The sequence below is a fragment of the Alteromonas sp. LOR genome (genome assembly GCF_000753865.1).
Classification (GTDB): domain Bacteria; phylum Pseudomonadota; class Gammaproteobacteria; order Enterobacterales; family Alteromonadaceae; genus Alteromonas.
This window is the reverse complement of record NZ_JQFW01000006.1, coordinates 115,344-173,014: the sequence shown is the minus strand read 5'-3', so window position 1 is coordinate 173,014 and position 57,671 is coordinate 115,344. Positions and strand designations below refer to the sequence as shown.

48 protein-coding genes (2 of these 48 cut by a window edge) are annotated in these 57,671 nt (G+C 44.0%); 14 read left to right on the top strand and 34 right to left on the bottom strand.

All coding sequences use genetic code 11. From position 1 onward, the window contains the following. Positions 1-169, top strand: the final stretch of a protein-coding gene (locus JV36_RS0103250) for a CoA transferase subunit B (RefSeq protein ID WP_032094143.1). It extends 488 nt beyond the left edge of the window; 169 of the gene's 657 nt are visible here — the last part of the coding sequence; the start codon falls outside the window, past its left edge; it ends in the stop codon at positions 167-169. Between the two features lie 236 nt (positions 170-405). Then, a complete protein-coding gene (locus JV36_RS0103245) occupies positions 406-1,737 on the top strand; it encodes a DEAD/DEAH box helicase (protein WP_032094144.1) in 1,332 nt (443 codons plus the stop codon). 91 nt (positions 1,738-1,828) lie between these two features. On the opposite strand, the gene JV36_RS0103240 is transcribed toward JV36_RS0103245, so the two are convergent. From JV36_RS0103240 to JV36_RS0103230, 3 genes are all read right to left on the bottom strand, one after another. Then, positions 1,829-2,077, bottom strand: coding sequence for an EF-hand domain-containing protein (locus JV36_RS0103240; protein ID WP_032094145.1), 249 nt, complete (start codon positions 2,075-2,077; stop codon positions 1,829-1,831). 65 nt (positions 2,078-2,142) lie between these two features. Then, positions 2,143-3,153, bottom strand: a complete 1,011-nt coding sequence (gene trhO, locus JV36_RS0103235; RefSeq protein ID WP_032094146.1) for an oxygen-dependent tRNA uridine(34) hydroxylase TrhO — start codon at positions 3,151-3,153, stop codon at positions 2,143-2,145. A gap of 110 nt (positions 3,154-3,263) precedes the next feature. Then, positions 3,264-3,830: a VC2046/SO_2500 family protein gene (locus tag JV36_RS0103230; RefSeq protein WP_052009986.1), complete on the bottom strand. Its 567-nt coding sequence runs from the start codon at positions 3,828-3,830 to the stop codon at positions 3,264-3,266. A gap of 131 nt (positions 3,831-3,961) precedes the next feature. Here JV36_RS0103230 and JV36_RS0103225 point away from each other — a divergent pair, with 131 nt between their 5' ends. After that, positions 3,962-5,602, top strand: a complete 1,641-nt coding sequence (locus JV36_RS0103225) for a response regulator (protein WP_032094147.1) — start codon at positions 3,962-3,964, stop codon at positions 5,600-5,602. Here the strand turns inward: JV36_RS0103225 and JV36_RS0103220 are convergent. After that, positions 5,597-6,136, bottom strand: a complete 540-nt coding sequence (locus JV36_RS0103220) for a DUF4287 domain-containing protein (protein ID WP_032094148.1) — start codon at positions 6,134-6,136, stop codon at positions 5,597-5,599. The two genes, JV36_RS0103225 and JV36_RS0103220, sit on opposite strands and share 6 nt — an antisense overlap. Before the next feature lie 91 nt (positions 6,137-6,227). After that, positions 6,228-7,070, bottom strand: a complete 843-nt coding sequence (locus JV36_RS0103215; protein WP_032094149.1) for a DUF6279 family lipoprotein — start codon at positions 7,068-7,070, stop codon at positions 6,228-6,230. A 152-nt stretch (positions 7,071-7,222) separates the two neighbouring features. On the opposite strand from JV36_RS0103215, the gene JV36_RS0103210 reads away from it, so the two are divergent. Further along, positions 7,223-8,218: an ATP-dependent 6-phosphofructokinase gene (locus JV36_RS0103210; protein WP_032094150.1), complete on the top strand. Its 996-nt coding sequence runs from the start codon at positions 7,223-7,225 to the stop codon at positions 8,216-8,218. A 294-nt stretch (positions 8,219-8,512) separates the two neighbouring features. On the opposite strand, the gene JV36_RS0103205 is transcribed toward JV36_RS0103210, so the two are convergent. From JV36_RS0103205 to JV36_RS0103190, 4 genes are all read right to left on the bottom strand, one after another. Then, positions 8,513-9,340 carry a LytR/AlgR family response regulator transcription factor gene (locus JV36_RS0103205; protein ID WP_032094151.1) on the bottom strand — a complete coding sequence of 276 codons (828 nt, stop codon included), beginning with the start codon at positions 9,338-9,340 and terminating at the stop codon, positions 8,513-8,515. Position 9,341: 1 nt separating this feature from the next. Then, positions 9,342-10,415: a sensor histidine kinase gene (locus JV36_RS0103200; RefSeq protein ID WP_032094152.1), complete on the bottom strand. Its 1,074-nt coding sequence runs from the start codon at positions 10,413-10,415 to the stop codon at positions 9,342-9,344. 214 nt (positions 10,416-10,629) lie between these two features. Then, positions 10,630-11,091: an Mpo1 family 2-hydroxy fatty acid dioxygenase gene (locus JV36_RS0103195; RefSeq protein ID WP_032094153.1), complete on the bottom strand. Its 462-nt coding sequence runs from the start codon at positions 11,089-11,091 to the stop codon at positions 10,630-10,632. 241 nt (positions 11,092-11,332) lie between these two features. Further along, entirely contained in the window at positions 11,333-12,016 is a 684-nt protein-coding gene (locus JV36_RS0103190) for a PilZ domain-containing protein (protein WP_032094154.1), read from the bottom strand. Between the two features lie 185 nt (positions 12,017-12,201). On the opposite strand from JV36_RS0103190, the gene JV36_RS0103185 reads away from it, so the two are divergent. Then, positions 12,202-14,058, top strand: coding sequence for a M61 family metallopeptidase (locus tag JV36_RS0103185; protein WP_032094155.1), 1,857 nt, complete (start codon positions 12,202-12,204; stop codon positions 14,056-14,058). 66 nt (positions 14,059-14,124) lie between these two features. Here JV36_RS0103185 and JV36_RS0103180 read toward each other — a convergent pair whose 3' ends face one another. The 3 genes from JV36_RS0103180 to yejK form a co-directional block, all read right to left on the bottom strand. Next, positions 14,125-14,910 carry a M23 family metallopeptidase gene (locus JV36_RS0103180; protein WP_081926512.1) on the bottom strand — a complete coding sequence of 262 codons (786 nt, stop codon included), beginning with the start codon at positions 14,908-14,910 and terminating at the stop codon, positions 14,125-14,127. Positions 14,911-15,336: 426 nt separating this feature from the next. Further along, a complete protein-coding gene (locus JV36_RS0103175; protein ID WP_032094156.1) occupies positions 15,337-16,212 on the bottom strand; it encodes a 6-carboxytetrahydropterin synthase in 876 nt (291 codons plus the stop codon). Between the two features lie 65 nt (positions 16,213-16,277). Next, the gene (gene yejK / locus JV36_RS0103170) at positions 16,278-17,384 is read right to left on the bottom strand and encodes a nucleoid-associated protein YejK (protein WP_032094157.1); all 1,107 of its coding nucleotides are present in this window, start codon (positions 17,382-17,384) and stop codon (positions 16,278-16,280) included. A gap of 159 nt (positions 17,385-17,543) precedes the next feature. Between yejK and JV36_RS0103165 the strand changes: the two genes are divergently transcribed. Both JV36_RS0103165 and JV36_RS0103160 read left to right on the top strand, forming a co-directional pair. After that, the gene (locus tag JV36_RS0103165) at positions 17,544-17,759 is read left to right on the top strand and encodes a DUF1414 domain-containing protein (protein ID WP_032094158.1); all 216 of its coding nucleotides are present in this window, start codon (positions 17,544-17,546) and stop codon (positions 17,757-17,759) included. 12 nt (positions 17,760-17,771) lie between these two features. Next, positions 17,772-19,292 carry a DUF3413 domain-containing protein gene (locus JV36_RS0103160; protein ID WP_032094159.1) on the top strand — a complete coding sequence of 507 codons (1,521 nt, stop codon included), beginning with the start codon at positions 17,772-17,774 and terminating at the stop codon, positions 19,290-19,292. A 105-nt stretch (positions 19,293-19,397) separates the two neighbouring features. Here JV36_RS0103160 and JV36_RS0103155 read toward each other — a convergent pair whose 3' ends face one another. From JV36_RS0103155 to JV36_RS0103140, 4 genes are all read right to left on the bottom strand, one after another. Then, the gene (locus tag JV36_RS0103155) at positions 19,398-20,009 is read right to left on the bottom strand and encodes a D-glycero-alpha-D-manno-heptose-1,7-bisphosphate 7-phosphatase (RefSeq protein WP_081926509.1); all 612 of its coding nucleotides are present in this window, start codon (positions 20,007-20,009) and stop codon (positions 19,398-19,400) included. Next, the gene (locus JV36_RS0103150) at positions 20,006-20,917 is read right to left on the bottom strand and encodes a putative RNA methyltransferase (protein WP_032094160.1); all 912 of its coding nucleotides are present in this window, start codon (positions 20,915-20,917) and stop codon (positions 20,006-20,008) included. The genes JV36_RS0103155 and JV36_RS0103150 overlap by 4 nt, the downstream gene beginning before the upstream one ends. A gap of 139 nt (positions 20,918-21,056) precedes the next feature. Beyond that, positions 21,057-22,175 carry an enoyl-CoA hydratase/isomerase family protein gene (locus JV36_RS0103145; protein ID WP_032094161.1) on the bottom strand — a complete coding sequence of 373 codons (1,119 nt, stop codon included), beginning with the start codon at positions 22,173-22,175 and terminating at the stop codon, positions 21,057-21,059. Positions 22,176-22,224: 49 nt separating this feature from the next. After that, positions 22,225-23,379: an acyl-CoA dehydrogenase family protein gene (locus JV36_RS0103140; RefSeq protein WP_032094162.1), complete on the bottom strand. Its 1,155-nt coding sequence runs from the start codon at positions 23,377-23,379 to the stop codon at positions 22,225-22,227. A 428-nt stretch (positions 23,380-23,807) separates the two neighbouring features. Between JV36_RS0103140 and JV36_RS0103135 the strand changes: the two genes are divergently transcribed. Beyond that, entirely contained in the window at positions 23,808-25,388 is a 1,581-nt protein-coding gene (locus JV36_RS0103135; protein WP_326938211.1) for a response regulator, read from the top strand. A gap of 28 nt (positions 25,389-25,416) precedes the next feature. On the opposite strand, the gene JV36_RS0103130 is transcribed toward JV36_RS0103135, so the two are convergent. Continuing rightward, on the bottom strand, positions 25,417-26,292 hold the full coding sequence (locus JV36_RS0103130) for an NAD(P)-dependent oxidoreductase (RefSeq protein WP_032094163.1): 876 nt from the start codon (positions 26,290-26,292) through the stop codon (positions 25,417-25,419). Between the two features lie 95 nt (positions 26,293-26,387). On the opposite strand from JV36_RS0103130, the gene JV36_RS0103125 reads away from it, so the two are divergent. Further along, positions 26,388-26,867, top strand: coding sequence for a glutathione peroxidase (locus JV36_RS0103125; RefSeq protein ID WP_032094164.1), 480 nt, complete (start codon positions 26,388-26,390; stop codon positions 26,865-26,867). 120 nt (positions 26,868-26,987) lie between these two features. Next, positions 26,988-28,004: a 2-hydroxyacid dehydrogenase gene (locus JV36_RS0103120; protein WP_032094264.1), complete on the top strand. Its 1,017-nt coding sequence runs from the start codon at positions 26,988-26,990 to the stop codon at positions 28,002-28,004. A 52-nt stretch (positions 28,005-28,056) separates the two neighbouring features. Here the strand turns inward: JV36_RS0103120 and JV36_RS0103115 are convergent, their stop codons facing one another. Together JV36_RS0103115 and JV36_RS0103110 are read right to left on the bottom strand one after the other, a co-directional pair. Continuing rightward, on the bottom strand, positions 28,057-29,313 hold the full coding sequence (locus JV36_RS0103115; protein ID WP_032094165.1) for a Y-family DNA polymerase: 1,257 nt from the start codon (positions 29,311-29,313) through the stop codon (positions 28,057-28,059). Beyond that, entirely contained in the window at positions 29,313-29,720 is a 408-nt protein-coding gene (locus tag JV36_RS0103110) for a S24 family peptidase (RefSeq protein ID WP_032094265.1), read from the bottom strand. The genes JV36_RS0103115 and JV36_RS0103110 overlap by 1 nt, the downstream gene beginning before the upstream one ends. A 330-nt stretch (positions 29,721-30,050) precedes the next feature. On the opposite strand from JV36_RS0103110, the gene JV36_RS0103105 reads away from it, so the two are divergent. Then, entirely contained in the window at positions 30,051-30,926 is an 876-nt protein-coding gene (locus JV36_RS0103105) for a formate/nitrite transporter family protein (protein ID WP_052009987.1), read from the top strand. Positions 30,927-30,997: 71 nt separating this feature from the next. Here JV36_RS0103105 and JV36_RS0103100 read toward each other — a convergent pair whose 3' ends face one another. Then, positions 30,998-31,756 (bottom strand): methyltransferase domain-containing protein, encoded by a 759-nt coding sequence (locus tag JV36_RS0103100; protein WP_032094166.1) that lies wholly within the window; start codon positions 31,754-31,756, stop codon positions 30,998-31,000. 30 nt (positions 31,757-31,786) lie between these two features. After that, positions 31,787-32,548, bottom strand: coding sequence for a Nif3-like dinuclear metal center hexameric protein (locus JV36_RS0103095; protein ID WP_032094167.1), 762 nt, complete (start codon positions 32,546-32,548; stop codon positions 31,787-31,789). Positions 32,549-32,768: 220 nt separating this feature from the next. Here JV36_RS0103095 and JV36_RS0103090 point away from each other — a divergent pair, with 220 nt between their 5' ends. Beyond that, positions 32,769-33,128: a hypothetical protein gene (locus JV36_RS0103090; protein ID WP_032094168.1), complete on the top strand. Its 360-nt coding sequence runs from the start codon at positions 32,769-32,771 to the stop codon at positions 33,126-33,128. 7 nt (positions 33,129-33,135) lie between these two features. Here JV36_RS0103090 and JV36_RS0103085 read toward each other — a convergent pair whose 3' ends face one another. The 4 genes from JV36_RS0103085 to JV36_RS0103070 form a co-directional block, all read right to left on the bottom strand. After that, the gene (locus JV36_RS0103085; RefSeq protein WP_032094267.1) at positions 33,136-33,759 is read right to left on the bottom strand and encodes a TetR/AcrR family transcriptional regulator; all 624 of its coding nucleotides are present in this window, start codon (positions 33,757-33,759) and stop codon (positions 33,136-33,138) included. 60 nt (positions 33,760-33,819) lie between these two features. Beyond that, positions 33,820-34,842, bottom strand: a complete 1,023-nt coding sequence (gene sohB / locus JV36_RS0103080) for a protease SohB (RefSeq protein WP_032094169.1) — start codon at positions 34,840-34,842, stop codon at positions 33,820-33,822. 219 nt (positions 34,843-35,061) lie between these two features. Further along, positions 35,062-37,641 (bottom strand): acylase, encoded by a 2,580-nt coding sequence (locus JV36_RS0103075; RefSeq protein WP_032094170.1) that lies wholly within the window; start codon positions 37,639-37,641, stop codon positions 35,062-35,064. Positions 37,642-37,825: 184 nt separating this feature from the next. Next, the gene (locus JV36_RS0103070; RefSeq protein WP_032094171.1) at positions 37,826-40,423 is read right to left on the bottom strand and encodes a VolA/Pla-1 family phospholipase; all 2,598 of its coding nucleotides are present in this window, start codon (positions 40,421-40,423) and stop codon (positions 37,826-37,828) included. 306 nt (positions 40,424-40,729) lie between these two features. Here JV36_RS0103070 and JV36_RS0103065 point away from each other — a divergent pair, with 306 nt between their 5' ends. Beyond that, the gene (locus JV36_RS0103065) at positions 40,730-41,473 is read left to right on the top strand and encodes a YciK family oxidoreductase (protein WP_032094172.1); all 744 of its coding nucleotides are present in this window, start codon (positions 40,730-40,732) and stop codon (positions 41,471-41,473) included. Between the two features lie 70 nt (positions 41,474-41,543). Here the strand turns inward: JV36_RS0103065 and glnS are convergent, their stop codons facing one another. Beyond that, positions 41,544-43,211: a glutamine--tRNA ligase gene (glnS, locus tag JV36_RS0103060; RefSeq protein WP_032094173.1), complete on the bottom strand. Its 1,668-nt coding sequence runs from the start codon at positions 43,209-43,211 to the stop codon at positions 41,544-41,546. A gap of 314 nt (positions 43,212-43,525) precedes the next feature. On the opposite strand from glnS, the gene JV36_RS0103055 reads away from it, so the two are divergent. After that, complete coding sequence (locus JV36_RS0103055; protein ID WP_032094268.1) at positions 43,526-44,548, top strand: LacI family DNA-binding transcriptional regulator; 1,023 nt, start codon at positions 43,526-43,528, stop codon at positions 44,546-44,548. 78 nt (positions 44,549-44,626) lie between these two features. Here JV36_RS0103055 and JV36_RS0103050 read toward each other — a convergent pair whose 3' ends face one another. From JV36_RS0103050 to JV36_RS0103015, 8 genes are all read right to left on the bottom strand, one after another. Further along, entirely contained in the window at positions 44,627-46,351 is a 1,725-nt protein-coding gene (locus tag JV36_RS0103050; RefSeq protein ID WP_032094174.1) for an alpha-amylase family glycosyl hydrolase, read from the bottom strand. Continuing rightward, positions 46,341-47,849 (bottom strand): MFS transporter, encoded by a 1,509-nt coding sequence (locus JV36_RS0103045; RefSeq protein ID WP_032094175.1) that lies wholly within the window; start codon positions 47,847-47,849, stop codon positions 46,341-46,343. Before JV36_RS0103045 ends, JV36_RS0103050 begins: the two co-directional genes overlap by 11 nt. A gap of 26 nt (positions 47,850-47,875) precedes the next feature. After that, positions 47,876-49,807 carry a glycoside hydrolase family 13 protein gene (locus tag JV36_RS0103040; RefSeq protein WP_032094269.1) on the bottom strand — a complete coding sequence of 644 codons (1,932 nt, stop codon included), beginning with the start codon at positions 49,805-49,807 and terminating at the stop codon, positions 47,876-47,878. 396 nt (positions 49,808-50,203) lie between these two features. Then, complete coding sequence (locus tag JV36_RS0103035; protein ID WP_235207748.1) at positions 50,204-52,252, bottom strand: alpha-amylase family glycosyl hydrolase; 2,049 nt, start codon at positions 52,250-52,252, stop codon at positions 50,204-50,206. 97 nt (positions 52,253-52,349) lie between these two features. Beyond that, the gene (locus JV36_RS0103030; protein WP_032094176.1) at positions 52,350-53,249 is read right to left on the bottom strand and encodes a PEP-CTERM/exosortase system-associated acyltransferase; all 900 of its coding nucleotides are present in this window, start codon (positions 53,247-53,249) and stop codon (positions 52,350-52,352) included. A 90-nt stretch (positions 53,250-53,339) separates the two neighbouring features. Continuing rightward, positions 53,340-53,846 (bottom strand): RNA methyltransferase, encoded by a 507-nt coding sequence (locus tag JV36_RS0103025; RefSeq protein ID WP_032094177.1) that lies wholly within the window; start codon positions 53,844-53,846, stop codon positions 53,340-53,342. A 765-nt stretch (positions 53,847-54,611) separates the two neighbouring features. Beyond that, positions 54,612-55,451, bottom strand: coding sequence for a patatin-like phospholipase family protein (locus JV36_RS0103020; RefSeq protein ID WP_032094178.1), 840 nt, complete (start codon positions 55,449-55,451; stop codon positions 54,612-54,614). A 227-nt stretch (positions 55,452-55,678) separates the two neighbouring features. After that, positions 55,679-57,671 carry the 3' end of an alpha-1,6-glucosidase domain-containing protein gene (locus JV36_RS0103015; protein WP_032094271.1) on the bottom strand. 2,339 nt of this gene lie beyond the right edge of the window, so the window shows 1,993 of its 4,332 coding nt (coding positions 2,340-4,332); the start codon falls outside the window, past its right edge; its stop codon occupies positions 55,679-55,681.

The following is a 57,671-nucleotide window of genomic DNA, read 5'->3' as shown; positions in this document are numbered from 1 at the left end:
AGGCGTAAACTGTATAACACGTATTATCACTGACCTCGCCGTTTTATCCGTAGAGGACGGTGCTTTTGTATTGCAGGAAAAAGCGCCTGGTGTATCTGTAGAAGAGATTAAAGAGAAAACCCTTGGTAAGCTTATTGTGCCAGACGATGTAGCAGAAATGGTGTTCTAACTTTTCCTGCATTTAACAAAGCCAGCAAATACAACGCTTAAAAGAGCAAGAGAATACCGTTCTCTCTTCAAATGAAGTATTTTCTGGCTTTCTTGTTTTTAAATACCATGTTTAAGAGACTATGTTTAACAGAGCATGTTTAATAGAGCATGTTTTCAAAGATTAGAAATCGCCTGCTTTCAAATCGGTGACCTTTGAGGGATAATGCGCGGGAATATTCATATAGAGGCTCTACCTTGCTAGTTACTGACTTACCGGTTCATCATAAAATTATCTCCAAACTTGAAAGTAAGAACATCACCACCCTTACGGAAATTCAGGAGCGGACAATGCTACCCGGTATTCAGGGTAAGGACATTATCGCGTCCTCAAAGACAGGATCAGGTAAGACGTTTGCCTTTTTGGTGCCTGCAATTAATCGACTTATGTCGCAAAAAGCACTTAGTCGACAAGACCCTCGTGCGCTTATACTTGCGCCAACCAGAGAACTGGCAAAGCAAGTTTTTATTGAAGCAAAGTCAATGTGTAGTGGCCTAAGTTTGTCCTGCGAATTGATTGTTGGCGGCGAGAACTTCAACGACCAAGTAAAAGGTTTGCGACGCAATCCACATATTATTGTTGGTACAGCCGGACGTATAGCCGACCACTTGATTGGCAAGAGTATGTATTTAAACGGCTTAGAACTACTCATTTTTGATGAAGCTGACCGTATGCTTGATTTGGGTTTTGCCGCTCAGCTTAAGCTGATTAATACCTACGCCGACCACAGAAAGCGTCAAACCATGTTGTTTTCCGCCACCCTCGATAACATTGAGCTTAAGCACATGACAACGCAGCTCACACATTCAGCGGTAAGAGTGGCTGTGGGTAGCTCTACGGGCGAGCATGGCGATATAGAACAAACCTGTTTTTTTGCCGATAATGTGAGTAACAAAGACGAAATTCTTCGGTTTGAACTCGCTAAACGAGAGTACAACCAAGCGATTGTGTTCACCGCTACCCGCGAAGATACCGATAGGATTGCTGCAATACTCAACGAAGATAACCTTGAGGCTATCGCCTTAAGAGGCGATTTAGCTCAACATCAACGTGCTTCTATCATGAGCAGTTTTTCTAGAGGCCAGCAAAGTGTTCTGGTAACGACGGATTTAGCTTCTCGTGGTCTAGACTTATCAAAAGTAGGTTTAGTAGTTAACTTCGACCTTCCCAAAAATGCCGATGAATATATTCACCGAATTGGACGTACCGGCCGAGCAGGACAGAAAGGCGAAGCTTTCTCTCTTGTTGGTCCAAGAGACTGGAACAGTTTCGAGGCGCTTAAAATTCATCTTCAATACGCCCTTGAGTGTAAACCTCATGATGAATTTAGTGCAAAGTTTGAAGGTTTCACTAAGAAGAAGAGTACGCAGAGTAAAGGAAAACCAACAACAGATAAAAACCGTGATGCTAAGCCTGTTAGAGCAAAGCCTGTAAGACGTGTTGACCCTATGGAAGGTGCGGATATTGGAATGGTTCCTGTGAAGCGCAAGCCCCGTAATACCAGCGCGCCTGATCCTGAGGAAGAATAGTTGATAAACATTAACTAGTACTCATAAAGAAAAAAGCGAGCTTATGCTCGCTTTTTTGTTCGTGTTTGAAATGGTCGTTATTGCAAACGCATTAGTATTCCCACCAACACTCTTGCCACCATTCTAAAAACTCTTCGAAGTCTATATAACCGTCGTCATTGCCGTCGATTAATTTAAAGCCTTCTTCAACGTGACTCGCCTTTGTTTTTGGCGAAATAATGGTTAAAAGCTCAATAAACTCTGTTATATCTATCTGACCATTTCCGTCACGGTCAAAAAAACTGAAGTCTTTTCTTATCTCTTCAATTTTTGCATCTGAAAGTTGAGTGCTCACTCTCATTCCTTAAAACTTTACAACGATGTAGTGAGTGTATCGTCTCTCCTTTCTAGTGTCTATGCCTCTTTTTATTTTGCTTTTTCATTAGCTTTTAAGGCTCGCTCGCGCTGCGCCTGAGCTTTCTCCAAACGCTTCTGTTCCATGGTAAGCCTAGCGTCTGTTCCTACATGCTCTTGCTGTCTCGCTTTAGCTAGCTGCACTTGTTTTTCGCGCTCTCTGAAGCGGGAAATTTGATCTTCAGTATGGGTACCATGGCAATGGGGGCAGCTTACCCCTGGCTCGTATACATCGCTCTTTTTGTCTTCTTCGGTTATTGGCAGCCGACACGCATAGCACTGTTCGTAGTGACTCTTTTCTAAATCGTGGTTTACCGCAACCCGATTATCAAAAACGAAACAGTCACCTTCCCACAGAGACTCCTCTTTGGGCACATCTTCTAAATATTGAAGAATTCCGCCTTCCAAATGATAAACGTCTTCAAAGCCTTGTTCTTTGAGATAGGCAGTAGATTTTTCGCAGCGTATTCCGCCTGTGCAAAACATGGCAACTTTCTTGTTTTTAGCTGGGTCGAGTGACTTAGCGACGTACTCAGGAAACTCCCTGAAGGTGTCGGTTTTTGGGTCTATCGCGTTTTTAAACGTACCAATTTCTATTTCATAGCCATTACGTGTGTCGATAACGGTAACATCTGGGTCGCTTATTAAGTCATTCCATTCACTGGGCTTTACGTAGGTACCTACGGTTTGTCGAGGGTCTATCCCTTCAACACCCATGGTGACAATTTCTTTTTTAAGTTTTACTTTAGTGCGATAGAAAGGCTGCTCATCGTGAAGAGACTCTTTACAGGAAATGGGGTTAATCCGCTTGTCACTGTTTAAGTAACTGATTAACGCATCGATACCATCTCTGGGACCAGAAACGGTTCCGTTTATCCCTTCATGAGCGAGTAGAAGCGTGCCCCTGATGCCATTTTTTTCCATGACGTCAGTAAGTGGTTGGCGCATCGCCTTAAAGTTTTCAAGCGCGACGAACTTGTACATCGCGCATACAATATATTTTGATTCAGATTGTGTAGACATTATTTAAACCTTTGCTGATTGGAGCGTAAGACCAGTGCAAAATGCGGCGAGCAATATACCAAAATGCATCGCAAAAGCCAATCAGCTTAGGGGTAATAGCAAAAACGAGACTAAACGGCCATTCTTACTGAGTCTTCAGAGAATGCGTTCTGTTTATTATTTTGGGGATTGGCGTTAGGGTTGATGCTGCTATATTCACCACTGATAATGTCATACAACATGGTGTTATCTTCTTTAATATCACTTCTGTAGAGATTCGCTAAACGCTTTTGTGTGCCTAAGCTACAGTTATTTTTTACATCATCAGGTATGCGTGAAGCGTCGTCAGATTGGGCAAGCGGTGAAGGGTTCATCGATAAGAATAAGCGAGCAGAGGCTAAATCAGATGACATGAGTGAGGCTAACGTAGCCATATTCGCCCAGTCTTTATCTGCAGCTTGTAATGCGGGCTGCCTGTAGTGACTCAGGTTACTTATTTCGTTTTGATAGGGTGAGTCTTCGCTCTTTGCATGTGGCGTTAAATGTATAGGATGGGCTAACGCATTTTGATGCATGGCTAGATACAGAGCAAACAAGCGACCTTGTGAGGAGGCTTTTGCCAATGTACCGTCAAACTCCCAGCGGTAACTAGGGTCTAATTCAACAGTGCTGTTTGAACTGACTTGCTCAACGCTCATGATGAAAAACTGTAGTGATATTCATACGTTAGTTGTCGGCTGAATAAGAATATTCTGAAGGATCAAATTGCTCATTACGCATTTTTAAACCATCATTATGTTTTCTTGCTCTGCAAATCTTTGAGGATGCAGTGAAATACAGTGATAAAAGAGTACTGATTGTTGAAGATCAGCGACCATTTCTGCTTATGCTGAAAGGATTATTGCAATCGATGGGCGCGACCAACATCGTGACCAAATCCTCGGCGGAACAAGCTATTTCTGAAGCCAAACGCACAAAGTTCGATATTGTGGTTTGCGATCTGCATTTAGGTGCAGATTATAAAAATGGCTATGAGTTAGTAGAAGAGCTGAGAGTCAAGCGACTGATAAAAACGACCTCTGTATTTATTTTGATAAGTGCGGATAGCACTCGCTCTATGGTTCTTGGTTCTATCGATAGAAGGCCTGACGATTTTTTAGTTAAGCCCTTTTCTCAGGTTCAATTGAAGAGCAGAATAAGCAGAGCATGGCAAAAACGACAGTTTTTGCAGCAAGCCTATGAGTTCATTGAGAAAGAGCAATTTACTGATGCAATCACTGTACTCAACACACTGTATAAGGAACCCTCTCATTACAAAGGCCATTGTGAACAGCTATTAGTTGAAACCTATTGTCGTAAAAACGACTGTAAAAGGGCGTTGGCTATCTTAGCCCCCTACACTAGCGGCAAGCCTGTATTGTGGGCTCAAATTGCATTGGGAAAAACCTACATTCAAAACGCCGACTACGACAAGGCTATCACTATCGCGATGAAAACCCTTAAGCGGAATCGTTTTAGCGCTGATGCAAACGACGTATTAGCGCTCGCTCATCAGGGGTTAGAAAATCGAGAAGCCGCCTTAAACGCAATTAAAGAAGCCATAAAACTATCGCCCTACTCTGTTTCTCGTCATTTACAAGCCTGCGAAATAGCAAAGCAAAATCTTGATTTCGTCACTGCGTCGCTCTCGTGCAGCGCTATTTGGAATTTATCTAAACGTACCGTGCATAAAAACAGTCTGCATTGGTGTACGTTAATACGCAGCCTTTTAGATGTTGCCGAGCATTCAGAAGACCAAAAACAGCGAAACAAATATCAACAAGAGGCATTGCTAGCACTTCAAAGGGGCAAGTTTGACGAGCATCTTTTAAAAATGGATCGAAATTTTGATGTGGACATTTTTGGAAATATTGTCAACGCTCGGGTGAGCGCAATAGACGGCAAGTTGATTGATGCTAAAAAGCACTTGGTTAACTCTCAAGTTGCCATTGAGGAAAAGTACCCCGAGCACCCCACTGCCTATCTCCCCGATAGTATTAACGTGATGTACACATTGGGAGAGTACGATGATGCCCTTGCGCTGTCGAAAATTGTGGCAACCAGAAAAGATGAATTAGATCAAAACAGCGCTTCAATGCTTGAACAAAAGGCAGAAAAAGCAAAAACCAACTTGGCAAATTATCAGCAATTTAACCGCGAAGGTATTCAGCACTATCAGCAGAACTCATTTGAGCGAGCAAAAGCGTCGTTTGCTCTGGCCCAAAATTATGCCCCAGTGAATATTGGCGTTGCTTTAAACCTGCTTCAGTGCCTTCTTCAGCTATTTAAAATAATAGACAAAGCAGACTCGCAGATGGCTGGTGAGTGCAGGCGCCTTTATAAATTATTGGACAATATCCCACTCAAAGACGCCTACAGCGAAAAGTACTCGAACTTACGTGATGACTTGTCGCTTTTTCTTGGCTTATAGCGACATTTCATAGGCTTTCAATAGCCAGTTGACTACCTCTTTATCAACCTCTGTCACTTGCTGCAACTGGATCCTGTGCGTGCACATGGAGCCAAAAGGCCCAGAATTTTCTAAGCGCCCCTGTATATCCACCCCTTTTAGTTTTAATCCCAGGTCAATTCTTTTCTTTGTCGCAGGCTTGATCAGCGCAAATTGATTTTTTCGAATTACACTCACACTCCCTTTTTTCGGCACGACCACAACGTCATCACCCAATTTTGTCATTGTCGCTATCAACAAATCGTATATGGGTTTAAGTGATTCTTTACCCTCATACTGAGTGGCTACCAAATCGGGAGAATCACTCTCTTCTTTAGAAAGAGTGACTATTGTGTTGGCAAATCCATGTGTAACCCCATAAGTTGTTTTTAAAAATGCGACTGCCTCTGAATGTTTATTGAAGTTTTCTTGCCTCAACAGCACAGTCCATTCTTCAAGGTTTTTACCCGTTTTTGCGGGCATATTTGCAATCATCGTCTCTAGTGCTTGATCCATATTTTTTCTCTTTTACTTGGATTAGCTGCATTATAGCTTATAGAGTAACGCTAGAAGCTCTATGAATAACGTGGCTTAGCTTAATTAGAAGCTACTTCTGAAACTTGTCTATCGTTGTAATAAATTCATCAATATTCTCGACCAGGGTTTTCTTTTGGGAATCGCTGAGTGTGGATGCAACTTCCACAATCATGGTTGCTCCCACTTTCATATTATGGGCGCTAGCTTGCTGATAGTCCTCGCTTCGGTATTTATCTGGGTTTTGCATTAAATAAGTTAAGTCTTGGACAAAATTTGGATTCGTGGTTTTGGTAATGAATAGTCGACGGGCTGCATTTTGAATTTTTCTGCGATACTGCAACCATTCGTCAGACGTTGACACAAACTGTGCGTTGTAGGTAGCAATAATTTGTTTTTGCTCCTCAGACAAATCACCAATTCGCTCTTCCACGTTGTCAGTCATCCGCTCAATACGCTTTTCACTGCGCTCTGCCTCTGACTGTTCGAGAAACTCTTGCCGCTCCTCTTCTTCTTCCTTGTTGTCTTTTTCTAGTGTGGCGAATAAGGACACTATTTGTTGGTCAGTAAGGTCGACGGCAAGCTCAGCAAGTTCCGGGCTAATCTGTGCCCTCACCCTTTCCCAATGCGTTCTCACGTCGTTAATATGCGCATAAACCGTGTCGTAATCTAACTCGCGGTTTAGTACTTGCTGTTTCAGCGTTTTAAGCTGATTTTCATAGCGTTTCAATTCACTTCGTTTATGCCATTGAAGCCAATTGGTTAAGTAGTCATCAAACCGTTCTTCTTGTTCATCGTTAAGCTCTACATAGTCATCTAGATACCAGTATACCCACCAATCTAAATTGTCATAAGCGAGCTTAGAGGTACACGCTGTAAGAGAAAGTAGCAGAACAAAGATAATAGCAACGCGCATTTTGATTAGCCTTCAATATGTTATGTGCAAAGAGCGTAATACTGTATAGACCGCTCAGACGGAAAAAGTGCAAAATAAATGGCTTTACCTTCTAAACAGTCTGCTCTACTTTTCATACTATAAGAACGAAACCTACTGAGAAGGATTTTATTGTGTCAAAACGTGTCGCAGTATTAACGTCGGGTGGTGATGCACCGGGTATGAATGCATGTATTAGGGCAATTGTGATTGCCTGCAAAAAGCGGAATTACGATTTAATAGGTTATCTTCATGGCTACAATGGATTAATTAAACAAGAATCTATTTCTCTTTCACTAGACTCTACTCACAACCTTATTCAGCAAGGGGGTACCGTATTGCACAGCGCTCGGTGCAAAGCTTTCACCGAGGAAGCGGGCTTGAAGCAAGCGGCAGCTAATTTATCAGAGGCAGGCGTAGATGCTCTTCTTGTTATTGGTGGTGACGGTTCATTTCGCGGGGCCACGCATCTGGCCGACCATTACCATGGCCAAATTATCGGTATTCCAGGCACGATAGACAATGATATAGCCGGCACCGATGCCACCATTGGTTATTACACTGCTATAGATACTGCAATGAACTCAATTGATAAGGTACGAGATACTGCAGATGCATTTGAACGCATATTTTTAGTTGAGGTGATGGGAAGACACGCCGGTTTCTTAGCGCTGAACGCAGCGCTCTCGTCAGCAGCAGATTATGTGATTTTACCTGAATTCTTTGAATCGCCAGAAAGTGAGATAAAGAAAATTCTCACACAAATTCATGCTCAGCGCCGCGTGAGAGGCTCGGTAAGCTTTATTGTGGTAGTGGCAGAAAACGTATGGCCCCAAGGCCTAGAGGCCCTTACCAAGGCGCTTAACGACAGTGAAATTAGTGATGTCAGACCGGTAACCCTCGGACATGTGCAACGAGGAGGTACTCCGGTAAGCAACGACAGGCTACTTGCTACTTCATTAGGCGAGTACGCGGTAAGTCTTGTGGGTACAGATACAAGCAATGTCATGGTAGGAGAAGTGAACAGAGAACCCACTACTGTGCCGCTCACCACAACCAGTGACAATAAACCGTTAAACAGCGCGCAAGTGGCCTTAATGAAATCAATAATGAATGAAAGGTATGGTTAATACCACATAACCTCTTCTATTGAATAATTTACATAAATTGTGACCTATCGATAAAGCGACGGACAATCAATAAAAGGGCTTAAAGAGTTTATGTTTTGAGGTAGTGAGAATTTCGGGTATGAGTTGAAAAGCTGATTGATGAAAATACAGAGAAGCGCCCTTGTAGGCGCTTTTCTTGTTTTTTGCCAAGTTAAAACCACAAGGCTAACTTTGTCCAGCGTTGCTCAAGATAATAAGACGCAAGGACATATACCTTGCTGTTAACTTAAGAGTGAGCTTAAGCGCAGGACTCAACTACATCTTCATTGCAGCTTTCACCTTATCGCGATGACTTCTGCTCACCTTCAGCTCGGTATCATTTTGTAAAATGAGGTGGTATTCGCCGCTAATATGACTCACTAGTTTTTTCACAAAACGAATATTAGCAATAGCGGAACGGTGAACTCTGACAAAGAACTGAGGGTTCAATTCCTGCTCCAACTCTTTCATGGTTTTACGCATGATGTGCATACCGTCTAGCGCGTGAACACACATGTAATCGCCAGCCGCATCTATCCACTGAATATCTTGAACATTGACTCGTGTCACTTCAGAGCCATCTTTTATAGCAAGTACGTCTGGATAAGGGTTGGTTTCTACCGGTTCACCATTCGCTAGCTTGCGTAAAATTTCTTCACAATCGTCGCCCGTTAATTCTGCAACTAAACTCACTAGTCTTTGTGACTGTTCGTCTTGGTGTGCCGTGCTGGTGTATTCTCTTACCTTATCGAGGGCTGCGCCAAGTCGTTCGTCATCTGCTGGTTTCAATAGATAATCCAACGCATGCACGTCAAACGCTTTAATCGCATAGCTGTCGTATGCGGTGACAAAAACAATCATTGGAATTGGCTGTTTCAATTCACGAAGTTTGTGAATGACTTGAAATCCATTGAGCCCTGGCATTTGAATATCGAGAAAAACGAGGTCCGGGCGATGTTGAGAAATACTGCTTACCGCCTCAAGACCATTTTGGCACTCGGCCAGCACTTGAATATCGCTATGACGTTCAAGCCTCGCACGTAGCCCTCTACGAGCAAGAGGCTCATCGTCTACCACAATGGTTTTAATCATTTGCTTGGTCATATCATACGTCCTTTACGTCATAGGGAATACGAATTCGTACTCGTACACCCGAGGGCTGATTGTGCTCAATAGAAAATGCAAAGTTGCGTTGGTAAAGCGATTGTAAGCGCTCTTTTATGTTCACAAGTCCTACGCCATTTTTACGGCTTAATTTGCCATCTTTTATATCAGCACCAGGGCCATTATCGGCCACGTCCATCAGTAAGTCATTGCCGAAGGTACGGGCTGTTATCGCAATTTGGCCACCATTTTCCATTTTAGAAATGGCATGTTTAATGGCATTTTCGATTATGGGTTGAAGTATCATGCTCGGTACCAGTGCCGATTCGCATTTGGTATCGATATCCCAGATGACTTCTAAGCGATCGTCGAATCGCACTTTTTCGATTTCAAGATACAGGCGAAGTGCCTTTATTTCCTGACCTAGCGGAACTCGCTTAATGGGATCGTTATCAAGTGAGTAACGCAAAAAGTTGCTTAATTTAGACACCATGGCTTCGGCAGTGTCATTCTCTTTCAACAGGATTAAGGTTGAGATAGCGTTAAGCGTGTTGAATAGAAAGTGAGGGTTCAATTGATATCGCAACATCTTGATATGGGCTTGATGTGCCATGGTGCTGGCTTTGAGCGCATTCTGCTTCTCTTTTTGCAGCATTTGAAAGTTTTTGATACCAAAATAAACACCACTCCAACAACCAACCATAATCAACGAGTTAATGGTGTTGGTGAAGTACATGTACCATTCGTCTGGGCGATAACCGTGCTTGTATATCTCCCAATAGTTAATGTTTTTTACCACAGCCCACACCAGCGCCACGATATAGCACGATGCGATAACAATAAGGATCATCTTTAAAGGAGAGCGCTTTCGAGCCCACCGATAGACATAGCGCAACGGAATAGTCAGTAACCAACCTGCGTATGCATTAAGCATGATAATGAAAACCCAAATGGATCTTACATCATGTAGAAAAGAGCCTATGTAGTAAATTAGCGCAAATCCTGCCCACCCTGCACTGTGCAAAGTCCAAAATAAACGCTCATTACTTTCGATTACTCGCTGGAAGCGACTCACTGTAACACCAACTTATTATTACCAAATATAGAGCTTGTAGTGAGATTATACGCTTGGAATTTAATGACCCAAGCAGCTTGGTCGTGTAGGTAGTGCGTCTGGTCGCAGCTAGGAGCGAGTTGACGTTTACTGTATATTTTCGCAGTAATAAGCGCTTTGTAACGACAAAACGAATAGATTAACGTCAACACGCCGTGCTAATTGTGTAACTGCTTTAATAGCTAATGTTCATTCGTTTAAGCCAGTGAACCCACCACCATGCAGGCCCAACGAGCAGAAAACGAAGATCTTCGAAAAATGAGGGCTTTTTCCCCTCTATTTTGTGGCCAACAAATTGTAAAATCCACATAACCACAAACAGCGCTAAGCTGAATTGCCAAACAGAAATATCCAAGTGAACCAACAGATTTACCACACCAAAACACGCGATAGTAAGTAATGTCATAGCCGCACCAATAGGACCAGACAAAGAAAAATAGTAATACAGTACTGGAATAGCGATGATGTGCGCCCATGTAATATCAAAATGCGCGATAGCGTCTGGGGTAGGAATACTCCAAAGCAAGCCAAGGGTTACCAAATAAATACTCGGCACTGCAATAGCGTGAATTATCACGTTAGTCTTATTTTGATGGCTTTCACCGTACTGCATAAGCAGCCTTTCAATACTTCTCATTGTCCCTCACCTTATTATTTGAATTATGAGTTTGTTAGGTTTTTACTTAGCTCACAGAGCTTACTAGCGCATAAAACAATTACATTAAGCGCAAAATTTGTACAGTAGATGACAATATATACTTTTGCCCGCTTTGTGTTGCCACTGCCTGTTTTGATGGCAGTACACTTTTTAATGACAGTATACTTTTTGATGTCAGTTCACTTTTTAAAGACAATACATAGGGTCAGTTTAAAAAAAGCTACGACACCAAAGTATGTCTTGCGAGTAGCTCGCCAATCATTGCATCACCAGATTGAAATTTGAGCCCGTAATAGACTATTCGATTATCTAACTTATGATTTTTAACCATGGCTTTAATTTCAACCGCTTCACCATTAAGCATATATACAAGTGTTATTTCGGTATTGTCAATTAGTATGGGCCACCCAGGTTTCACCTGAAGCCCGACTTTGCACCCGTGTTTTGATAAGTCGACGATGATGCCTGACGCATCTTCATCGCCCTCGAAAACCTCTGACTTGATGTTTATGGCAACGCCAGGCTGTGAGCGTGTTGAGGCTCGAAGCCCTATTCGCTGTATGCGTGAAGGAAAGCTGGTAATTAATATGCCAGCGGGTTTAGAAAGTAGTTTTAGCACTTTTACCCGATAAGCAATGACTTGCCCGGTGCTACCCTCGACTATCGAGCGAACCACAATATCATTATCAACCGTTAACGCATCTCTTACCGTTATCCATTTTGATGAAGTTGGGATATGAAACATCATGCAGTCGTTGGTATGCATACCTAAATATTCAGTTTTGACCCGTTTCGATGCCGCAGGCATGGTGATCTCAAGATCGACAACATCCCCAGGCTGAAACGCATTGAGCGCCTCAAAATCTTCTTCGCTTATTGTTGTAGTGCTAGTTCTTTCAACCATAGGTTTACTACTCAGCCCTTCTCATCCTGTTAGAAGCAATATCGGTCGCGCTATCGCTAATTAGAAACACGTTTGCTTCGACAATATTTCAAATAGTGTCTAGCGCGTTTGATGCTTAAGTACGCTCACTTCAGTATTCACTTATAGTACACTAGTTCTTAACTACGTAAATAAAATGAGTTTTTATGTCTGATAACACGTTGCATTTTTCACTTAATTTATCTCAGTGGCAGGCTCATCAGTTCGATGTTCAGCTATCAATTCCTGCTCATAGCGCCTCTTCGCTAACGCTTTCCTTACCCAGTTGGATACCGGGTAGTTATATGGTTCGCGATTTCGCAAAAAACATTGTCTCGCTGTCTGCAAAGAAAACAGCGGCGAATACATTAGCAGCAGAAGCCTTTGCTCAATCATCCGTTAGCATTGAGAAGTTAGACAAACAAACATGGTCAATACAGACTGATGGTGATGCCTGCATTATCGATTACACGATTTATGCTAATGACTTATCCATTCGGTCCGCCTTCATCAATCATGAATATGCGTTTATTAATGGAACCAGTGCATTTTTACAAATTGCAGAATTTGAAAACTCACAGCATTATCTTGAAATAACACTAGGCGATACTATTCCGTCTAACTGGAATGCGCATACGTCGATGGAAACGCGAGAGCCCTGTTCTTTAGATAGTGTGATAGACGCCAATGCTAATGCTAATGCTAGGGCATGGTATTTTGAAGCGAAAAACTATGATGAGTTTATCGACCATCCCATTTATGTGGGCGTGGCCGACACGTACGAGTTTAAAGTAGATAACGTGAACTTCACGCTACTATTTTCAGGCAACAACAACATTGATTATGCGAGAATTGCGAAAGATTTAGCCCCTATTTGCCAACACCACCTTTCACTATTTGGCACGCCCTATCCAGTGAAAGATTACCTGTTTATGACCCTGCTAGCCGATAATGGTTTTGGAGGTTTGGAGCACAAATATTCTACGGCATTGCTTTACCCTCGCTTTGAGCTTCCTCTCGTTGGCGACGGCGAAGAAAAAACAGACGGATACGTCACGTTTTTAAGTCTTTGTAGTCATGAGTTTTTTCATACATGGCACGTGAAACGCATTAAACCTAATGTGATGGTAAAACCGGATTTATCCAAAGAAAGCTATACCAACCAACTGTGGATATACGAAGGGTTTACAAGTTTCTATGACGACGTCACCCTTGCTCGTGTTGGCACAATACCACCGCAAAAGTACCTCGATATTGTTGCTCAAAATATAAGTAGGCTTTTGCAAAATGCTGGACGATTTAAGCAAAGTGCGGCTGAAAGTAGTTTTGATGCATGGACAAAGTTTTACAAGCAAGACGCCAGTGCCACTAACAATATTGTTAGCTATTACACCAAGGGCGGTATCATCGCGTTGGGGCTCGATTTACTATTGCGAGAGCAATCTGGCGATACGGTGTGCCTCGACGATGTCATGCGCGTTTTATGGCAGCAGTACGGCAAAGATGAGAGCGGAACGCCGGATAATGTCATACAGACGTTATGTAAAGAGCACTTTGATATTGATGTATCAGATTATTTAAATAGCGTTGTATACCACACAGACGACGTTGAATTAGAAACATTAGTTCAACGAATTGGTGTTGCACTTCGCACTCGGGCAAAGGTATCTAGCGAAGATAAAGGCGGCCTATCATTGAAGTCGCCAATGAAACGACAGCTTGGCGCGACACTTAAACCTGCCCCATTGGGACTGACTGTTGCTCAACTATTTGAGGGGCTTGCCGCCATGCGTGCGGGGATCCTATTGAACGATAATATTATCGCTATAAATGGGCATGTGGTTTCTCAAGGCAAGTTACAACGTATTTTAGATACAACGTTAGAGTCAACAGCAGAAGTCAGCGTAATTCGAGACGGCCAACTGTTAAACGTGACCTTACCTATTATGGAAGCGAGAAAAGACATGGCGTTTTTTGATATAAACGACGCCGACGTGTTTGGTCATTGGCTTGGCGTTAGGTAATTTGTCAAAAGGCGGTGCGTCGAAGCGCCGCCCTTTGTCATAAAAACCTTGATTGAACGAGGCTTTTTATTCCGGAGTACCAGTTACAATAGTTTGCGGGTCTAAGCGCATTTTACCAAGGTTGATACGCCAGTCTAAGTGTGGACCCGTGGCCCGCCCCGTTTCACCGATGGTACCTATTTGCTCGCCTTTTTTAACCCTATCCCCAACATTAACGGTCATACTGTTCAAATGAAGAAAGGTAGAGAAAACCCGCATTCCATGGTCGAGAATAAGAGTATTGCCTGAATAATATAAATCCTCTGCCATGGTGACAATGCCATCAACAGGGGCATAAACAGGAGTTCCCGTTGGAGCGCCTACATCTACGCCGTAGTGTGGCCACTTAGGCACGCCGTTCAACACCCGCTGACTGCCATATACGCCGGTGATGGGGCCTTTAGCGGGCCAGGAAAAACGAGTAAATAGCGCGTCTAAATCGCTGTTAGTGCTTCTCGCTTTTGCCACGTTTATGTTGTCTTGCTTAATACGCTGAGTGACCGATGCCGGCGGCGTTACCATCTTTTGTTCTAAACCGTCGATACGCTGAATATTGTATTCACGCTTTTCTAACGTAATGTGGCGCACTGTTTCGCTGCCATCAGCAAGGGTTACTGTAAGGGTATGTTCAAGCGGTGCAGTTCGATCGAAACCAATAACAAACTTTCCATCAAGATTTGTTGGCACAGCCGAATCATTTAGGGTCACAGTTGCGTTTTTAGGTACTTCACCGCGTAACAACGCACCTTGTGTAAATACTCCGTTTAACACGAGTGGTGCTGGTTGCTTGTCATCGCTGTGCTTGGTATCCATTTTACTGCTTGGAAGTGAGCTATCTGGAAGTGAGCTATCTGAAAAAGCGCCAGTGGAATACAGGTTTGTAGCATAAGCGTTTATAGAAAAGCTCCCGATAACAAATGCAGCTAGCACAGAGGTGAAGTGCGTGGTGCTATTTCTAGTATTCAGTGAAAACTTCATGAGGTCGAAATCCTTTACCAACAAAAATGTGTGTTTTACGGAGACTCTAATAATAGTAAGTGGCCATGTCTTTACGACACATCAATAAGCCGAGTAAAAAGCATTACTCTACTTAGGGCGTGTTGAACTTTGTTGTACGAGTTCTGGGCTAAATGGATGCACCTTAACCGCGAACCAGTCCTGTAGGCCTAGTGGGCTAAGTCCAAGGACAGTAGCTAGGATACAGACGCTTAGCCTGCATCCAAACTTTTCGGTTACGCGTTACCCAGAAACTAATGCGCCCTTGCCAACGCCCTCGTACGCAACCACTTTGCATTCGCCGTTTGGCGTTCTTTTCTTTTGTTCCACTAATAAGTACTGCGCTAGACACTCTACCGTGGAATCTGTCTCAATCACTTCACACACTGCTTTAGCAATCAGTAGCTCAAAATATCCTTGCGAAGACTCATAACCAAAACACAAATAGTCTTCAGGTGCGTCAACAGAGCCCGATAACTTTCTGTCAGCGTACTTTATTTCGTCTTCGCGAGTGGCAACGTAAATATCTTCCCAACGTTTTGCCCAATAGGTTTGGCTTTCCTCACATATCTTGCCATCGAGATAAATGTCGATACGAGACCGGTGACCGTGAGCAATACGTTGACAGTTGCCGTCGTGCTTTTTAAGTCCGTGGGTATAGTGATAAAAAGGGGAACTTATCACTTCCGTTCGTAGATTCAATGTCAAATTATCTACGTTTTCGGGAAGATGCGTCGCAAGCACCTCTTTAAGATACACCCCTACCGAGTCCATAGTGATCACATCGGAATATAAAATGGCGTAGGCTTCAGCCGGGCAATAAAGCATTATTTTCTCGCCGTTTTCACGACTAAAGCGCACTTCAACTTGCTCGCTGTCTTCATCGTGAATAACCTCTGACCCACTATATTCTGCGGGCACTAGAAGTTTGTGATCGACATATTCGTCTATCAATCGCTTGAGGTTTTTCTTCACGTGTCCGAAATCTTGGACCATGCTCTCTTCGTTCAGCTCGCCGTCCAATACTACATCGACAATCCAACTTTCCCCTACCATTCCGCGCTTCGGACACAGGTAAGAAAAGTCCATTACTGTCAAATCATTTACAAATAATTGCATAACACCCTTTAATCGAGTTTATTTTCTGTTGCTAGTATACTTTTTTTATCACTTGAGCGCAGTCATTAGTCCATAGAGGACTGACGATTGAGCTGATCTTTTAAATTCGGTGGAATTCCGCGAATAGTTAGGGTATCTGTGGCAGGGTCATAAAACACTCTATCCCCCATCAGTTTGCGCTCGAAGCTCACCGACACGCCTCCGCCTTGGCCTGTAAATTTCGCCAGCTGTTTAAGCGCAGCCGGATCAGGCTGAATCTCTTTTTCCAGCGGTACTTCAAGTGAATCAGTAAATGCGGCAAAATTGTTCTTCGTTTCTTCATTTGAAGGCAAGCGGTTGGCTAATTCATCTACCGATAAACTCTCGCCGGCATCAATTTGCTCTTTAAAATAGGATTTTACTTCTTCTCGATGTTGGTGCTGCTCTTGTGGGTCGAGAGATTCGCTTGCCAAATAAGCATCAACCGAGGAGATGAGCTGTTTATTCTGCTGTTTTACATCAACAAGCTCTTCACAGCCAACAAACTGCATGAAAAAGTCTGATACCTTGCGGCCCATTCGCCCTTTAATAAAGCTCACGTAGCGCTGTTGCTCAGGCTGAATATCCCACTGCGTTAAATCGAAACGGACGGCTAACTGCATTCTCGCTAAATCAAGATGCTCTCTTGATGATAAGTCCAGAGAATTGGTAACCTCAACGTGGGAGCGCGTGTTAAGTAACGCAATCATAAGAAACTGCGTAGATAGATACTCATACTGGCAAAATATTAAAAAGCCAGTTTCAACCGTCCCGGTGTCTGTGAGGGTTTTAACGAGGCGATGAGTGGCATCAACAGAGAAATCGTGAAATGCGTCTTCCACATTGTCACCCCCTGCTTTGTGTGCGCTTAGGTAATTTTTTAAACCCTCAGCGAAACCTGATACGTTTTGTACACTATTCTCTTGCGAGCTGTCTTCGTCGCTATTGCTAGCATCGGCGCTGCGAGGCACTTCTGAAACAAAATGGCCAACGCCCTTGCCAGGTTTAGTATTAAAACTGTGATTAATTTGATGAGCGAGTGACTCTATTTCTGGGGTAACCGCTAAACATTTATCGCGAGGGATCGCTTCTATTCTTTCTTCTTTGTTAACGATTAAACGATGAACAACAAAGTGGTGAATCAGTGCACTCATAATTGATCGGGTGTCCTGTTGCTTAAAAAGTGTATGAAATGCCCAAAGAATTGTGGGTTTTTAGAATGAATGATTGTACTCACTCAAACAACGATTATAATCATTTTACGAGTAAAACCATTCTTTTTATCAAAGAAAACATAAAAAAGAGGCGTAGCAATGCCCCAAAATAGCCGTTACAGCAACGACGAATTCGAAGCGCTGATGAACAAGGTAATATTAACACTTGAAGAAAGTGGTGCAAATCGCGATCTTTCACTTATGGTGTTAGGCAATGTCATTACCCATATCTTGAATACGCAAGTTAAGCCAGATAACCGCGAAGCGATGGCTTCTCAGTTTGCCGACGTGTTGAAGAAAAGTGTCAAAGCGTAATAAGGTAGTTCTATGATACTTGCCGAATCTCCTCGCCGCCAGCGCGTTACAAAGCTAGTGAACTGGGGGCATTGGTTTGCCCTAGCGAATATAATCATTGCTATTGTAATCGCCTCTATTTTCGTCTTTTCTTCTCCAATGCCCGGCACTGGTGTGGGAACGATATTTTTGCTGGCAAACTGGTTTGGTCATATTAGTTTTATGACCTTTTTCGGCTTTGTCATTTTTATACTCCCCTTGTGTTATCTCGTGAGTAATTCCCGGATTATTAAGGCTAGTGCGTCTGTTATTGCCGCCGTAGGCCTTGCCTTACTAGCGTTTGACGCGCTGCTGTTCAATCGCACGGGCTTCCACATTAGCTTTCACGCGGCAGACTTACTGCGCAGCGAAGCCCAGTCTCAAATAGCGATAGAGAATTGGCAGCAGTGGGGATTCTTGTTTTTGCTCTTTATTGTGTGGCTTGGCTTTCAATTAGTATTAGCAAACGCCATTTATAAACGCGTAGAACGTTTTACAAAATACAAAATAGGTGTGCCGGTTACTACCTTCTTTGTAGCCTGTTTTGTCACAAGCCATGCTGTGCATGTGTGGGCGGATGCTAAGCTTTATCAGCCCATCATCAAACAAGACAATATGTTTCCGCTGTCTTATCCAGCGACGGCAAAAACCACCATGTCTCGCTATGGGTTATTAGACCTTGCCGCTTACGAAGAGCGTAAGCAGCTGCAGTTTAACCCCGAGTTTCACAGCACAACTTATCCAGCACAGCCGGTTTATTGTTCTGTAGACACCAGCAAGAACTTGACGGTGGTAGTGCAAACTGATGACGTGGCGATAAATGATTTAAGCACATCATTGCGACTAAATCGGCTTGATAATTACTACTCGACAGCGAGCAGTTTAGAAGGCTTGATGACCACGGCCCTATTCGGTGTGCCAGAAATTTATCAAGACGCGCTGTCGCAAAAACGCCCCGTCATGTTAGCGCTACCTCTAGGCTCTGGCATGCCTGTATCGGTTCACAGTGATAGTCCCCTTCCAATGTCGCAACTATCCGGTTACCAGCAGCCTCAATCAAATGAACATGACGGCCTGCATATCGCCTTTATGAATGGTGCTGATATTGAGAATTACATTGAGAAAGCGAGACAAAGCCAACACGATGTGATTGTTGCTACTGGCTATGGAAGTGATGACAGTAAAGGTGTGCTCTATAGTAACCTGCCACTGCGTGCGAACGTTGCGAGCACTGAGGACCTGGCACCCACCATCTTAAATGCATTAGGCTGCAATGCTCCCAGCACCTTTTATTCAACGGGACAAAGCTTACTTTCGCCAACACGACCTTGGTTAGTCAGTACATCTGGAGAGCGCATTGTCGTTTTCCATGCGGGAAAACGTACAGACGTATTGAGTAATGGTAGTTACGAAATAACAGAAATGGCTACCGGTAAGCGTAGCAATGATGCATTGAATGTAGACCTGCTTAGCCAAGCGATTAAGCACCTGTCTCGCTTTTCTACACGGAATTGAGTAAGCCGTTTTAAGTGAGCAGTTTACGTTAAAATAAAACCACAATAAGGTGGAAAATAAGTTACGCATAACTTATTTTCCACCTTACCCGCTCTCTTCACTCGCTCATTCTATTGCAGTAAGCTGTCGTAAGGATTGAATTTTACGCACACCTTCTAAAGTAGCGCCAGCGGGTATGGCATTTTCAGAAAAGTAGATACTTTTCTTTAGGCCTGCTGCGTGCGCTGCCTCAATATCTCTCCAGCTATCACCAATAAGTACGCTATCATTAAGTGCTATGCCAAGCTCTTGTGACGCTTGCAACAACATTCCAGGCTTTGGCTTTCTGCATGCGCAGTTAATGGCATACTCTGGTACGCTGCCCTCAACGTGATGAGGACAAAAATACACAGCAACCTCGGGCACGCCCTTATCAGCAAAATCCTGTTTTACCCTATCCATCAACACATGAAAGTCGGCTTCGGTATAGCGTCCTCTCGCGATGCCGCTTTGATTGGTGACAATAACAATTTTATACTTTGCTAAGGCATACATTCTTACCACGTCAAATATACCTTCAACGTAATCAAAGTTGTCGTAATGACCCACGTAGCCATGGTCGACGTTTATCACGCCGTCTCTGTCTAAAAACAACGCTTTATGCTGAGTGTGCTTCTGATGAGTGTTCTTCTGATGAGTATTCTTCTGATGAGTATTAGGGCCTTTAAGCTTGCTCATACACACTTTTCCCACACTTGAATGTGAAAATGGGCGGTCACAGTGGTCAGTGCATTTACCATGTCGGTGATACTGTCTTGAGGTAACTTCCAATAAAAAGGCGTCATTTTCACTAGCGATAATGCATGCTCGTTGTTTAAAAGCGATATTTCAAAGCGCAGTGTCTCGCGAGTCACTAGCGAAAACCCTTCACGATCACTCACGTCGAGCTGATGTTTTTCTGGAGCATCATAAACCCGCTGCTTTATTTCATATAAATGATCTTCCGCTGGGTCTACTGTGATCAACAAGCCGTGTTCTGGTGTGAGGATGCGTTGGTATTCGTCGTTGCTGCCAGGTGCAAATACTTGAAGCACTACATCTTGGCTGTTAGCTTCCAGTGGAAGGTCGAAACTGCTGGCTACAACAAAGGTGTGTTGTTTATACGCCTTGGCGGCAAGCTCTACGGCGATTTTGGAAATGTCACTGCCTGCACCAGTAACTTCAATAGGTTGTGCTTGTGAGTCTTGCTCGCTTAACCTCTGATTTTGTAGCGTGTGCTCTTTCAAACTTTTGTCTTTTAGGCCTTTTTCTTTTAAACCAGCTACAACAGCATTTAAATAACTGCCCTCGCCGCATCCCGCATCGTAGATATTGACATGTCCACGCTCTTTTATTTTTGGGTTTAGGTGAGCGCCGATAAGTTCACACATTCTGTCTTTTAACGGTTTATACGCGTTTCGCTGATGAAATTCTCTTCTTGCCCTTACCATTGCTTTGTCATCGCCTGGCATTTTTGACTTTTTAAATTGAACGGGTAATAAGTTCACGTAGCCTGCTTTCGCTTTATCAAAGCTATGGTTATTAATGCAGCGAATTGGGGTTTCGTTTAGCGAGACAGGTGTTTTGCAAAGTGGGCATAGCCACATAGTGGAGGTCTTAAGGTCGGTTGCGATAAGATTAAGTTTATCAAATTGAATGCACTGACAGCAATCGCATGTTTGCTGTCAGTGATTTTCACACCTAATTAGCCGAAAGTTGCGTGACTATCAAACTAGGGCGTGTTGATTATTTTCCTAAAGACGCTAGAGGATGAGCTTCCTCTGTCCATGGTGAACTAAAAAAATGCTCAACAACCTCTGTGGGCACTTTGTCTACAGATGCATATTTCCATTTGGGTGACATATCTTTATCTATCAACAACGCGCGAACCCCCTCTTGAAACTCGCCACTTTCCCCGCAGCGGCATGACATGTTGACCTCCATTTTAAAACACTCAGCGAGGGTCATAGATGCACCACGACGACACTGCTCGAACACCAAGTGCATCGTAATAGGCGAGCCTTTTTGTAGCGTAGATTGAGCGCGGCTAAGCCATTTATCGCCCTGCATATCGCAATTCAATATAGCGTTAACCACTTCTTCTGCGCTATCGCCTTGGCAAAGTGAGTTTATGAGGTCACTGTGTTTTTCTATGTTGCCTTGAGGCAGCTCTTCGGGCTGCTTCAACGCACCTAGCAGCGTAGAAACCTGACCCATCAAATCGTTTGGCTGCCATGAGTGCTGTAACAGGCTATCAACCATCGTGTCTTTTTCAGTTGAAGCCACCAGCACATCAGCTAGCCCAACAAATCGAGCGTCCGCACCATTCATCTGTCCGCCAGTTAGCCCTAAAAATAGCCCCGTCTTTTCAGGTAGTCTGGGTAGAAAGTAACTCCCCCCTACATCTGGATAAAGACCAATGCTTATCTCCGGCATAGCTAGGCGTGATGTTTCGGTGACAACACGGTGGCTCGCGCCGCTTAGCAGCCCCATTCCGCCGCCCATCACGATACCAGCACCCCACACTATGATGGGTTTGCTATAGTTGTGAATGGTGTAATCAAGGGTGTATTCTGTTTTAAAGAACGTTTCCAAAAACTCTGGAACTCCACCTTCGGCTTCGACCATAGAGCGATACATAGATACTATATCGCCACCCGCGCAAAAGGCTTTATCACCTGCTGCATCAATAACAACGGCGACTACGTCATCTCTGCTCTGCCACGACAATAGTGCATCCAGCATTATGGTTGCCATGTCTAAATCAAGCGCATTCAGTGCCTTTGGTTTGTTCAGCGTTAGCCGACCAATAACATGGCTTCCATTTTTAGCCGAAAGTTCTTCTTTGATAACAACCGAGTCCATATTACGACTTCCTTAACCTGATTTTCTATTTCTGATTTTTGAGTAAAGGCTAGAGAATGCTGCGTTCATCTGCTAACAAACGTCTACCAATAATAACGCGCATGATTTCATTCGTGCCCTCTAAAATTTGATGCACTCGCACGTCACGGAAGTGTCTCTCTAATGGATACTCTTTAATATATCCATAACCACCGTGCAGCTGCAGTGCATCATTGCACACACTAAAGCCAACGTCAGTAGCAAATCGTTTAGCCATTGCACAATAGGTGGTTTTATCCACGTCGTTATTATCAAGCTTGCATGCGGCCATGCGTACCATTTGACGAGCGGCTACAAGTTCTGTTGCCATATCTGCTAGTTTAAACTGCAGCGCTTGGAAACCAGCAATAGCTTTGCCGAACTGCTCTCGTTCGTTCATATAGTCTCTTGCTACATTCAGGGCCTGTTGCGCAGTACCGACTGAGCAGGTTGCTATGTTGATACGACCGCCGTCAAGACCCTGCATCGCCATTTTAAACCCTTCACCTTCGTCGCCAAGTCGCCATGCGTCTTGAAGTTTTACGTTATCAAAGGTGATCATTCGTGTTGGCTGAGCATTCCAGCCCATTTTTTCTTCGGCTTTTCCGTAAATTATACCGTCGCTATCTGCCGGTACGGCAAATGCAGATACGCCTGACGGGCCGTCGCCACCCGTTCGCGCCATAACAACCAATACATCAGTGCTACCCGCGCCTGAAATGAATACTTTAGCGCCATTAAGCACATAACCATCGTCTGTTTTTGTGGCTTTGGTTTTAAGTGATGCGGCATCAGAACCTGCGCCTGGCTCAGTTAAACAGTAAGACGCTAACTTATCGCCTGTGACTAATTCATCACACCATTGGGCTTTTACGTCCTCGCTGCCCCATAGCGCAATCATCCACGTGGCCATGTTGTGTATGGTGAGCATCGCAGTGGTAGTCGTACAGCCCATCGATAGCTGCTCAAAGATAATTGACGCGTCTAAACGTGATAGCCCTAGGCCACCCGCTTCCTCTGGAGTATATAATCCGCAGAAACCAAGCTCGCCCGCTTTTTTGATAGCGTCAACTGGGAAGTGGTGCTCTCTGTCCCACATAGCAGCATGTGGTGCTAATTCTTGTTGTGCGAACTGACGTGCTGTTTCTTCAAACGCCAATTGATCATCATTTAATTCAAAGTTCATGTGGATTGCCTTTCATTATTGTGACTTTACACTGTATTAACACGATAACTAAAAGTTACCCCTTACGTAAACGTAAAGGTAAAACATTAATTAAATTATAATTGCGATGACGTAAATAAAATGTGACGAAAATGCTGTCCAATGTGTTCCGTTCTTTGTAATGCGTTTCTGTAAAGCCCGTCACGTTTCAACGACTCGTTTTAGCTGTAGTTTTAGCTGTAGTTTTATTTGTGTTTGGATTAGTTGTTAAATTAGTCGCTTTTTTAACAAACAGATACCAGATAATAAGCTGCTGATAGCGTGTAACTAAAATTATGGCGAATGTACATGCTAAGGTTTTTTATTGTTTCGTGCAGTTTTGAGCCTTCGCTGGTAAGCTAGTTACAGAGTTATCACTAACCTTGGTTTTTGTGGAATTACGAGCAGCTATTGTTGAAGACAACGCCACCGCCCGCACAGCATTGCGCGGTCACGTTATGTCTATCGCGAATTTATCGGTTAGTAGCTACACCTCGGGGGTAGAGCTCAAAGCCGCCTTGCGAAAACAAAACTTTGAATTGCTCATCATGGATTATCATCTGGGCGAGGGGAAAACGGGCGTAGAGTGGCTGCAAAGTTTAAAAGAAGCTGACTTTATCAAACCCAGTACTGGCGTAATTTTTCTTACATCAGATCGTTCTCCACAGGTCATCGGTCGAATTATGGACCTGCAGCCCGATGTGTTGCTTATTAAGCCCTATACCATTGCATCACTTTCCCGTCAGATAAAACATTATCTCTACTATCGCGATTTCGTGAAAAACGTTTTAGAAGCGCTTGATAACAAGCAGCTTGAAAGAGCAATAGGTGTTATAAGAACTAAGATTAAAGAAGGCATTCCCCCTCGCCTAGTTTCAGATATTCGCAAGCTGTACGCCCGATTGTTATTCAATAATGGTGAGGTTCAGCGAGCGCTTAATATTTACGACGACATTCTAAGTCGCTCAGATAAAGTATTGTGGGCACAGTGGGGAAAAATAAAATGCCAGTATGCAGCTGGTCAATGGCCGCAGTGCAAAGAACAGCTAAGCTCAATGGTAAACTCCAGCTTAGCCAGAGACGAAGCGTTTGAATGGCTGGCGTCTCTGTCTTTTGAGCAACACTCTTATGAGGATGTTGAAAAGTACTTAGAACAAATCAAGTTTAGTGAATTGAGTTTACCTGCGGCCAAACTCAAAAGCCTAGCATTTCAAAAGCAAGATAAGGTGGTAGAAGCCATCGACCTGCTGCAGAAAAAACGAGCTCTGCATAGGTCTGCCAAAGATAGATTCAACGATTTCACTTTTGAGCTAGCGGAGTTTTATTTACTGCTTGCAGAGGATTCGCCGCAGACTAATCGGAAAGAAAGTTTATCCCAAGCTCGCAAGCTGGTTGGCATTGCCGGTCGAAACCAGGCAGACGCCCAAACGTTACAAAAGCGAGACTACCTTCTCGCCTTTTCATCGGTACTTGATGGGGATTTGGACAAAGCGGCGTATTTCCTTGAGCCTGACTATATGGATAATCACCTCAGAACCGAGCCTTCTATGCTGGTAATCGCGGCGAAAGTCCATCACAGTTTGGGAGATGAGCGTCGCGCCGGTGAATTGTTACTGATGGCAAAACAAAAGAACAGCGACATTCAGGGCATTTCTGAGCAGGTGATGAACGAAGAGTCTATTTTTTCAGGAGGTGAACGCCTCGGGCTTAATCATGAGCATGCGGTAGCGATAAACGATACTGGCACCCAACTTTTCATTGACGGTTTATACGCTCAGGCGATGAAGCACTTTTATGATGCATTTCAACTGTCTCCCGCTACTGCTGCATTCGGCCTCAACCTACTACAGTGTATGATTGAAGCCGATACTGCCGTATACCGACGATTTAATATTCATCAATTGCTAGATACGCTTTCTGAGCTAGCCCTTAGCGAGTCAAACACAGCGCGACTCGCTCAGCTCACCTTGTCTGTGAGGGCAAACAGCTAGCTATCTCACGTACAGTGATTATGTAATTTTACTTCAGGCGCGTTAACAAGCTAGAAGTGTCCCATCTACTGCCACCCAGTTTTTGTACATCGGCGTAATATTGATCTACCAATGCGGTTAGCGCGAGAGTCGAGCCATTGCGTTTTGCTTCATCTAACGCTATGCCTAAATCTTTACGCATCCAGTCAACGGCAAAACCAAAATCGTAAGTGTTAGATAACATAGTGCTAGCGCGATTTTCCATTTGCCACGACTGTGCCGCGCCTTTGCTAATAACATCGATAACCGCATTACAGTCGAGACCGGCCTTTTGGCCAAAATGTAACGCTTCAGATAGCCCCTGAACAATACCGGCGATACAAATTTGGTTCATCATTTTTGCAAGTTGACCGCTACCACACTTTCCAAGAAGCTGACTGTGGCGAGCATAATTATTGATTACTGGTTGAATGCGATGAAAGCTTGCTTCTTCTCCACCCACCATGATGGTGAGTTGTCCATTTTCAGCCCCTGCCTGCCCACCAGAAACCGGCGCATCCAAAAAGTGTACCTTTTCCTTTCGGCATTCGGCGTCTAGCTCTCTCGCAATATCAGCTGAGGCGGTAGTATGGTCTACTAACACCGCATCAGGTTTCATTCTGCTAAGTGCACGGGTACCTATTTCTCTAACGTCGTTGTCGTCACCCACACACATAAAAACAATATCTGCACCTTCGGCAGCTTCCTCAGGGGTTTTTTCTATCGTACTTGTTGGCGCAACGCCTGAATAGGTTGATAACCACTGCTGTGCTTTTGATGACGTTCGATTGTAAACTGTGACCTTGTAGCCTGCATTTGCCAAGTGTCCGGCCATAGGAAATCCCATAACACCTAGCCCTAAAAAGCTTACGTTTAAATCTGACATGCAAAATACTCTCTTGTTGTTTACAGTAGAAGCTAAGCTTCTTTTGGCTAATAGAATATCAGAATTCACACTAACAAAAATATAAAGGAAAGAAATTGACTATTTATCAGCACACTGTGACAAGTAATACCGGAAACGCTGTTCCACTTGCGCACTATTCGGGCAAAACATTGCTTATTGTTAACACCGCTAGCAAATGCGGTTTTACCCCACAGTATAAAGGTCTCGAGTCACTGTATAAAAAATACAAAGACAAAGGTTTTGAAGTACTGGGTTTTCCATGTGATCAGTTTGGCCATCAAGAGCCAGGTAGCGATGATGAAATTGCGCAGTTTTGCGAAATGAACTTTGGTGTGTCGTTTTCGTTATTCAAGAAAGTTGACGTAAATGGCGCCGATGAAGACCCACTTTTCACCGAATTAAAGAATAGAGCGCCCGGATTACTTGGCAGTAAACGCATTAAATGGAATTTCACTAAGTTTTTGGTAAACGATAAAGGCGATGTGATAAAGCGCTACGCGCCAACCATGAAGCCTGAAGATATCGAAAAAGATATCGTAACGTTGCTTCCCTAGCTCTTTTAAAAAAGAGCGCCTTTAAAAAGAGCTCCTCTTAAAAAGAGCTCCGTTTTAAAAAAACTGTGATGAATAGCGCCCAAATATCGCTAAGGGAGACGCATGAAAGATAACGAAACAATACGCGTCGCGTGTTTCAGCACGCAAGAGTATGACAAAGCGGTATTTGAACGCGCATTAAATAGTGTTGGAAATTGTGCTGAAAACAGCGCCGAGCCGTCCTATAGCCGCGCTGTCACTATAACGTACTTTACTCACAGGCTAACAGCATCAACGGCACGTTTGTGTGACGGATACGATGTGGTTATTGCCTTTGTCAATGATGATATTGGCGCTGAAACAATCAAAGCACTTGCGCAATGCAAGGTTAAACATATTGCACTGCGCTGCGCTGGTTTTAACAACGTAGATATAAAAGCGGCACATGACTATGGCATTCAAGTAAGTAGAGTGCCGGCATATAGCCCGCAAACCGTTGCCGAGCATACTCTCGCCCTAATCCTTACGCTAAATAGACAAACTCATAAAGCCTACAATAGAGTGAGAGAGGGTAACTTTGCGCTAAATGGCCTTTTGGGATTTACGCTACACAACAAGACCGTAGGCGTAGTCGGTACGGGTAAGATTGGTTGTTCGGTTATTCGCATTTTAAATGGTTTTGGCTGCCGCGTTCTTTGCTACGATCCTTATGAAAACCAGGAAGCAAGAGACTTAGGCGCACAGTATGTAGATTTAGATACCCTCTTTGGTGAAAGTACGATTGTATCTTTACACTGTCCACTCAATGAGAACAGCCATCACATGATAAATAGCGAGTCGCTTCACAAAATGCAGAATGGAGTCATGCTAATCAATACCTCGCGAGGTGGTCTTGTGGACGATCAAGCAATAATAGACGGGCTCAAAAGTAAGAAAATAGGCTACCTTGGATTAGACGTATATGAGCGGGAATCGGAGCTGTTCTTTACCGACCACTCCCAAGATATTATTCAAGATGACAACTTTCAGCGCTTGACCACCTTTCCCAATGTATTGATTACAGGTCATCAAGGCTTTTTTACCGCTGAGGCACTTAATGAGATAGCCCACGTGACAATAGATAATATTATTAATAACAACAATATCGTTGAAATATGAATAAAACAGATTGCTGAGAATTTGTGAGCCGCGCGTTACCATCACCTGTGGTTCAACATTTAATCGTCGGTATATCACTCCATCGGGTGGTCGCTCGTTGAGTGATAAACTGTCGTTTCATTTCATGAGCTTTAGTGAAACCCTTTGATGCAATTTGGAGCGTGCTTTTACCATACCTATCATTGACAGCGTCAAGCACATTCATCAATTTAGGGTTATCTTTGTTTTCGGAAAACAGGTCAGCTTGATAATTAGCTGCGGATAAAATCTCGACAAGGCCCACGCCACAGCGATAAAAACAAATACCCGGCTTGTGAATTTTATCTATAACGGCAGGAATAGCGTTAGTAACTAAACGGGTGTCCATAGTGGGTACGGCAAACTGGTGATACACCGACTTCCTGTAATAGCGCGCGTCATCATGGGGCGAGTTAGATGCAAAGACAGTGATAGCCTTTGTTAACCCACGCTGCTTACGCAGTTTACGCATTGCGCTTTCGCAATGCCCTGTAATCGCCTTGTGTAATTCTGCTTTCGTTGTCACTCGTGCACCAAAAGTACGTGTACTGTAAATCTGTTGTTTGTCAGGCCTCACATCATCCCAGTGAATACGAAGTTCGCCATTGAGTTCTCTGACCGTGTTTTCTAATAAAATTGAAAATTGCTTTCTTATCCGCGCCGGTGACTGCTGGGACAGTTGAAGCGCGTTATTAATTCCAAGGGCTGTCAGCTTTTGTCCTAAACGGCGACCTACCCCCCACACATCCGTGACATCCATCTGCTCTAAGATATTGACGCGCTCTTGCTCGCTGTGAATAACTGCAACACCATTATACCCAGGAAGTCGCTTACCAGCGTGGCTGGCTGCTTTGGCTAACGTAGGGGTTAATCCTCCTCCTGCGCCTACAGGTAATCTCACCTCTTTCCATACCGTTTGTCTGATTTCACGGCCTAGCGCCATCCAACTTTCGTGAGAAAGCGCAGTGTTAAAGCGCGCAAACACTTCGTCTATAGAATACACATAGATGTCATCGGCGAATTGGCCGATGGTGTCCATCATTTTGGTACTCAGAGAATGATACAGTTCATAGTTTGAACTCGTTACCGTTACGCCGTATTTTTCGACAACGTCTTTTACCTGAAAATAAGGTACGAATTTATTAATGCCTAATCGTTTCGCTATGGGACACACTGCCACCACACAGCCATCGTTATTGCTAAGGGTAATCACTGGCTTTTTACGCAGGTCTGGCCGCATCACTTTTTCTGCAGATGAATAAAACCCCGACGCATCGCACAAAAAGAACACTAGGCGCCTACCTTCTTGTTAAGCGGCACGTGAATTCTCACTGAACGTGTCACTACCCCTTCAAGTGAAAAGTCATCGCCCTCTTGTATAAAGTACGGTAAGGCGTCAGATTGCGCAGAAAGTAACGCACGACGCTCCATGTCTAGCCGTTTACAGCAAAACACGCCGTTAAGCACCGCAACGATAATAGACATGTGTTTGACCTGTTCCGCGCGTGAAATGATGAGCACATCACCATCAAAGATGCCGTCCAGTTCCATTGAGGTGCCCTGAGCGACACCAATCCACGTAGCGGAGGGTTTATCGATGAGCAACTCGTCCAAGCTTAACTCCATCTCTATGTATTCTGCAGCAGGGCTTTCGAACCCCACTAATCCTGCTTGTGCTTTGATAGGTATAACTTTCATAAAAACCACAATACTGTACACATATACAGTATTATATTTTTAAACTTGGATTGCCGTCAAATTACATTTTTAATCGGAAAGTTAAAGACCTGATTTTCTGGCAACTATAGTCTGATAAAGAACAAAAACCCGGATGATCCGTTATCCCTCAGATAAAGTTTAAATGACACGCTGTTAACTATCTTTGATGCCAATATCAATTCGCTTTACATGCGCCGTCCATATTGTACGAGAATGTTATTCGAGAATATTGTACAAGCATGTTCTATTCGAAGATGGACATCGACAGCGCGAGCGGGCTGTATATTCAAGCGGAGTGATTGTCAAACTATGTCGGACGAAACAGAACAACGTAAAAGCGCTGAAAGCAAAAACTCAAAGAGTAATAACTCCGAGAGCAATGACACTGAGAGCAAAAAAATGGCTCGTGAAGTAGAAGATTTGTCACAGCCAAAATCCCGTATTGTTTATGAAGCCATAAAACAAGCAGGGCAAGAGGAACTCACCAGGCCGACTCAAAGCTTGTTATGGTCGGGAATAGCCGCCGGTATCTTAATTTCATTTTCAGTGCTCGGGGAAGCAATTCTTCGCACGTATCTGCCCGATGCGCCTTATGGTTATTTAATTGAAAACATTGGTTATAGCCTTGGTTTCATGCTGGTGATATTGGGCCGCATGCAATTATTCACCGAAAATACAATAACGACCGTACTCCCACTCATAGAAGATTTTAAGAAGAAAAACATGTTCTGCGTGGCAAAGCTGTGGAGCATTGTGTTGGCAGCAAATGTGATTGGCGCTTTTTTGATAACGGCGTTGTATGTGTTTACACCAGCATTACCTGAAGATCTGGCGCCAGCTATGCTCTCTCTAAGCGAACACGCTGTGTTTATGCCCCCCTTAGATAGTTTTTACAAGGCCATTCCCGCAGGGATCCTTATCGCTGCGATCGTTTGGATGATCCCCCAATCCGAATCGTCGGCCTTTATGATTATTCTGGTATTCACATGGTTAATCGCTGCGGGAGACTTTACCCATATTGTGGCAGGCTCCGTTGAGATGGCCTATCTCATGTGGCTGGGGGAACTTGGGTTGATGGAGGCCACATTTGGATTTTTTCTTCCCGTATTTTTTGGCAATGTAGTGGGTGGCACATTAATATTCTCATTTTTAGTCTGGGGACAGGTGAAAAATGAAATTGAATAAAATCGGCTAATGGCTAGCTTCTAGTGGTTAGCGGTCAGTGATTGCTAGTTAGTGATAGGCAAAGCGCAATATCACTTTCTTACAATGAGCTGAAAGTATTTGCCCAGCCACATGTAGGGGTCGGATTTGTGGTACTTCCTCTCCAAGGCCAGCAAGTCATCATACTTAGTGGCTTGGTGAGAGATGTCGCGCATATAGTCATGAAAGCATCGAATACCCGCTTTATCCAATACAGTAAAACCGAGTGAATCGCAGTAGTTAAGTACTTTCACTGCAGAAAGAGGCTGCTTTGGATTTAATCGAACCTGCTTTTTAGCCTTCATGCCTTTTTCAATGTAATCAAAATTGCCATAAATCGCATTGGCGAATAAATTAGCGTCATGATTAAAGAAGCTCAAACTCATTATCGCCCCAGGCTTCATGCGTGCGTAGATAGAGGATAACGCCTCATAGGGATTATCTAACCACTCCAATACGGCATGGCAAATAACAACATTGAAGCGTTCAAAGTCGGTTATCTCCTGAAGAAACTCTTGCCTTATCTCAATGTTATCTCTAATGTTCTCATTGCTACTGTGAGAAAGTAGGTCTGCTGCTTGTTGAAGTACATCGTTTGAGGCATCGGTTAGCACAACGCTATGCCCTATTGAGGCTAAGTGCGCTGCCATTACACCCGTGCCACCGCCTATTTCAAGTACTGTACTGTTGGCAGTAAGATGACTATCTAATACATCACAAAGCAAGGTATGGCGAAGCTTTCCCTTGGTAGTACCGTAAATATTTTTGGCAAACTTATCAGCGATGCCATCAAAAATATGGTCTTCTTTCATAGTGAGAGTTCACATCCTGTAACGAGATAATTAGGCTGGATTATCTATATCAACGAACTCTACGGCTACATCGAAATGAGATTCGATGTGTTCTCCTAGTGCCTTTGCACCGTATCGCTCTGTAGCGTGGTGCCCGGCAGCAAAAAAGGCAATATCCATCTCTCGTGCAGTATGGATAGTTTGTTCGGACACTTCTCCGGTAATAAATGCATCAACACCTAATTCCACGGCTTGCTCTATAAAGCCCTGCCCGCCACCAGTGCACCAGGCTAGCGTTTTTATCGGTTTTGCTTCACTGCCCTCAAGCAAAATAGTCCGTGATAACAGTGAGCCCAATGCATCACGTAACTCTCCTGATGAAAGCGCGTTCTCAAATTCCCCCTGCATTAAAACACCAGTAGGCTTAACTGACGACACAGCTGCAATATTTTTTATCCCCAATAGGTCCGCTAGCTGACGATTATTGCCAAGTTCGGGGTGAACGTCTAAGGGTAAATGGTAGGCATACAGGTTAATGTCGTTTTCAATCAACGCCTTTAATCGCTGCTTTTTCATGCCGGTAATGGTTTGAGATTCGCCTTTCCAAAAATAGCCGTGGTGCACCACAATGGCATCGGCATTTCGCTTGATCGCTTCATCAATTAGCGCCTTCGATGCAGTAACTCCCGTGACTAATTTTGTAATTTCTGTAGCGCCCTCAACTTGAAGGCCGTTTGGGCAGTAATCGCTTATCTCATGAGCTCTAAGCAACCCGTCTAGATATGTTTTAAGCGCTTGATTAGTAACCGACACGTGAACTCCTTTAAAGCATTAGCTTGAAAATTAGACAGAATGTAAAAAAAACGTTATAAAAGCCATGAGCATTTTTTATACTTTGTGTTGGAAGTTTTGCCGCTAAGTTCTATATCGGCAAAGACGAAGGCAAAGGCACAAAGCAACGCCTCGAACAGGGCAGCACAATAACAAAATATGAATAACAAAATAAGCGAAACAAAATAAGAACGGGGAAATCATGGCAAAACCTGATAAAAACGACGTTATAGAAGAATTTACTCACGCCTACACTAGTGTGAACGGTAAACGACCGGATATTCAAGCCAAAAGTGGCTGGTACAGTATCGATGGTGGCAAAAATGTGAGGCTGGCACAGATTCAGGAAATGACTGCAGCATTACTAGAAGATGGTAGTAAAACACCCTCCACATCGAAAGCGACGAAAGAGGCTATGTCTGAAACCCCTCCTAAAACTACTTCTAAAACTAAACCTAAGAATGAAGCTAAGACAAAACCGCAAAAAAGCGGCTTCTCAGTAAAACAGTATTGGGCAGACAAACTCAACACTGAGGCACCGGGCTCTACACAACCTCGCTAGATTTCGGCTACCTGCCGGCTAGACCTTGCGCTACGAAGGGTACTAAATGCGCAATAACTTCGCTGATATCAACGTGCTTTTGAAAATCAGATTCGGCGATTTCGGTGAGTGCTTGGCTTGATGCCATGGAAAAGACGAAGCTACCTATGGCGAAATGCAAGCGCCAAAATAGCTCTTCTTCTGGCACATGTGGTAAGCAGTGTTGAATTGCCCTAACCAGTGCTCGTACCGTTGCGCCATAGTCTTTCATAATAAAACGTCGTAAATGGCCTTGAGTCTCGTTGTATCCTCTACCAAGAAGTTTAACGAAGTTAGCTGTGCCATGTTCAGTGACGGTATTAAGCTCAAGCATAGGTGGAATAAGTGTGTAAAGCAGCTTTTCGACGCCTTGGGCGCCTTTTGAAGATTCAAAAGAGGCTAGGCAGATGTCGATATGGGGCATAAGTTGGTCAAAATAGCGTTTGAAAACAGCCTGAATAAGATTTTTTTTACTGCCGTAATGGTAGTTGACCGACGCAAGGTTAACCCCTGCCCGCGTGGTGATTTCTCGCATTGAAGTGTGTGAAAAGCCATTTTGGGAGAACAAACACTCTGCTGCATCGAGAATGTCGTTTTTCGTTTGCCGTGCCATTTTTTCTTTCTTATTTTGCTCGTAAAGTGGGGCAATCACTGCCCCGCTTTCACATGTAGATTAAAACCAGTGTCTGGCTTTACTCCACGATTTCATGATTACACGTTCAACCACTGACGCTGCCGACATACCAAGTTTTTCAGCCACATTCTTTTTCACTGAATACTTAACACTAAAAATTTCTCGTTTAGGGTAATGAGATAAGATGTAGTCGTCAGAGGTTGTAATATCATCGATTAAACCAAGCTCTTTGGCTTTGGTACCAGGCCAATACTCACCTGTCGCTACACGGTCGATGTTCATATCTGGTCGCTGGCTATGGACAAAGTCTTTGAACAACACATGAATTTCTTCAATTTCTTCTTTGAACTTAGCGCGGCCTTCATCGTTATTTTCACCAAACACCGTAAGGGTTCTTTTAAACTCACCCGCGGTATGTTGCTCAAACTCTATGTCGTTTTTCTTTAATAGCTTATGAAAGTTTGGAAGCTGCGCCAACACACCAATGCTGCCAATATAAGCAAACTGAGAGGCGAGAAGCTTATCAGCAACACAGGCCATCATATAACCGCCGCTTGCTGCTACTTTATCAACCGACACGGTCAATTTAAGCCCTTTTTGTTTTATGCGCTGAAGCTGAGAAGCAGCAAGACCGTAACCATGAACAACACCGCCGCCACTTTCAAGACGCACTAGGACTTCATCATCTTTATCTGCAACACACAAAATTGCGGTAATTTCTTCTCTTAGGTTATCCACCTCGCCTGCATCCATCGAACCTTTAAAGTCGATGACATACAATCTAGGCGGCTTCGGATCGTCATTCTTCTGCTTGCCTTTCGCTTTTTCTTCTTTCTTTTGCTCTTTCGCTAGTTTTTTCGCCGAGTTTTTGTCTAGCAGTACCTGCTTAGCGTATTGCGTAATGTCCTTTAGCTGATCTGAGATTGAGGTAATCTCTAATTGCCCTTTACCGTGTTTTTGCTTATTTGCTACGCCAACAATGGTTGCAACAACAACCACAAACGCAACCACCAAGGTAACCGCTTTGGCTACAAACAAGCCATATTCGTACAAAAACTCCAAATCTTACTCCTAGTAAAAAAATAAAGGGTTTGAACACTTCAAACCCTTACAAGCAAAAATAGAATGGGTACGCATACTTAAACTACAAGTGCGCTACCCCATTCTTCCTATCGATTATTGGTATTATGTAACGTGTACTACGTTATTTGTCATACATGTTAGCGCAACATAATACCAGCCCTCGTTCATTCTGACGATAGCCTTATTCTGTCGATAGCCTTATTGTGACGATAGCGTAATCTTCTCAATGGTATTTGCTTCAATATCTTCATCTGTGAAATAAATATCTCTCAGCGTAGGTTGGTCAGAATACAATCTGGTTTGATCTAAGAAGTGTTCACTGTCGAATTGGCGAGATTGTGAATACGTTAATATTCCTCGTCCCTGTGGCCCTTCTTCAGTAAAACTGATCACCATAGCCCAGCTTGTTCCATAGTTAATGTGATACCCGCCAGCCTCTGCACTCATGATGGTGTTGTTGCTCACCGGCTCATAACGGTGTCTTGGCAGCAAGGTCTCATCACGGCCTCGAATGCTATCAAACACATTGAAACCACCTTCAATATTGTGTGCACCACCCCAAGGCAGTTTTTCACCACTTGCAGCACCATTAGGTAAGCTTCGCTCAACAAACTGTACGTCACCTAGGGTAGCATCAAATTCAACACCCGCTTGTTCAATAACCTGAACCGCTTTTGCTAATTGTTGCATGGTGGTGTCGTTTTGAACTAAGCCTGTTGGCGTTGTAACAGGAGACTCAAGAGAGAAAGGCACTTCCCACTGTGGGTTTTGATTAAACTGGAATGCAAATTCTCTAAACACATGTGCGCCAACACTAGAGGTGTTCATTGTACTATCCCATGCGCCAAGGGCATCACAGGCGGCCGAGATATCTACATCTGTACCGTCAACGTTTACTGGCGTATCACCTTGTTCAGTACATGCTTGTAGCAGACTCGGTAAAATGTCTTCAGCAAGATAACTGCGATTATTTAGTAAAAGCTCCTCAACTTCTTCAGGCGTGAAGGTCTCATCGCTTCCAGCCTCAGTCTCGATAAACTTCTGGCCCATTCTAGAGCGTAGAGATTGTTGATTCTCAGTATTGCCATAAAGTGGATTAACACCCGTTATTGGTGAAGACAGGTTCGTTAGCCAAAAGCTATCGTTAGAGTTTTGTACCGAATCTGCCCCCTCGTATTTTGGCGCTTCCTCATAAGGTACGGGGCCATCAAAATCGAATTGTGAAATAAACCCAGGCAACACGGTAAAGCCCGCTGCGGCTTTAGTTTGTATCAGCAGTGGGTTTGTCGTTAATTCATTGATAGCTGTTTCGGTAAGGTTTGGCACAGTAGAGTCATCAATGTAAAACACTTGGCCATCACTTGAGGCTGCCATCGTATTATTAAAGATAACACCATCATAATCTTTAAACGCTTGCTTGAACTCGTCCATCGATGAAGCCATATTCATGGCTAACCAGTGATCGACAACATCAAAATTAGGCAGGTTGGCATCTTTAATCGCAAATGCATTTACATTATCCCAGCCAAAGTTTCCAGGCACTTCTATCATTGGCCCATAGTTGGTGTAATAAGACGTTTTATTAAGCGCAATAGTCTGTCCACCGCCAACAGCAACTTCTATCTGTAGTGGTTTCTCATAAATAATGCGCTTATTGCCATCGACTATATGGCTCATTCCAGACGCATCATCTTCATCTAAACTAAGTTGATAAACCACAAAGTGCTCTGCTGTAGAGAACGTGTGTGTCCAGGCTACATTTTCGTTAAACCCAATATTGACTGCACCTGGCAGGCCCATTAAGGAACTCCCAGTGACATTTAAATAATCGGGAATTTGCGCATGGAAGTTCCAAAAGCGTAAATTACCGGTGTGAGGGAAATGGGGGTTACCTAAAACAATCCCTTTACCATTAGTGGTTTTATCGCTACCTAGCCCCCACCCGTTTGATCCCATTTCCTGTGGGTTTCTTTCAGGTAAGGTGATGGATGGGTTCATTTTAAATGGTGTCGTTGGCGTATTTTTAGCACTTGAAGGTGTTTGCGCTTGAGCACTTGCAGTTTGACCTGATGCAGCAGTTGGCGCTGGGGTTGGAAGGTAATTTTCACCTTCAGGCGCGGCTAAGAACATGGGGCCTAAAAAGTTTGCAGCTCCTGGCAATAACGCCACACCTAAAGAATAGGTCAGTAAATCTACGCTATCAATGGGTTGTACCCAAGGCTGACCTGCACAACTTTGATCCTGCTCTGCTACAGGCGTTTCGTCTAAATAACGGTTATAGCCCGCTGTGTAGCCCTGAAACATGGCTCGGGAATTGGCAGATAACCGAGGCAAATTGTCTTCAGCTAGCTCACGAATACCTAATGTAAGAAAGCCAAAGTCGTTGATAAGGTGCTCTGAATCACCACTACCTGGCTGCATATCGGGGCCAAAATACTTGGCTCGCTCAGAATTGTATTTCAAAATTTGATCTGCCAGCACGCACATATTGTCTCTGGCGAATGCATAGCCAACACCATAGGCCATGCTTTCAAGATTATCTGCTTTAACGTGAGGTACACCATAAGTAGTCCACGTAATGTCAGCCGTTAATGAACCATCGGTGTCAAACGCAGGAACAGGTGTAGGTGCGGTTACTACGGGTGGCGGTGACACTGGAGTGCTGCCGTCTTGCACATCTGAAAAGTCGTTGTCATTGTCACCGCATCCTGCTAAACAGGCGGCAACAGATAGTGCAATTAAAGTCCGTGTAGGGTGAATATTTTTAGTTATTGTCATTGATAGTTTCCTTGTGAATAAATGCAAATATGGCGAGCTAACACCCCAAAGCGTTTTGCTTGCTGCCACAACACATCCGACCAATTCACATTACATTAACAAAACACAACATTCAAATAACAGTCACACTTAGAAACAAAAAAGCCGGCTTTCGCCGGCTTCTTAAATGGAACATTTGTAACGCTTAGTTTGCGACGACAGACTCATCACTGATTGGCAGAAGGCCTGCATCAGAAGAGACGTACGTTGCAACCTGACGCTGCATTTCTGCGGTCACTGCGGCATTTGAAGCCGGGCTCAAGCTAGATGCATGAGCACCACTGTTAAACAGTACCAGTCCACTGATAGGGTCTGCTTGAGGCCCTACTGTCGTTGATACCTGCTCAAGTCCAATGATGTTAGCTAGTGGAAGCTGACCAGACAACGGCAACGCAGTAGAAACAGGGATAACTTGGTCAGGCAGGTTTTCTGCACTGCCATCACCCACTACTGTCATCATGTGCACAGGGGTATTACTACCTAGAGTTTGTGCATAGTTCGTTGGGTCACCTGAATCCATTACGGTTTGTGCAGCAAAGGCAAACTCAGCAAAAACAGCGTTAACCGCGGCTGCTTGTGCTTCAGTAAGGTTTGCTTCAAACAAGGCGACCGCTTCAACTAGCTGAGCTTCGTTGACATCAGTTGTTTCAAACAACTGGTTCAATAGCGCAACGAAGTCATCTGATGCTTGAGAAAGCAGAAGTCCTTTAATCAGCGGTCCAAACGACGGTGATTCAATTAAGAATTGAGCTGCACCGCCTCCAGGAGACTCAAGAGACGCTTGTTTGATTGCAAACATGCCGTCAAGTGCAGCTAAATCGCCGCCCATGGACGTATTTGCTAAGGCTGCAAAATTACCACCTGTAATAGCACCTAACGATACACCCATGATTGATACACGACTTGTATCAAACTTAACACCCTGTGTAGCTGTGGTATCGACTACCGCATTAAGGCCAAGACGCAAACCAAGTAAATCAGACACGCTTTGACGCAGGTTGTCTCTTGCAGTAGGCAAACTAGCAAGGTTCATATAGTGCGTTGCACTTACCGACGTTGCATTAAGGTCATCCATTCCGTCGCCATCAAGGTCGAATCCACGGCTACCGTGAATGGGCTGATCGATTGCAACCGAGGCTACACCTGCTAGCGCTAGTGTACCGGTAATAGCTAACATGTCTTCTTTTTGACTAGTGATACCGTGAGCAAGGATAACTACAGGCCAACCTGCTTCAGGCATACTGATAGGGAAACCTATAGCACCTGCAATGGCTGGGTCTGGAATAGTTACCTGAACATCTAGCGCTTCAGTGCCCATATTACCGCCAGTAGGCTGTGGATATGGGTTGAATTTAGTAATGTTACGAGCACTATCTAATTTTTCACCGTTAACGCGAAGATCGGCAAGACCTAGCGCAGAACACGTTTGCGCATTAGGACCTGGCGTCGCCGCTGCTAACGCTTCCTGTGGAGCGCCTGCTAGCACGATACCGCTGTCACAGGCTGCAGTCCAAAACTGGTTAACCGGTGCAAGTGGGTTTTCAGCAGATGGAACACCCAAGAAATAGGGAAGGTTAATATTTCCTTCATAACGCTGGGCCGCGCAGAATGGACCGACTTGGGTTAGGATTGCAGTAGAAACACCTACCGCGAACTCATTCAGCGGGCCCCACTGTGCAGAAAGCTGACCAGACACTGTACCTGCTAAACCAGCACACGTTTCTAATGCACTAAAATCCGTTGCATCAATAAATGCTTGGGTTTGAGCCGGTAAGCCTTCTTTACCTGTATTCACTGCTCCTGCTACTACTTCGGTAGTAACGAGATTGAGTGCTTCCATTGCGGTAGGATCTTCATCGGCATCACCCACTACAATTGCAGGTAACGCTTGTCCTGCCGTAGGGTCGCCAGCACCTGCGCGGGCAGCAAATTCGCTAATCATCACCTTCTTGATGGTATCAAGAGAGTTAGCAATAGACTGAGTAGTAAACGCAGACACGTAGGTCAGCTCTTCACGTTCGTACCCAGCACTAATCAGTGGATTAACCAGTGAGTTAACTAGACCTTGAAGCTGCAGCTGGTCGTCCGTCGCTAGTGGGTTTGTATTGATATCTAGCCTTGCTAAATCCCAAGTTGTAGAACCTTGCACCGACTTACCCGATGAATCTTTAAGGTCGGTCGTCATTACAAGCATGTAACCCTGCGCTGGTTTAAGCGGCTTTAGAGGTACAAATGAAACCGTGTTGTTGTCTGCCAAGCTCAACACATAATCTACGCCGAAAGTAAGCTGTTCACCTAACTTACAGCCTGCTGATGGCGTTGAAACTTGTGCGCAATCTGGATCAGATTGGTCAAGACCTAAGGTTGCTTCAAACAACAAAATACCTGAAGACAGTGATGACTCATCCAGTGACGTATTCACCGGCGTTTCAACATTAATCACAAATGGATGTTGTGTCGACCAGCCGTCTAATACGTTTAATGCGTTTTGCGGGTCGCCAAAATCAGTGGGATCGGCAACCGGTATGTTTAATGTGTAATCGAAAAAGCCATCATCGCCTGGCAGCATTAATAAGTCGTTGGGAATGTTAAGATTCCCTGCTGCTGGATCAAATACTATTCGCGAAAATGGGGTTTGTACTTCTGTTTCGGCCTGAATGTCGGAAAGGGTTTCATCGGAGCCACCACAGCCTGCTAGACCCAGTGCAAGGGCCACACTGGAACTTAATACGAGTTTTCTCATCTCTACTCCCTACAAGCATTGTTGTTATTCTGTGTCTAAAATTCGGTTTTATTAAAATAGCTTGGTCTATCCTGCTTTAACAGGCATAGAAGATCGTTTCAAACATGTTAGACCAGTTGTATCTTCCTCAATCTTATTGACTTTGTTGCAACTTTGCAAAGTTTTGTTAACTAGTTTGGTGAACTTTTTTTACGTTTGGCAGGTTTTTAACGGGATTGTTTTACTTAGCGGTCAGGTTGAGTATCATCACACCACTTGTAAAACGCCCAGCAAAGCCTCTTTGCACGATGTAATTGAAGGACAATCATGAACGACTATAATGCGCCCAGCAATTTATTAAACGATAAAGTAATTCTTATTACTGGCGCCGGTGATGGTATTGGTGCGCAAGCGGCTAAAACCTTCGCGGCACATGGTGCAACATGTATATTGCTTGGTAGAACTGTCGCCAAGCTTGAAGCTGTGTATGACGACATAGTTGCAGCGAAAGGCGCAGAACCAGCCATTGTTCCCCTTGATTTAAAGGGCGCTACTCCTAGTCATTATCAACAGATGACACAGACGATTATAGACCAGTTCGGTCGTTTAGATGGGGTGCTACACAACGCTTCTATTCTTGGCCACTTAAGTGCATTTAAAGATATTGACGCTCAAGAATGGCAAGATGTCATGCAAATAAACCTAAACGGTATGGTGTACATGACTCAAGCCTTGCTCCCTGCTCTTTTGAAAGCTGAAAACGCCTCAGTGATTTTCACCACCTCAAGTGTAGGTAGAAAGGGTCGCGCGTTTTGGGGAACCTATGCGGTCTCCAAGTTTGCTACCGAAGGGGTTATGCAAACTCTGGCAGACGAATATCAGAACAAATCTATCCGCTTTAACTGCATCAACCCTGGCGCAACGCGAACAAGCATGCGCGCCCAAGCATTTCCGGCAGAAACCCCTGAAACATTAAAAACGCCAGAAGACATTATGCCTACCTATTTGTACTTGATGGGCAATGATAGCGCGGATGTTAACGGTGAATCCTTAGATTGCCAGCCAAAGTAACCTAAACAGGTAAACAAAAAGCAAAAAGCCGCGTTAACGCGGCTTTTTGATCATTAGACGAAGCGCTATATTAGCCTTCCATTTTTGCCCAAGTATCTCGCAGACCTACCGTGCGATTAAATACAGGCTTTTCAGCAGTACTGTCGTTATCTAAACAGAAATAACCGGTACGCTCAAATTGCCATGCACCAACTTCAGGTACATTATCTACCAAGCCAGCTTCAGCCCAGCCTTGTTTTACGTCAAGAGATTCTGGATTGATAGCATCGGTAAAGTCTTCTTCGGCAGCAGGATTAGGTACATTGAACAAGCGGTCGTATAAACGGAACTCTGCCGCTTTGGCCGTTGCTGCATCTACCCAATGAATAACCCCTTTCACCTTGCGGCCATCAGCTGGATCTTTACCTAACGTATCCGGATCGTAGGTACAATATACGGTAGTTACATTGCCCTCTTCGTCTTTCTCTACGCGGTTTGCTTTCACTACATAGGCGTTGCGAAGGCGAACTTCTTTTTCAAGTACCAGTCGCTTGAACTTTTTATTTGCTGATTCACGGAAATCCTCTGCTTCAATCCAGACTTCACGACTAAACGTGATGTCTCGAGTACCCATTGCCTCATCATTCGGATGATTAGGAGCCGCCAAGGTTTCAGAAGCGCCTTCTTCGTAATTTTCAATAACCACTTTTATAGGGTCAAGTACGGCCATTGCACGAGGTGCATTCACGTTTAAGTCATCGCGAATACAGGCTTCTAGCATGGACATTTCAACCATATTGTCCATTTTAGTCACGCCGATGCGCTTACAAAACTCAACAATAGAGCCTGGCGTATATCCGCGACGACGCAGGCCAGCTACCGTTGGCATGCGTGGGTCATCCCAGCCATGAACGTGTTTTTCATCAACCAACTGAATAAGACGGCGTTTACTTAGCACCGTGTATTCCAAGTTTAGTCGAGAGAATTCATACTGCTTAGGGCTGCAATCGATAGAGATATTCTCAATCACCCAGTCGTATAAACGGCGGTTGTCTTGAAATTCTAACGTACACAATGAATGCGTAATGCCCTCAATGGCATCTGATATACAGTGCGTAAAATCGTACATTGGATACACACACCATTTATCACCAGTTTGATGATGGTGGGCGTGCTTCACTCTGTAAATAACCGGGTCGCGCATGCACATAAACGGCGAAGTCATGTCGATTTTGGCGCGCAGGCTGCATTCGCCTTCGGCATAGTCACCGGCGGTCATCTTAGCGAATTCACGTTTATTGGTTTCTACATCGGTGTCGCGATAGGCGCTATTTTTACCCGGCTCTTTCAAGGTACCGCGCAATTCACGCATGACTTCCTGGCTAGAAAAATCGACATAAGCTAAGCCTTTATCAATCAATTCGTTTGCAAAGCCGTGTAGCTGGTCGAAGTAGTTAGAGGAATAACGCTCATCACCGCTCCATGTAAAACCGAGCCATTTAACGTCTTCCTTAATCGAATTAACAAAAGAAATATCTTCTTTTGCTGGATTCGTGTCGTCAAAACGCAGATTACAGGTTCCCGTGTAATCTTTTGCAATACCGAAGTTCAAGCAAATGGATTTGGCATGACCAATGTGAAGAAAGCCATTTGGCTCCGGCGGAAACCGCGTTTTTATTGAGTCATGCAAACCACTGGCAAGATCTTTATCAATGATTTGACGGATAAAATTGGTCGGACGATGCTCAGTCTCGGCCATTCGCATGTTCCCCTTATGCACAAGTAATTATATTAATAACGTGAGTATACCACTGACACAAATGCTTCAACCACGTTTTATTCATTTAACGCTGACAACTGGTTGAATAACCGACGACAGAGGCCGATATTACTACCTTTCACATTAAACACCGCACTATAGATGATAGCGAAATAAAGGGCGCAAGCTGTTTTGTAAAAGGATGCGTCGATAATTCACTATCGGGCTTCATAGTTCAAAAACAAGACTTAAGGGAAAAATGTGTTAATCTGATTTTGATGGCAACGATGTCGTTGTAGCGAGAAATGATGTTTATGAAAGAAAAAGCGACCTCTTTTGATATTGCTCACTTGGCCGGTGTTTCACAATCAACCGTTTCAAGAGCACTAAACAATAGCCCTCTTGTTAATTTAGAAACAAGAGAGCGCGTGCAGCGAATCGCACAAGAACTCAATTATAAAGTCGATAAAAATGCGAGCAATTTGAGAAAGCAAAAAAGCAGTACGATTGCCCTTTTACTTTTTGAGGACCCCACCTCAGACGACTCAATGATAAACCCTTTTTTCCTTGCCATGCTAGGCAGCATCACACGTGCCTGTGCAAAAGCGAATTACGATCTTTTAGTCTCTTTTCAAAATTTAGAAGACGATTGGCATGCGGAATATGAAGACTCAAATAAAGCAGACGGCATTATCTTATTAGGGTATGGCAACTACACCGACTATCAAACCAAAGTGGCGCAGCTTGAGTCGCAGGGCACGCATTTTGTTCGTTGGGGCGCCCCTGATAAGGACCACCCTGGAGTCAGTATTGGCTGCGATAATTATCAAGGCGGACAAAGTATTACCGAGCACTTAATCGCGTTAGGTAAAAAAACCTTTGCCTTTATTGGCGACAATGGCGTTCATGCGCCTGAATTTATGGCGCGATATCGCGGTTATACCGACACATTAGAAAAACATAACCTTACCGCTAAAAGTGTTCAGCGAAACGCCATTTCCACAGAAGATGATGGCTCAGACGCTGTTCGCTCATTAATAGAATGTAACGAGCTGCCTGAAGCAATTGTATGCGCCTCAGATTTAATCGCAATGGGCGCACTGCGTGCCTTACGACGGGCCAACATCAATGTGCCACAGGATGTGGCAGTGGTTGGCTATGACAATATTGCGGTTTCTGCGTACACCACCCCTGCATTATCTACTGTGCAACAAAATACCAATCTTGCGGGAGAGTTATTGGTCGACACCTTATTAAGGGCCATTAACAACGAGAAAGTAGAAGACTATCTAATGCCTGCTGATATCATCATACGCCAGTCCTGCGGTAGCGAGTAAAGCGTTAAAAACCAAAAAGGGTGCGTGATGAACGCACCCTTTTTTGACTTGGTTAAGCTAGGTTTGCAGCCTCGCGCTTTACTGCCTTTTCATTTGGTCAGCCAGGGTAGCCATTAGTTCATCGTTCGTAATAGCGCCATCACGCACCCATACTTGAACACCGTTAGCCGCCACAGTACTTAAGAGCGAACCGCCCTCTCGTATCTGCTGGCTTTCACCGCCTAACTGCTCCTGCCACTGCCCCTCTTGCATAAACTGCGACACATTAAACGAGGCAGGTTTATTGGACTTATTCAACAACACTAGCGCGGTTTGCTGATTTTCTTTATCTTGTAACACGCGATAGAACACCGCTTTGTGCTCTTTTAATTCAACATTTAACTGAAGCCCACGCTGCAAGGCCGGCGTTGCTTTTCGCACGTTAGCAATATCGCTAAGCGCTTGCTGAATTGGGTTGGCTTTTGCGCTGTCGATACGCTCTTGCCCTAGATAATTGCGATTACCAGCATGCTCTGCAGTGCCGCGCATAAAGCCAATTTCAGACCCCATATATACAACCGGAATTCCTCTTACCGTAAATAACCAGTTATGAGCATTGATAAACCCATCATCTGTGGCATTCATGCGGGCCATGTCATGATTATCGTAAAACGTCGTTAAATCATACACGTTTTCATAAGGCCCATGGGTAAGGTGTAACACCTCTTTCATATCCGCAAAATCACTGTCCAGTGGTTTTTCAAACACTGACAACATGGCTTTTTGCATAGGGAAGTCGAGCACACTGATGTTGCCGTTTTTATCTAGTGTGTGCTGCGCAATATTATTCGCCTCGTAATCGAAGCTTTCTCCGAACATAAAAAAGTCAGGGTTTTCTTCACGCACACGGTCGGACATTTCTCGCCAAAACGCATGAGGCACATGGCGAATAGTGTCTATTCGAAACGCATCAGCCCCCTGAGAAATCCAATAAAGATAACTGTTGATCAAGTAATCTCTTAGGGCTGGGTTTTCGTCATCTAAGTTAGAAAGCTTCACTAAGTCTGGATAGTTGTGAAAAAAGGCATGCAGAGGATTGTTTTTTGGATCTAAATCCTCAGGCGCTAAATTTTGATGGTCTGCCACCAAAAGCCCGCTTTTATCGTATAGCTCACCGTATCCTGGTAAATCATTAGTCATGGTGAAACTGGGTGAACCATGATTAGCCACAATATCAAACACTGACTTTAAACCCTGCTCGCGCATTTGTGCGGTATATTGCTTAACGGTCAGGTCTTCACTCACCAAATGCTCGTCGGGTTGATAAAAATTCGACGCCCAATACCCGTGATAACCAGTTTTACCACCGTCTTTAAATGCGCCGCCATAGGTGATTTGTTCGTCGCCATTAAACGCATAATCAGGGTTGTCATGAACCGGTGTCATCCACACTGCGGTAAAGCCCATCTCTGTAATGTAGTCGGCGTTTTGTAAAATACCTTTTAAGTCGCCGCCCATATACCCTACGTAGGCTTTTTTGCCTTCAGGCCCCTCTAGTGGCAGCCTCCAAGTAGGATAGTCTCCACCTTGGTCCTCAAAATTATTCGACTTGTCACCATCAACGAATCTATCGGTCACTACAAAGTAAATAGCTTCCCTCGCAAAGGGTGTGGTTGTGCCTACTATTGTTTGATTATTCAGCGACTCAACATTAGCTCCCTGGTGATTAACATCTGCCTTGCTTGTGGCGTTATTCGAGTTTGTGCAGGAGGCTGTTAATAATGTCGCTATGGCCATCGCGATTGCTGTGCGTTTAGACACCATCTTGAATAACTCCTTTTTCTTCAACAATTTCACTGGTATCAGCTTCTTTTACAAAAAATACTGCTATAGCACCAATCACCATGGACACACCCGCAACGACAATGATGTATTTAGCGTCGTTATCGAAAACGCTACTTAAGATCCAACCTGCTGTTAGGCCTGATACAATTTGTGGTGCCGCAACGGTAAAGTTAAATATGCCCATGTACACGCCAGTTTTATCAGCAGGAAGTGCACCAGCCAACATAGCGTAAGGCATTGCAAGAATAGCGGCCCACGCAATACCCACGCCTATCATGGGTATGAGTAATTTAACGGCACCAAGAGGTACGGTAACTTCTGTGATGAGAAGGTTGACGTTTACCATGGTTAAATCTTGGAAGAATAAAAAGCTCACGTAACTCAGGCCGCCCAGTGCCAACGCGCCAGAATAAATGGTTTTGCGACCAAATTTGTCCGCTAGCTTTGCAAGAAAGATAGAGAAAATAGCGGCAAACACAGAATAAGCGGCAAATAGAATGCCCACCCAGTCGCCGGCGGCACCTTTGGCCATAATGATAGCCTCTGGAACCATAGGAGCAGCTGCGATAAATGCAGGGTCAAACCATTGCTTATCTACGTTCCATATATGTTGGGTAATAGCGGGCGTGGTGTATACCCACATGATAAAGAGTGCAAACCATGAGAAAAATTGCACAACCGCTAACTGTTTCATGGTTTTAGGCATAGTTGCCACTAACGCAAAGAACTCTTTTAAACGCTGTGCTAGTGGAGCCTTCTTTTCTTTTTTCTCTGAGTTAAGGGAAGCGCCCTGTTCAGGACTCAACCCTTTATATCGACTGTATTCTTCAGGCGAATATTCTTTCGTTCTAAACACGGTCCAAATAACGGTACCCAACAACACTGAAGCACCGATATAGAATGCCCACATTACTGAAGGTGCAACCTCCCCCATTTGCGCCGTGTTCTCTAAACCCACAACGTTGGTGAGCACAAAGGGAAGGATAGAGCCAATAACAGCACCGATATTAATAAGAAGAGACTGAATAGAATAGCCCACATTGCGCTGCGATGGCGGAACCATGTCTGAAACTAATGAGCGAAACGGCTGAAAGCACACATTAAACGAGGCATCCATGAGCGCAACCATGAGCGCCCCCATTACCATTGGCGCTAAAAACGCCACAAAAATAGGCGCATTAGGTAGCAATATCATACCCACAACGGCAGCCACGGCACCGGCTAAAATAAACGGTCTTCTGCGGCCCAGTCTATTCCACGTTCTGTCCGACGCAGAACCTACAATCGGTTGCACGATTAAGCCCATAATTGGGGCGACAAGCCAAAACAATGACAAAGAGTGAAGATCGGCGCCCAGATCTGAAAGAATACGGCTCACATTTGCGTTTTGCAGGGCAAAACCAAATTGAACGCCAAGGAAGCCAAAACTGACATTCCAAATTTGCCAAAATGAGAGGCGGGGTTGAGTTGCTTGCATAATTAGCTCTATTTATTGTTTTTAAATTAATTTACAACGAATACCGTTGCAGACATTGGTGGCAACGTTAACGTGTCGTCAACGCCAAATACGGTTTTATCGCTTAGGCGAGTGGCTTGCGTGTATTTTGATAGCATGGTCGAATAACGAGCAAGAGATACCTTCGCCTCTTGTTTATTCATTATTACCATTATCATGCTACCGTCATCCTCTTCAGCGCGGCGGAAATACGTATAAACGCCATCATGAGGGGCATAATGCTTCATTTCTCCCATAAACACGTTGGGATAATTTTGTCGCAAAGCTAATAATGTTTTCACCCGTTGCTGCGCCCAACGTTCATCTTGTGACAATCCTTCGCCTGTAAATGCATTTACTGCTGAATCGCTATTCTGTTTGAAGCCGCCTAGAAAATCGGACCTGATAATTCCGTGATCTGAACTGTCAGGGTTGGCCATGAGAATTTCTGTTCCATAGAATACTTGAGGAATACCACGGGTGGTTAGGAAAAACGTCATAGCCATATTCCATTTGTCTATATCGTGACCAAGCTGAGTAAAAATACGGCTCATGTCATGATTATCAGGAAATATCACTAGGTTGTTAGGATCACCATATAGGAAGTCGGTCGCCAGCGTTTCATAAATATTCCCTAGCCCTGTGTTCCATGACTCTTCTTGTGTAAGTGCAGATGTCAGCGCGGCCTGTAGTGGAAAATCCATTACAGATGGCAATGCACTAACGTACTCATCATGACGATGGCTTCCCGCCTGCCAGTAAGCGGTAATGGCTGGGTTAATCGTCCACTCTTCTCCCACAATGTTAAGGCTTGGATATTCTGACATAAGACGGGCTGTCCACTTTGACAAAAACCCTTTATCGGAATAGGAATAGGTATCTACACGAATGCCGCTTAAACCGGCAAACTCCACCCACCAAATAGCGTTTTGAATTAAGTAATTCGCTAAATGAGGATTTTTTTGATTGAGATCTGGCATGGTAGGAACGAACCAACCATCGCTAAAGCCTTCAATATCGCTTTCTATAACATGAGGGTCGTGAAGTGATTCTCGCTTGTGCGTGGTGCCAACGAAATTCCCCTCGTTATTTATCCAATCATCTGAAGGTGTATCCTCCATCCACAGGTGACCACTGCCTATGTGATTAAGCACCATATCCATGATAATGCCAACGCCCTGCTCGTTTGCTTTTTCACTGAGCGTGACATAATCGGCATTGGTACCGAAGCGAGGGTCTATTTGATAAAAGTCAGTTGTGGAATACCCGTGGTAACTGTATTTGGCCATTGCATTTTCAAGCATTGGCATTGTCCAAATTTGCGTAAAGCCCATGTCTGCGATGTAACCAAGGTTATCTATAATGCCCTTGATATCACCGCCATGTCGGCCACCCTTGTTCGACCTATCAACAATATCTCGGTAACCAGCGACATCATCGTTACTGGAGTCGCCATTAGCAAACCTATCTGGCGTAATGAGATAAATTGCATCTTTAGCAGAGTACCCTTCACGACTTTTACTCTCACTGTCTCGAGGCTGCAGTTCATAAGAAAACTCATAAGAAAGTAAGTTGGAGGACGAGTTAGAAGACGAATGAGAGACTTTTGCCGAGCCAGCTTCGTTGTTTGCGTTAATATTACTCGTATTTTTTGCGTCATCAGTTAACGTAAATATCAGCTCGCCGCTTGCTGCATTTGAAATGTCCAAGGTAACAAATAGATAGTTGGGGCTATCTAATGCCGTTACTGCATTAATAACGACCCCCTCTCTATTTACCGAAACTTTTTTATTAGCAATATTGTCACCATGAAGCATCAATTCAACCAATGGCGATTCCATACCTACCCACCAATTTGGTGGATAAACATCAATACTGCCTTTGGCGGCATACACAGGAAGCGTGCTTGCTAAAACTGTGAACAATGCTGCAGTGGCTATTTGTAAAGAACTTGGTTGTAAAAAGCGTGTTCGCAAAAGGCCAGCTCGCGAAGCGCCTATTCTAAAAAGACTTGTTCCCACAGTCTTTCGTGGTAAAGCAAACCTGAGAAGAGACGACTGGAGAAAATTTAAAACTGGAGACGTCACTAAGACCACCTCATGTTAAAAAGACGTTAAGTAAAAAGCGAAAGAAGATAGTACCTGTGTAACACTAAGATACCAATTCACTGCATACGTATTCACTACCTGGGAACTAGGACCTGTAAACAAAAAAGCCACTTGGCTTGCTTAATACAAACAAAGTGGCTTTTACCGGATGCTTTTATTAGAGGCTGCTTATCAAGCGCTTACCTGGGCTCTTAATAAAAGTCACGAAAAAGACAGTGCTATTAACTCTTATAGTTCAAAAACCAGTGTCTCTAGGCCCTCAAGCGAAACTGATGTCATCACAGTGCCGTCTTTAGCGTCTAATGCGAGTTGCTTTTCGCCGACCAGAGGCTTAAGCAACGACGGTATTTCTGACTCTGTAAACAAAGACGTGGGGAAAATAAGCTGCATGTCTTTTACAGGCTGTTCTGAGAAATTAGTAACAACAATAAACCCATCATCTTGTGAGCGCCTTGCAAACGCAAACTGCTGCTCACTGTAATTATTACTTGGCAGGCGTTGAGAGGTGCGTTTATTTGAGTTACGGCTATTTGAGTTTTGGATTTGTGAAGGCGAATTATCATTCTGCGCATTACTCAAATTGATATCGTGCAGACTGATAAAATCGCCGTTCACTGCGCCATGGTTGGCAGCAATAGCCATTATGGACTCATAGAAATTCCGTAAAGACTTTTCTTGCTCTGTGGATGCACCGCCATCAAACTTTCCATTGTTCATAAAACGCTGATGGGCAGGCACGCCGGCATAATCAAAAATAGAGGTCCGAGTAGGGTCGCCAAATCCCATGTCTTCACTTCCGTCCTCCCCCACGTCTTGGCCAAAGTAAAGTAGCGTTGGAGAGCTGCTAATCAGCGCGCTAACGGCAAGTGCTGGTTTGCCCTTCTCTGCACTGCCTGCAAAATCCTCACTAGCAATGCGTTGTTCGTCGTGGTTTTCTAAAAAGTGAAGCATATGGGGTGCAATATCAGAAATTTGATTGTGAACAGATACCAGATCACTGACTTTCCCTGAGCCCTGCATAATGGTCTTAAGCGTATCGTAAAATCCAACTTTATCGTACAGATAGTCCATCTTGCCTAGGTGTATATAATCTCGGTATTTAGACGGTTGATATACCTCTGCCAATAAAAACGCGTCAGGCGAGCGTTGTTTAATACTGCTGTTTAAAAATGACCAAAATTCGACAGGTACCATTTCTGCCATGTCGTAACGAAAACCGTCGACACCTTTATCTAACCAATAATGGGCAATGCTCTGAAACTTATACCAGGAATCAGGTAGGGATTTGTCTTTCCAAAAATCTACATGTTCGCTATATGACTTCTCTGCGTATTGTGCAGGTAACGTGGGGAAGTCATAGGTGCCATCAGGCTTCACACCGTAGTTTATTTTAACGGTTTCATACCAGTCGTTAATGTCGGGCTTAGCAGCTCTTGCTCCATTTCCGGTCCATTTTGCTGGGTACTCTTTAAATTCACCATCAGCTAAGGGATGTTCGTCTCCGCCAAGGGTCTCATAGCCTTGTGCGGTAGGCACTTCAAATGCTTTATCTACAACGTAGTAAAAATTATTGTCTCTTGCATACACCACTGAAGTATCGTCGTTGTGACCAAAGTTGGTTTGTCCCTCGGGCAATGATAACGATTGATAGCTGCGAGCAACATGGTTTGGAACGATATCGATAATCACCTTCATGCCACTTTCATGTGTACGCTTTATGAGGGCTTCAAACTCTTCCAATCTGTTTGCTGGGTTTAGCGCGAGGTCAGGATTTACGTTGTAGTAATCTTTCACTGCGTAGGGGGAGCCTGCACGGCCTTTTACTACATCGGGGTCGTCGTGTGATATTCCATATTCGCTGTAGTCGTTGATAACTGCGTGATGTGGCACACCTGTATACCACACATGGCTGGTACCTAGCGCTTTAATGCTAGAAAGTGCAGCATCATTAATATCGGCGAACTTACCTACGCCATTGTCTTCAATGCTACCCCATGGAATATTTGCTGTATTCGTATTTCCATAAAGGCGAGTAAAAAGCTGGTATACCAACGGCTTGCCCTGAACTAATGATAGGTGTTCAGTGGAGAGCGCTTTAGTAGACGGCGCTTTACTAGGAGAGGACTGGCCATTCTCAGTAGGGTTTGAACCCTGAGATTGTTGATTACTCATTGTATCGTTGTCTGAACAGGCTAGAAGACTTGAGACCACGATAGCAACCGCGATAGGTTTTCGAAACGAAGAAATAGTAAAAGAAGACATATTTTTAACTGGCATCGTATTGATTACTTCAATTTTTCTGAATGCCAACAGGATACGCGTTAACGTATTGTTAAAAAACATGCATACGTATTCAACCCCAAAAAACCTATTACTATGCTGCTACTGAAACCCTTTCCTCACGCTTTGTAACAAACGGAACGTTAGCGGTAGAGGTGAAAGCATCAACACTCATTTTATTCAAACTAGGCTGAATGCTCTGATGCACCTCTTGTTGAAAACGCTTTAAAGTGTTTGAGAGTTCGCTCACTAAAGTAGTTGGTGAAAGGCGGTAAGGCACTCGCTGCCCTTTAAAGCTGATAGCTTCGCCAACTTCATTAAAGTGAATGCCAAACGCCTTCATTCGTCTAGCCAACTTTGGCTCCATTAGCACATAGGCGTGAGACATATTTAAATGCAAACAGACACTGGTGGCCATTAAATAGAGCGCAATCGATAAATAAGGTAATTGTTCAATATTGAACTTTAGGTTTTTGTTTTGCTTTACTTTCGCCAGTTTTTCACTTGGTAACACTTTTGTTTTAAACTGCCTAACTCGAAACTCTCTGGGCACAGCGAGACGAGAAATTTCACATACGCCGTCAGACACTAAATTAGAAGGCAAAAGTGACGAACAAGAAAATGCATCGGAAAACTTGTCTTCCAGAGGTAGAGCGCCACTGCCATGCTGGGGTAATACTAGACGTATTGTACCTGCGCACTCTCCGGTAGGAAGGTGCTTAATGTAGCAGTTCACTGCCCTATCGTCGTACTTGTCTACCTCAAGAGACGACGCTCTTGTCTGTTCAAACTTCATTTCTTCACAATAGACTTTATGACGTGTTTTAAAACTGACGTCTTTATCCTTTTCATCGTTGGCAACAACCAGTTGATAACGGCTAAAAAAGAAACGAACAATTTCTTCGTCGATGGCGGGTTGTTTGGCAAACATACTTGGTAGCAATGCTGGTAAATTGTTAAATTTCTGAGAAACCACATGGTTAAACTTACTCATCGCTTTTCTTGTTCTTATAATCAACGCAAAACTCCCAAATTTTCATCATTTTGGTAAGCGTCCTAGCTCACATGAAACACGCACAATCGATTAGATTTTCGTTGTGTTATTTGTGTCTCTACTGCTCCGTATTAGCGCATCCCCGCTAACAAAATCAGACTTTGATAATCTATCGTACAACAGCACATTCGCTGTGGCGGCCAAGTTCATACATGAATATGTTGGTATGTACACAACATGGTCACACCAGGTAATAACGTCACTTGGCACACTTCCGTCCTCAGGACCGAGTATATAAAACGCATTTTCTGGGTGTTCGAAGTGCGGTAATGGCACAGCACCTTCTACTAACTCAACACACACTACTTTTGCACCTTTAGGCACAACATCTTTTAAATTATCGACACCAACAGTTGGAATAATTTTGTGAAACGCTTTTGTATCTGCGTTAAATTCCTTTGCCAATCTGTATCGCTGGCCGGTATAAAAAACCGACGCTACACCATAGCAGCCGGCAGCCCGTAAAATAGAGGCAACATTCACCGGATTTTTTGGATTTATTAAGCCAATTGAGGCCTTTTGTTTTGCCAGTTCCATACTTCAGCTCAATTCACTGTTTTTATTGTTAGCGGATACTGCCACTTATTCTTACCACCTACCACACGCAGCAACGTAAATTAGGCTAAGGTATAAGTTTTAAGCCCTTTTACTCGTCACTTAGAGGTCAATTACATGTATAAATACCGAGAACACATCAGTAAATTGAACCTTAATTGTGTGACCTGCTTTATTATTTTGTTTAGTTAAAGCAATTTATGAACCAGAAGTGCGTAAAAATTACAGTGCGCAATGCGAATATCTTACAAGAGTATGTAAAGAGTACAAGGAAAGTATGGTTAAACCATTTACACTTAAGAAATTGAGTCAGAGCGAGGCGATAAAATCAATGTATTCAATACTTTAAACAAAACCTGCTGGTCAAATGGCCTTTAAAATTAAAAGTAATATTTGTTCTTTTACCTTTTTTAATTGGATTTCTGAGCGGGATAAAAGGAAGGCGTTTTTGGAACAAGTGCATTTCGCTCATTTAGATGTATGCAATCGGGTACAGTGTAAGGCGCTGATTTTGCGTTCTTATACATCGTCACACTCTTAGAGTGAGTGAATTTTGAGCTGCAACAGCGTTATGTATCAAAAAAGATACGCTGCTACAGCTTGTAATAAATATGTTTATTCTAATTGAACGCGAAACCCCATCAATTAAATGAGGCGTGTTAGCCTTGTAAGCTAAGGCAGTGCGTTAGGATAAAACGTGCTGCATATTCTAAGCACGTGAAATAAGGCTTAACCGGACTTACTGTTTCAGGCCACATCCTTCATTTGACCGGATAAAAAACGTCTTCCCATCCTTCTGCCTTGGGCATAGCCTCTTAAAAGCTTCTTTTTGTCCATAGTTAAACGCTTTACGCCAAAAGAGGCGTCTGGAGCAATGATGTGTATTTTGCAGTCTGCTGGAGGGTTAGTCAGAAAGTGTAAGGTTTCGTTATAGGTTTTCGACCGATTAATCAGCGTACGGAGCAATTCCGGTTGATCGCGATACATTTTCTCTAACAACCAAGGAGATTTCAGCTCAGGTTTTGTAAATCCCGGTGGCTGAGACAAAATAACGGTGATGTCTCTCGCCCCCATCGCATAAGCCTGCCTTGCAGGTATGGCATCGGCAACGCCACCGTCCACATAGCGCCGGCCATCGATAACTGGCTGCTCTCGAAAAGCCGTCGGTAAAGCGCAAGAGGCAACCATAAGATCATCAACGTTATCTTCGTTCGCTTGAAAATATTCACATAATCCAGAATTAACATTGGTGACACCCACAAATAAATCGATGTCAGTACCAGTATGAGGTGCTCGTATGCCAAGAGACTGTTTTGAGTGATGCCACAACCAATGAACATCGGTCATATGGCCACCTTTAACAAACCGAAGTGGACTAAAAAACTCTCGCTTGGTCGCATACTGTAAAATAATTTTTTTGCTTAACCCCTGCATATGAGTGACATAGGTAGATAGGTTAGTCGCCCCCGCAGAAACACCAATTGCAAAGTCAAAGGCAAAATACTGCTCATCCATAAGCTTGTCTAACACACCTGCGGCAAATACACCTCGCATGGCGCCACCTTCAACCACTAATGCTCGTTTCATACATTTATCCTTCCCTGTTATCGCCATCGTGTGTAAATGCCATTAATAGAGCTGGTGATACAAAATTCGCGCCATTAGGGCGTATTGAACTACCTTAGATAATTCACTGAAAATAACGGGTTTATAAAAGGCGCAGCATAGGTAAAGAGAGAATAAAAAACCGCAATATCGTCGATATTGCGGTTTATACCTTGTTTCGTCGGATACACGCTAAGCGTGTTAAGAATTTACTTCATGGAAACAGTCAGCGTTGGCATTGCACCATCAGGACCTGAAACTTTGAATTCATACAGCCCAGCTTCAGCCACATCTATCATCAGGTTGCTATTACTACTACCCAGAATTTTTGGTGTACCTACACTTACCGCATTGGTCGCTGAGTCATTAGGGTTGCCTAAGTTTACCGTTGACCAATCTTCTGAGGCAACTTTGAACTCAACTGCTCCAGCACTCAACTCTACCTCAGCTACATATTCACCAGCACCTAAATAAGAGAACTTATCAACGGCCTCCCAACCATTCATGCCACCGCGAACAAATACATCGGTTTCACCCCAGAAATCCTCTTTGTACACACCAATAGTAAGAGCATCCTTATTTGACACATTGAAAACAAATACATAGCGATCGGCATTTTCAATAGTAAGGATAAGGTTATCATTGGTCGCTGCTAATCCAACAGACTGTCCGACAACCACATTTCTATCACTGTCGTCGCTACTAAGCGCTCCGAAATTAACGGTACTCCAGTCTTCAGAGGCGACTTTAAATTCATAGGTACCAGGCTCTATATCTCGAGCAAACGTATAGATACGGCTTCCTTGGTACTGGAATTCTTCAGCGGTTCCCCAGTCGTTCATTGCACCACGAAGATACACTGGTGTGCCAACATAGGGCTCCTCATTCTCTACCGTCAACACTGGCGCTTCGTTGTCACTGGCATTAATAGTAAATAGATAGGTATCATCAATTGAGGGCGTGAACGCAAGGTTTGTATTGGTTCTACCTAATACTTTTTCAACGCCATCCGTTACCGTACCATCATCACCGTCAACGGCTCCAAAGTTCACCGTATCCCAGTCTTCAGATGCAAACTTAAACCCATAGGTCGTCCCGCCAACAAGGGGCACCGCAACGGAATAAACCCCGTCACCTTGATAGGTAAATGCATTATCTAAAGACCATCCATTCATATCGCCACGTAGATAGGCCGTAGTATCGCCATAAGGCACCACATCAGGAGCGCCTGATGTCGCAAACGCACTTAGTCCATAACCTTGTGCACCCGATTGAGGCTTAACAAAAACGGCAATGGTTAACGCCGGTACAGAAAAAGTGCCATTACCATCATCACCTTCTGTAAACGTTGCGCCTCGCACGCTGCTGTCAACTGAATTTGCATGAGTAGCATGTAACATAAAGCCTGTGGCAGTATTTACTGTAATGGTTTTCTCATCATAGCCCGTGTTTATCAGAACCATAATCGCGTCGTTCATCATATCGATATCGGCACGAACAGTATCATCAGTTTGGACAGCACCATCGTCGATGCTCATGGCAATTAAGCCTTTTTGCTGATTACTGCCAATATTATGAAAACCAATGCGATCGATTATATCGTTAGCGTTAGTTAACCTAAATAAGGGGCTGGACATACGAATTGAAAGTAGCTCTGCAAACACATCAGAAGCAAACATTATGTCGGCTGTCGATGCGGCGCGCTCTGGATCGTAAATAAACTCGCCCATTTCTTCCCAGCGTGCCTCATTGTCTTGCGCAAGTGGTAAACCTACATTCCAGTTGTTGGTGCCATAGGTAAAGTCGACATAGTTAAACCAGTCACCGGAATCGTAGGTATTGCGGTCCATAGACTTAGAGCGCAGCATGTCGCCACCCATTTGCAAAAATGGAATACCTTGAGCGACTAAGTTAATCCCCATGGCCACATTTTGCGCTCGAACGCGCTCTTGCAAGCTGATGTCTTGCGGCAATGTGTAGTTCAATTGGTCCCACAGGGTTTCATTATCGTGCTTAGACACATAGTTAATGATGTCTGCAGGATCTTCAGCGTAACCGCCTAAATTACTGGTGGCCCCCGCACTACCCGATGAAGTCTCAAGAACGTAGTCTTTCAATGTTCCAATCAAGCTCATTTTTACGCGGTCTTGGTCGCTAAGCAGCGCATCTGAATCAGGAGAAAAAATGTTTCCCTGACGGATG

Bases quoted from the DNA above. Each gene is read 5' to 3' on its own strand.
- JV36_RS0103065 (WP_032094172.1), top strand. From the start codon at position 40,730: ATGAACGACTATAATGCGCCCAGCAATTTATTAAACGATAAAGTAATT.
- JV36_RS0103205 (WP_032094151.1), bottom strand. From the start codon at position 9,340: ATGACCAAGCAAATGATTAAAACCATTGTGGTAGACGATGAGCCTCTT.
- JV36_RS0103105 (WP_052009987.1), top strand. From the start codon at position 30,051: ATGTCGGACGAAACAGAACAACGTAAAAGCGCTGAAAGCAAAAACTCA.
- JV36_RS0103185 (WP_032094155.1), top strand. From the start codon at position 12,202: ATGTCTGATAACACGTTGCATTTTTCACTTAATTTATCTCAGTGGCAG.
- JV36_RS0103110 (WP_032094265.1), bottom strand. From the start codon at position 29,720: ATGAAAGTTATACCTATCAAAGCACAAGCAGGATTAGTGGGGTTCGAA.
- JV36_RS0103050 (WP_032094174.1), bottom strand. From the start codon at position 46,351: ATGGTGTCTAAACGCACAGCAATCGCGATGGCCATAGCGACATTATTA.
- yejK (WP_032094157.1), bottom strand. From the start codon at position 17,384: ATGAGTGCACTGATTCACCACTTTGTTGTTCATCGTTTAATCGTTAAC.
- JV36_RS0103165 (WP_032094158.1), top strand. From the start codon at position 17,544: ATGCCCCAAAATAGCCGTTACAGCAACGACGAATTCGAAGCGCTGATG.
- JV36_RS0103055 (WP_032094268.1), top strand. From the start codon at position 43,526: ATGAAAGAAAAAGCGACCTCTTTTGATATTGCTCACTTGGCCGGTGTT.
- JV36_RS0103070 (WP_032094171.1), bottom strand. From the start codon at position 40,423: ATGAGAAAACTCGTATTAAGTTCCAGTGTGGCCCTTGCACTGGGTCTA.
- JV36_RS0103100 (WP_032094166.1), bottom strand. From the start codon at position 31,756: ATGAAAGAAGACCATATTTTTGATGGCATCGCTGATAAGTTTGCCAAA.
- JV36_RS0103180 (WP_081926512.1), bottom strand. From the start codon at position 14,910: ATGGATACCAAGCACAGCGATGACAAGCAACCAGCACCACTCGTGTTA.
- JV36_RS0103240 (WP_032094145.1), bottom strand. From the start codon at position 2,077: ATGAGAGTGAGCACTCAACTTTCAGATGCAAAAATTGAAGAGATAAGA.
- JV36_RS0103025 (WP_032094177.1), bottom strand. From the start codon at position 53,846: ATGGAACTGGCAAAACAAAAGGCCTCAATTGGCTTAATAAATCCAAAA.
- JV36_RS0103130 (WP_032094163.1), bottom strand. From the start codon at position 26,292: ATGTCAGATTTAAACGTAAGCTTTTTAGGGCTAGGTGTTATGGGATTT.
- JV36_RS0103030 (WP_032094176.1), bottom strand. From the start codon at position 53,249: ATGAGTAAGTTTAACCATGTGGTTTCTCAGAAATTTAACAATTTACCA.
- JV36_RS0103140 (WP_032094162.1), bottom strand. From the start codon at position 23,379: ATGAACTTTGAATTAAATGATGATCAATTGGCGTTTGAAGAAACAGCA.
- glnS (WP_032094173.1), bottom strand. From the start codon at position 43,211: ATGGCCGAGACTGAGCATCGTCCGACCAATTTTATCCGTCAAATCATT.
- JV36_RS0103075 (WP_032094170.1), bottom strand. From the start codon at position 37,641: ATGACAATAACTAAAAATATTCACCCTACACGGACTTTAATTGCACTA.
- JV36_RS0103090 (WP_032094168.1), top strand. From the start codon at position 32,769: ATGGCAAAACCTGATAAAAACGACGTTATAGAAGAATTTACTCACGCC.
- JV36_RS0103195 (WP_032094153.1), bottom strand. From the start codon at position 11,091: ATGAGAAGTATTGAAAGGCTGCTTATGCAGTACGGTGAAAGCCATCAA.
- JV36_RS0103230 (WP_052009986.1), bottom strand. From the start codon at position 3,830: ATGAGCGTTGAGCAAGTCAGTTCAAACAGCACTGTTGAATTAGACCCT.
- JV36_RS0103150 (WP_032094160.1), bottom strand. From the start codon at position 20,917: ATGTGGCTATGCCCACTTTGCAAAACACCTGTCTCGCTAAACGAAACC.
- JV36_RS0103215 (WP_032094149.1), bottom strand. From the start codon at position 7,070: ATGCGCGTTGCTATTATCTTTGTTCTGCTACTTTCTCTTACAGCGTGT.
- JV36_RS0103160 (WP_032094159.1), top strand. From the start codon at position 17,772: ATGATACTTGCCGAATCTCCTCGCCGCCAGCGCGTTACAAAGCTAGTG.
- JV36_RS0103190 (WP_032094154.1), bottom strand. From the start codon at position 12,016: ATGGTTGAAAGAACTAGCACTACAACAATAAGCGAAGAAGATTTTGAG.
- JV36_RS0103175 (WP_032094156.1), bottom strand. From the start codon at position 16,212: ATGCAATTATTTGTAAATGATTTGACAGTAATGGACTTTTCTTACCTG.
- JV36_RS0103035 (WP_235207748.1), bottom strand. From the start codon at position 52,252: ATGCCAGTTAAAAATATGTCTTCTTTTACTATTTCTTCGTTTCGAAAA.
- trhO (WP_032094146.1), bottom strand. From the start codon at position 3,153: ATGTCTACACAATCTGAATCAAAATATATTGTATGCGCGATGTACAAG.
- JV36_RS0103155 (WP_081926509.1), bottom strand. From the start codon at position 20,009: ATGAGCAAGCTTAAAGGCCCTAATACTCATCAGAAGAATACTCATCAG.
- JV36_RS0103220 (WP_032094148.1), bottom strand. From the start codon at position 6,136: ATGGATCAAGCACTAGAGACGATGATTGCAAATATGCCCGCAAAAACG.
- JV36_RS0103045 (WP_032094175.1), bottom strand. From the start codon at position 47,849: ATGCAAGCAACTCAACCCCGCCTCTCATTTTGGCAAATTTGGAATGTC.
- JV36_RS0103145 (WP_032094161.1), bottom strand. From the start codon at position 22,175: ATGGACTCGGTTGTTATCAAAGAAGAACTTTCGGCTAAAAATGGAAGC.
- JV36_RS0103020 (WP_032094178.1), bottom strand. From the start codon at position 55,451: ATGAAACGAGCATTAGTGGTTGAAGGTGGCGCCATGCGAGGTGTATTT.
- JV36_RS0103085 (WP_032094267.1), bottom strand. From the start codon at position 33,759: ATGGCACGGCAAACGAAAAACGACATTCTCGATGCAGCAGAGTGTTTG.